This is a genomic window from Streptomyces sp. BoleA5 (assembly GCF_000373665.1).
Taxonomy (GTDB): domain Bacteria; phylum Actinomycetota; class Actinomycetes; order Streptomycetales; family Streptomycetaceae; genus Actinacidiphila.
Genome location: NZ_KB892113.1, coordinates 337,750 through 393,978, shown reverse-complemented (window position 1 = coordinate 393,978; position 56,229 = coordinate 337,750). Strand labels below are relative to the sequence as shown.

At 73.2% G+C, this 56,229-nt stretch carries 51 protein-coding genes, 2 tRNA genes and 1 pseudogene (2 of these 54 cut by a window edge); 22 read left to right on the top strand and 32 right to left on the bottom strand.

The features are described from left to right. The 5 genes from B085_RS43805 to B085_RS0126090 form a co-directional block, all read right to left on the bottom strand. Nucleotides 1-1,237 carry the 5' portion of an HD-GYP domain-containing protein gene (locus B085_RS43805; RefSeq protein ID WP_018561559.1) on the bottom strand. Its footprint begins 65 nt before the window's first position, so only the first 1,237 of its 1,302 coding nucleotides appear in the window; its start codon is at nucleotides 1,235-1,237; the stop codon falls past the left edge of the window. Nucleotides 1,238-1,357: 120 nt separating this feature from the next. Further along, nucleotides 1,358-1,678, bottom strand: a complete 321-nt coding sequence (gene rsrA, locus B085_RS0126105; protein ID WP_018561558.1) for a mycothiol system anti-sigma-R factor — start codon at nucleotides 1,676-1,678, stop codon at nucleotides 1,358-1,360. Continuing rightward, nucleotides 1,675-2,334 carry a sigma-70 family RNA polymerase sigma factor gene (locus tag B085_RS0126100; protein WP_026251453.1) on the bottom strand — a complete coding sequence of 220 codons (660 nt, stop codon included), beginning with the start codon at nucleotides 2,332-2,334 and terminating at the stop codon, nucleotides 1,675-1,677. The genes rsrA and B085_RS0126100 overlap by 4 nt, the downstream gene beginning before the upstream one ends. Before the next feature lie 232 nt (nucleotides 2,335-2,566). Continuing rightward, nucleotides 2,567-3,208, bottom strand: a complete 642-nt coding sequence (locus tag B085_RS0126095) for an alpha/beta family hydrolase (RefSeq protein WP_037732478.1) — start codon at nucleotides 3,206-3,208, stop codon at nucleotides 2,567-2,569. A 38-nt stretch (nucleotides 3,209-3,246) separates the two neighbouring features. Further along, the gene (locus B085_RS0126090; protein WP_026251452.1) at nucleotides 3,247-4,062 is read right to left on the bottom strand and encodes an SOS response-associated peptidase; all 816 of its coding nucleotides are present in this window, start codon (nucleotides 4,060-4,062) and stop codon (nucleotides 3,247-3,249) included. A 54-nt stretch (nucleotides 4,063-4,116) separates the two neighbouring features. Between B085_RS0126090 and B085_RS0126085 the strand changes: the two genes are divergently transcribed. The 4 genes from B085_RS0126085 (at nucleotide 4,117) to B085_RS0126070 (ending at nucleotide 7,639) form a co-directional block, all read left to right on the top strand. Further along, nucleotides 4,117-4,812 (top strand): M50 family metallopeptidase, encoded by a 696-nt coding sequence (locus tag B085_RS0126085; RefSeq protein ID WP_018561554.1) that lies wholly within the window; start codon nucleotides 4,117-4,119, stop codon nucleotides 4,810-4,812. Between the two features lie 86 nt (nucleotides 4,813-4,898). Further along, nucleotides 4,899-6,245 carry a 3-phosphoshikimate 1-carboxyvinyltransferase gene (aroA, locus tag B085_RS0126080; protein WP_018561553.1) on the top strand — a complete coding sequence of 449 codons (1,347 nt, stop codon included), beginning with the start codon at nucleotides 4,899-4,901 and terminating at the stop codon, nucleotides 6,243-6,245. Nucleotides 6,246-6,248: 3 nt separating this feature from the next. Beyond that, complete coding sequence (rsgA, locus tag B085_RS0126075; RefSeq protein WP_018561552.1) at nucleotides 6,249-7,250, top strand: ribosome small subunit-dependent GTPase A; 1,002 nt, start codon at nucleotides 6,249-6,251, stop codon at nucleotides 7,248-7,250. 65 nt (nucleotides 7,251-7,315) lie between these two features. Then, nucleotides 7,316-7,639 carry a DMT family transporter gene (locus tag B085_RS0126070; protein WP_018561551.1) on the top strand — a complete coding sequence of 108 codons (324 nt, stop codon included), beginning with the start codon at nucleotides 7,316-7,318 and terminating at the stop codon, nucleotides 7,637-7,639. 51 nt (nucleotides 7,640-7,690) lie between these two features. Here the strand turns inward: B085_RS0126070 and B085_RS0126065 are convergent, their stop codons facing one another. Then, entirely contained in the window at nucleotides 7,691-8,317 is a 627-nt protein-coding gene (locus B085_RS0126065) for a TetR/AcrR family transcriptional regulator (RefSeq protein WP_026251451.1), read from the bottom strand. Between the two features lie 149 nt (nucleotides 8,318-8,466). Between B085_RS0126065 and hisN the strand changes: the two genes are divergently transcribed. Together hisN and B085_RS0126055 are read left to right on the top strand one after the other, a co-directional pair. Beyond that, nucleotides 8,467-9,264 (top strand): histidinol-phosphatase, encoded by a 798-nt coding sequence (hisN, locus tag B085_RS0126060; protein ID WP_018561549.1) that lies wholly within the window; start codon nucleotides 8,467-8,469, stop codon nucleotides 9,262-9,264. 142 nt (nucleotides 9,265-9,406) lie between these two features. Next, nucleotides 9,407-9,799 carry a cyclic nucleotide-binding/CBS domain-containing protein gene (locus B085_RS0126055; RefSeq protein WP_018561548.1) on the top strand — a complete coding sequence of 131 codons (393 nt, stop codon included), beginning with the start codon at nucleotides 9,407-9,409 and terminating at the stop codon, nucleotides 9,797-9,799. Nucleotides 9,800-9,880: 81 nt separating this feature from the next. Here B085_RS0126055 and B085_RS0126050 read toward each other — a convergent pair whose 3' ends face one another. Beyond that, complete coding sequence (locus B085_RS0126050) at nucleotides 9,881-11,341, bottom strand: catalase (protein WP_018561547.1); 1,461 nt, start codon at nucleotides 11,339-11,341, stop codon at nucleotides 9,881-9,883. Nucleotides 11,342-11,497: 156 nt separating this feature from the next. Between B085_RS0126050 and B085_RS0126045 the strand changes: the two genes are divergently transcribed. Further along, nucleotides 11,498-11,908 (top strand): Fur family transcriptional regulator, encoded by a 411-nt coding sequence (locus tag B085_RS0126045; protein WP_018561546.1) that lies wholly within the window; start codon nucleotides 11,498-11,500, stop codon nucleotides 11,906-11,908. Here the strand turns inward: B085_RS0126045 and B085_RS0126040 are convergent. The 5 genes from B085_RS0126040 to B085_RS0126020 form a co-directional block, all read right to left on the bottom strand. After that, nucleotides 11,878-13,137, bottom strand: a complete 1,260-nt coding sequence (locus B085_RS0126040) for a hypothetical protein (protein WP_018561545.1) — start codon at nucleotides 13,135-13,137, stop codon at nucleotides 11,878-11,880. The two genes, B085_RS0126045 and B085_RS0126040, sit on opposite strands and share 31 nt — an antisense overlap. 206 nt (nucleotides 13,138-13,343) lie before the next feature. Next, nucleotides 13,344-13,417: transfer RNA gene (locus tag B085_RS0126035), tRNA-Met, on the bottom strand. A gap of 51 nt (nucleotides 13,418-13,468) precedes the next feature. Further along, a complete protein-coding gene (locus tag B085_RS0126030; protein ID WP_420706625.1) occupies nucleotides 13,469-15,331 on the bottom strand; it encodes a tetratricopeptide repeat protein in 1,863 nt (620 codons plus the stop codon). 200 nt (nucleotides 15,332-15,531) lie between these two features. Then, nucleotides 15,532-15,605, bottom strand: a tRNA-Met gene (locus B085_RS0126025). Nucleotides 15,606-15,644: 39 nt separating this feature from the next. Then, on the bottom strand, nucleotides 15,645-18,512 hold the full coding sequence (locus B085_RS0126020) for a UPF0182 family protein (protein ID WP_078620068.1): 2,868 nt from the start codon (nucleotides 18,510-18,512) through the stop codon (nucleotides 15,645-15,647). A 146-nt stretch (nucleotides 18,513-18,658) separates the two neighbouring features. Between B085_RS0126020 and B085_RS0126015 the strand changes: the two genes are divergently transcribed. Continuing rightward, nucleotides 18,659-19,213, top strand: coding sequence for a PPA1309 family protein (locus tag B085_RS0126015; RefSeq protein ID WP_018561542.1), 555 nt, complete (start codon nucleotides 18,659-18,661; stop codon nucleotides 19,211-19,213). Nucleotides 19,214-19,271: 58 nt separating this feature from the next. Here the strand turns inward: B085_RS0126015 and B085_RS0126010 are convergent, their stop codons facing one another. The 4 genes from B085_RS0126010 to B085_RS0125995 form a co-directional block, all read right to left on the bottom strand. Further along, a complete protein-coding gene (locus B085_RS0126010) occupies nucleotides 19,272-20,339 on the bottom strand; it encodes a PDZ domain-containing protein (protein WP_018561541.1) in 1,068 nt (355 codons plus the stop codon). Between the two features lie 44 nt (nucleotides 20,340-20,383). Beyond that, nucleotides 20,384-20,551, bottom strand: a complete 168-nt coding sequence (locus B085_RS50150; protein ID WP_018561540.1) for a hypothetical protein — start codon at nucleotides 20,549-20,551, stop codon at nucleotides 20,384-20,386. 145 nt (nucleotides 20,552-20,696) lie between these two features. Further along, nucleotides 20,697-21,155, bottom strand: a complete 459-nt coding sequence (locus tag B085_RS0126000; RefSeq protein ID WP_026251449.1) for a molybdenum cofactor biosynthesis protein MoaE — start codon at nucleotides 21,153-21,155, stop codon at nucleotides 20,697-20,699. 59 nt (nucleotides 21,156-21,214) lie between these two features. Then, nucleotides 21,215-22,318 (bottom strand): SDR family oxidoreductase, encoded by a 1,104-nt coding sequence (locus B085_RS0125995; protein WP_026251448.1) that lies wholly within the window; start codon nucleotides 22,316-22,318, stop codon nucleotides 21,215-21,217. A 128-nt stretch (nucleotides 22,319-22,446) separates the two neighbouring features. On the opposite strand from B085_RS0125995, the gene B085_RS0125990 reads away from it, so the two are divergent. Then, complete coding sequence (locus tag B085_RS0125990) at nucleotides 22,447-23,892, top strand: zinc-dependent metalloprotease (RefSeq protein ID WP_018561537.1); 1,446 nt, start codon at nucleotides 22,447-22,449, stop codon at nucleotides 23,890-23,892. Next, the gene (locus tag B085_RS0125985; protein WP_018561536.1) at nucleotides 23,889-24,416 is read left to right on the top strand and encodes an NUDIX hydrolase; all 528 of its coding nucleotides are present in this window, start codon (nucleotides 23,889-23,891) and stop codon (nucleotides 24,414-24,416) included. The genes B085_RS0125990 and B085_RS0125985 overlap by 4 nt, the downstream gene beginning before the upstream one ends. Nucleotides 24,417-24,449: 33 nt before the next feature. Here B085_RS0125985 and B085_RS0125980 read toward each other — a convergent pair whose 3' ends face one another. From B085_RS0125980 to B085_RS0125965, 4 genes are all read right to left on the bottom strand, one after another. Beyond that, the gene (locus B085_RS0125980; protein WP_018561535.1) at nucleotides 24,450-25,211 is read right to left on the bottom strand and encodes an AIM24 family protein; all 762 of its coding nucleotides are present in this window, start codon (nucleotides 25,209-25,211) and stop codon (nucleotides 24,450-24,452) included. Between the two features lie 16 nt (nucleotides 25,212-25,227). Next, on the bottom strand, nucleotides 25,228-25,911 hold the full coding sequence (locus tag B085_RS0125975; RefSeq protein ID WP_018561534.1) for an AIM24 family protein: 684 nt from the start codon (nucleotides 25,909-25,911) through the stop codon (nucleotides 25,228-25,230). 13 nt (nucleotides 25,912-25,924) lie between these two features. Further along, a complete protein-coding gene (locus B085_RS0125970) occupies nucleotides 25,925-27,580 on the bottom strand; it encodes a TerD family protein (RefSeq protein WP_018561533.1) in 1,656 nt (551 codons plus the stop codon). Between the two features lie 87 nt (nucleotides 27,581-27,667). After that, entirely contained in the window at nucleotides 27,668-28,243 is a 576-nt protein-coding gene (locus tag B085_RS0125965; protein WP_026251447.1) for a M48 family metallopeptidase, read from the bottom strand. A 237-nt stretch (nucleotides 28,244-28,480) separates the two neighbouring features. Here B085_RS0125965 and B085_RS0125960 point away from each other — a divergent pair, with 237 nt between their 5' ends. Together B085_RS0125960 and B085_RS0125955 are read left to right on the top strand one after the other, a co-directional pair. Then, the gene (locus B085_RS0125960) at nucleotides 28,481-29,593 is read left to right on the top strand and encodes a TOMM precursor leader peptide-binding protein (protein WP_037732474.1); all 1,113 of its coding nucleotides are present in this window, start codon (nucleotides 28,481-28,483) and stop codon (nucleotides 29,591-29,593) included. Between the two features lie 79 nt (nucleotides 29,594-29,672). Next, nucleotides 29,673-31,043, top strand: a complete 1,371-nt coding sequence (locus B085_RS0125955; protein WP_026251446.1) for an ABC1 kinase family protein — start codon at nucleotides 29,673-29,675, stop codon at nucleotides 31,041-31,043. Nucleotides 31,044-31,064: 21 nt separating this feature from the next. On the opposite strand, the gene B085_RS47370 is transcribed toward B085_RS0125955, so the two are convergent. From B085_RS47370 to B085_RS43795, 5 genes are all read right to left on the bottom strand, one after another. Beyond that, the gene (locus B085_RS47370) at nucleotides 31,065-31,262 is read right to left on the bottom strand and encodes a hypothetical protein (RefSeq protein ID WP_078620060.1); all 198 of its coding nucleotides are present in this window, start codon (nucleotides 31,260-31,262) and stop codon (nucleotides 31,065-31,067) included. Nucleotides 31,263-31,335: 73 nt separating this feature from the next. Next, the gene (locus B085_RS0125945; protein WP_026251445.1) at nucleotides 31,336-31,647 is read right to left on the bottom strand and encodes a hypothetical protein; all 312 of its coding nucleotides are present in this window, start codon (nucleotides 31,645-31,647) and stop codon (nucleotides 31,336-31,338) included. Continuing rightward, nucleotides 31,644-31,997: a WhiB family transcriptional regulator gene (locus tag B085_RS0125940; RefSeq protein WP_026251444.1), complete on the bottom strand. Its 354-nt coding sequence runs from the start codon at nucleotides 31,995-31,997 to the stop codon at nucleotides 31,644-31,646. The genes B085_RS0125945 and B085_RS0125940 overlap by 4 nt, the downstream gene beginning before the upstream one ends. 105 nt (nucleotides 31,998-32,102) lie before the next feature. Continuing rightward, complete coding sequence (locus B085_RS0125935) at nucleotides 32,103-32,393, bottom strand: hypothetical protein (protein WP_018561526.1); 291 nt, start codon at nucleotides 32,391-32,393, stop codon at nucleotides 32,103-32,105. 152 nt (nucleotides 32,394-32,545) lie between these two features. Beyond that, the gene (locus tag B085_RS43795; RefSeq protein WP_018561525.1) at nucleotides 32,546-34,780 is read right to left on the bottom strand and encodes an ATP-dependent DNA helicase UvrD2; all 2,235 of its coding nucleotides are present in this window, start codon (nucleotides 34,778-34,780) and stop codon (nucleotides 32,546-32,548) included. A gap of 154 nt (nucleotides 34,781-34,934) precedes the next feature. Here B085_RS43795 and B085_RS0125925 point away from each other — a divergent pair, with 154 nt between their 5' ends. Beyond that, on the top strand, nucleotides 34,935-35,192 hold the full coding sequence (locus B085_RS0125925) for a glutaredoxin domain-containing protein (protein ID WP_018561524.1): 258 nt from the start codon (nucleotides 34,935-34,937) through the stop codon (nucleotides 35,190-35,192). Between the two features lie 62 nt (nucleotides 35,193-35,254). Here the strand turns inward: B085_RS0125925 and nudC are convergent, their stop codons facing one another. From nudC to B085_RS43790, 3 genes are read right to left on the bottom strand one after another with little or no spacing between them, the layout of a single operon-like run. Further along, nucleotides 35,255-36,208 carry an NAD(+) diphosphatase gene (gene nudC / locus B085_RS0125920; RefSeq protein ID WP_018561523.1) on the bottom strand — a complete coding sequence of 318 codons (954 nt, stop codon included), beginning with the start codon at nucleotides 36,206-36,208 and terminating at the stop codon, nucleotides 35,255-35,257. Nucleotides 36,209-36,251: 43 nt separating this feature from the next. Continuing rightward, nucleotides 36,252-37,640 carry a dipeptidase gene (locus B085_RS0125915; RefSeq protein ID WP_026251443.1) on the bottom strand — a complete coding sequence of 463 codons (1,389 nt, stop codon included), beginning with the start codon at nucleotides 37,638-37,640 and terminating at the stop codon, nucleotides 36,252-36,254. A gap of 10 nt (nucleotides 37,641-37,650) precedes the next feature. Further along, entirely contained in the window at nucleotides 37,651-41,130 is a 3,480-nt protein-coding gene (locus B085_RS43790; RefSeq protein WP_018561521.1) for an ATP-dependent helicase, read from the bottom strand. A gap of 119 nt (nucleotides 41,131-41,249) precedes the next feature. Between B085_RS43790 and B085_RS0125905 the strand changes: the two genes are divergently transcribed. Then, nucleotides 41,250-41,528 (top strand): type II toxin-antitoxin system Phd/YefM family antitoxin, encoded by a 279-nt coding sequence (locus B085_RS0125905; protein ID WP_018561520.1) that lies wholly within the window; start codon nucleotides 41,250-41,252, stop codon nucleotides 41,526-41,528. Then, a complete protein-coding gene (locus B085_RS0125900; RefSeq protein WP_018561519.1) occupies nucleotides 41,525-41,932 on the top strand; it encodes a type II toxin-antitoxin system VapC family toxin in 408 nt (135 codons plus the stop codon). The genes B085_RS0125905 and B085_RS0125900 overlap by 4 nt, the downstream gene beginning before the upstream one ends. A gap of 10 nt (nucleotides 41,933-41,942) precedes the next feature. Here the strand turns inward: B085_RS0125900 and B085_RS0125895 are convergent, their stop codons facing one another. Beyond that, entirely contained in the window at nucleotides 41,943-45,125 is a 3,183-nt protein-coding gene (locus B085_RS0125895) for an ATP-dependent helicase (protein WP_234018651.1), read from the bottom strand. 339 nt (nucleotides 45,126-45,464) lie between these two features. Then, nucleotides 45,465-45,863 carry an MGMT family protein gene (locus B085_RS0125890; protein ID WP_018561517.1) on the bottom strand — a complete coding sequence of 133 codons (399 nt, stop codon included), beginning with the start codon at nucleotides 45,861-45,863 and terminating at the stop codon, nucleotides 45,465-45,467. 173 nt (nucleotides 45,864-46,036) lie between these two features. Between B085_RS0125890 and B085_RS0125885 the strand changes: the two genes are divergently transcribed. Further along, the gene (locus B085_RS0125885) at nucleotides 46,037-48,943 is read left to right on the top strand and encodes a lysylphosphatidylglycerol synthetase family protein (protein WP_018561516.1); all 2,907 of its coding nucleotides are present in this window, start codon (nucleotides 46,037-46,039) and stop codon (nucleotides 48,941-48,943) included. A gap of 52 nt (nucleotides 48,944-48,995) precedes the next feature. Beyond that, complete coding sequence (locus B085_RS43785; RefSeq protein WP_018561515.1) at nucleotides 48,996-49,661, top strand: NIPSNAP family protein; 666 nt, start codon at nucleotides 48,996-48,998, stop codon at nucleotides 49,659-49,661. Here B085_RS43785 and B085_RS0125875 read toward each other — a convergent pair. Further along, entirely contained in the window at nucleotides 49,634-50,686 is a 1,053-nt protein-coding gene (locus B085_RS0125875) for an ATP-dependent DNA ligase (protein WP_018561514.1), read from the bottom strand. The genes B085_RS43785 and B085_RS0125875 overlap by 28 nt on opposite strands. A 91-nt stretch (nucleotides 50,687-50,777) precedes the next feature. Between B085_RS0125875 and ligD the strand changes: the two genes are divergently transcribed. The 5 genes and pseudogenes from ligD (at nucleotide 50,778) to B085_RS0125850 (ending at nucleotide 55,986) form a co-directional block, all read left to right on the top strand. Next, entirely contained in the window at nucleotides 50,778-51,809 is a 1,032-nt protein-coding gene (ligD, locus tag B085_RS0125870) for a non-homologous end-joining DNA ligase (protein ID WP_018561513.1), read from the top strand. Between the two features lie 176 nt (nucleotides 51,810-51,985). Further along, nucleotides 51,986-52,486: pseudogene (locus B085_RS43780) on the top strand (hypothetical protein); the annotation flags it as partial. Further along, entirely contained in the window at nucleotides 52,483-53,550 is a 1,068-nt protein-coding gene (locus B085_RS0125860; protein WP_018561512.1) for a phosphotransferase family protein, read from the top strand. The pseudogene B085_RS43780 and the gene B085_RS0125860, both read left to right, overlap by 4 nt. A gap of 268 nt (nucleotides 53,551-53,818) precedes the next feature. After that, entirely contained in the window at nucleotides 53,819-54,688 is an 870-nt protein-coding gene (locus B085_RS0125855) for a glycerophosphodiester phosphodiesterase (protein ID WP_018561511.1), read from the top strand. A gap of 110 nt (nucleotides 54,689-54,798) precedes the next feature. Continuing rightward, a complete protein-coding gene (locus tag B085_RS0125850; protein WP_018561510.1) occupies nucleotides 54,799-55,986 on the top strand; it encodes an acyltransferase family protein in 1,188 nt (395 codons plus the stop codon). Nucleotides 55,987-56,062: 76 nt separating this feature from the next. Here B085_RS0125850 and moeZ read toward each other — a convergent pair whose 3' ends face one another. After that, nucleotides 56,063-56,229 carry the final stretch of an adenylyltransferase/sulfurtransferase MoeZ gene (gene moeZ, locus B085_RS0125845; protein ID WP_018561509.1) on the bottom strand. The gene runs 1,012 nt beyond the window's last position, so the window shows 167 of its 1,179 coding nt (coding positions 1,013-1,179); the start codon falls outside the window, past its right edge — the gene reads right to left on this strand; its stop codon occupies nucleotides 56,063-56,065.

The following is a 56,229-nucleotide window of genomic DNA, read 5'->3' as shown; positions in this document are numbered from 1 at the left end:
CGGGGGCGAAGGGTTCGGGCTCGTCGGCGGTGACCGCCGGGTTCCAGCCCTCGCGGCGCACGGCGCGAATCAGGGCCTGCACCATGAGCGGGTCGAAGTGGCTGCCGGCGCAGCGGCGCAGCTCGCCCAGCGCGTCGTCGACACCACGGGTGGCCTGGTAGGCGCGGGTGGAGGTCATCGCGTCGAAGGCGTCCGCCACGGCCACCAGCCGCGCGGAGGACGGGATGGCCTCGCCCGCCAGGCCGTACGGGTAGCCGGATCCGTCGAGGCGTTCGTGGTGGTGGAGGATCGCGGTGCGGGCGTCGTCGAGGAAGGCGATGCCGCGCACCATCTCGTGGCCGTAGCCGGGGTGCAGCTCGATGATCCGCCGTTCCTCGGGGGTGAGCGGGCTGTCCTTGCGCAGCACGCGGGTGGGCACCCCGAGCTTGCCGATGTCGTGCAGGATGCCGGCCAGCCGCAGGGCCTCCACCCGCTCGGGCGGCAGTCCGATCTCGCGCGCGATCAGTGCCGACGCCCGCCCGACGCGCTCGCTGTGGCCCCGGGTGTAGCGGTCCTTGATCTCCACGGCCTGCACCAGCGCCCGGACCGTCGCCTGATGCGCGGCCCGTTCGCGGCGGGCCTGGCCCACGACCCAGCGCGCGATGTGCGTCGGCAGGAGGGCGAGGACCGCGGCCACCGCCCCGTACGGGCCCTGCCAGAGCACCGCGGCCATGAGCCCCACCAGGCCGTAGGTCAGGTGGGGGGCGAGCGGTTCCAGCAGCGCCTCGCGCCAGGCCGCCCGCGGGGCGGTGCGTTCGGCGGTGATCAGCACGCCGGCGGTGAGCGCGGCGGAGAACAGGCAGAAGGCGAGGACGGCCGCGAGCGCGGGCACCAGCAGTCCGGGCAGCCGCGTGAAGGGGCCGTCCCCGAAGGCGGTGCGCACCTGGGCCGCGGCGGCCGTCGCCAGGGCGAGCTGCGCGGCGTGCCAGACGCGGCGCACCGTCCGCGGCTCGCCCCGGACGGGCGCGAGCAGGCCGCCGGGCACGGCGACGAGTGCCGCCGCGCCCGGGGGAAGCAGGAGCGCGGCCGCGAAGAGCACCGGGGGCAGTGCCGCCCCCGTGCGTTCCCCCGCCGCGTAGAGCGCCGCCAGCACGGCGGCGGTCGCCCAGGGAGTGCCCTCGTGGGGGCCCGTGACGAGGGCGCCGCAGGCCGACACGACGACGACCGGGATGTAGACCCGCGCCGCCGCGGGGAGCATCCTGACCGCCCGCTTCGCACGCACCCCACCGAGGCTAGGGGCGCGGCCGCCGCCCGGTGGGCGAGCGGCCGCGATTCCCGCCTTCGGGTGATCCCGGGTGACCTGCCGGCGCCGTGCGCGTCAGACGGTCGGCGAACCGGTCGGCGCGCTGCCGCCGTCGGCCGGCTCCGGTACCGGCGCCACCTCGCCGGCGCGGATCAGCTCGATCCGCGTGAGTACCTTGGAGCGCAGGTCCGTGGGCACGTCGTCGTGCCCGCAGCAGCGCTTGACCAGCTTCTTGACGGCCTGCTCGAGGCCGTACTTCTCCAAGCAGGGGTGGCACTCGTCGAAGTGCTGCTTGAACTTGGCGCAGGCGTCGTCGGACATCTCGTTGTCCAGGTACTCGTAAAGGTGTTCGAGTACCTCGGAGCAGTCCGTCTCATGCGGGTTGCCGCAGCTCATGTGCCCGAGCCCTTCTCGTCTCCCGCGCCCGCCGGGACGAGCCCGCGCTCCCGCGCGTAATCCTCCAGCAGCGAACGCAGCTGCCGCCGCCCACGGTGCAGACGGGACATCACCGTACCGATGGGGGTTCCCATGATGTCGGCGATCTCCTTGTAGGCAAAGCCCTCGACGTCGGCAAGATAGACCGCGATCCGGAACTCCTCCGGGATCGCCTGCAGAGCCTGCTTCACGTCCGAGTCGGGCAGGTGGTCCAGGGCCTGGGACTCGGCGGAGCGCAGGCCCGTGGACATGTGCGACTCGGCGCGTGCCAGCTGCCAGTCCTCGATCTCCTCCGTGCCGCTGCGCTGGGGCTCGCGCTGCTTCTTGCGGTAGGAGTTGATGAAGCTGTTGGTGAGGATGCGGTACAGCCACGCCTTCAGGTTGGTGCCCTCACGGAACTGGTGGAACGACGCGTACGCCTTCGCGTACGTCTCCTGCACCAGGTCCTCGGCATCGGCCGGGTTGCGGGTCATGCGCAGCGCCGCCGAGTACATCTGGTCCAGGTACTCCAGGGCGTCCCGCTCGAAGCGCGCGCTGCGCTCGACGTCGGACTCCGGAGTCACCTGCACCTCAGGCACCTCGGACGGGCTGTCGTCGTTGCCGCTGACCGGACCCACCTCCTCCACGACGGTCACGGGGCCGTAAGCGGACCCCACGCCATCGGAGGATATCCCGGTCGGGATCGGCGCGCTGTTCCTGTTCGCCCCGCCCGTCGACGGCCACTCCGGCCACGACAGGTACGGTGCCTCGGCACGCGCGCGGCACTCGGCTCTGACCATCCGGCTGCCTTCCTCACTGTGCGTACGTTCTTTCGTGCGGACGCCTGGCACAACACGGGCCGCGCACCGCTCATTCCCGAAGCGGGGGCAGTTCCTCCAGCCAGCCCAGCACCGCGTCGGTGATGACGCTCAGTGCTCCTTCCTGGGTGAGGTCCGCCGACTTCGGGACCGCGAACCCGTGGTCGCCGAACGGCACCCCGACCGGCTCGTACCCCTCGGGGAACTCCTCGGGGCGGCCGAAGGGGTCGCGCCCGCCCTGGACGACCAGCAGGTGCACGCCCTTGAGCGACGCCCCGAAGAGCTCGTCCGCGCGGGATTTCTCCGGCTTCCCCGGCGGATGCAGCGGGAAGGACAGCGCCAGCACCGCCACCGCGCCCAGTTCAGCCGCCGTACGGCAGGCCACTCGGGCGCCCGCGCTGCGGCCGCCGGCGACCACCGGCAGACCGGGCCGCGCGAGCGCCGGCCACAGCGCCGTCCACGCGGTGTCCAGGGTCTTCGGCGCGGGCGCCAGCTTCCTGCCCGCCACCCGCCAGGGCTGCTCCACCAGCGCGACCGTCCAGCCGTGCGGCGGCAGTGCCGCGGCCAGGGCCCGCAGGTCGCGTGCTTCGACGCCGCCTCCCGCGCCATGACCCAGCGCCACCACGGCGCGGGGCCGACGGGCCCGGTGCCAGGTGACGCGGGCGTCCCCGACGGGCGTCGGCACGGTCTCCATGATCTCGCTCACAGCGGCCAGTCTGGCACCGCGGGCGGTCAGAACAGCGTCGCCTCCTCGGGCGCCTCGATCGGCTCGACCAGCTGCGGCCCGTTGTTGCGGACGTTGCTCACCTCGGTGCGCACGGGGTGCACGCGCAGCAGGCCGGCCGACGGCGGCGCGAGCAGCCCGCGCAGGTCCTCGACGTCGGTGCGCGTGGGGTCGAGCCAGTCGCCCCAGTGGTCAGGGGTGATCCACAGCGGCATGCGCGGGTGGATCTCGGCCAGGGAGCGCGGGCCGCCGGGGTGCCCGTCGGCGTCGGCGAAGGGCTCGCCCCAGGCCTCCGTGGTGATGACGGTGCAGGTGACCCACCAGGCGCGCGGGTGCTCGTCGGGCAGGGTGCGGTCGCGCCAGAACTCGTACAGCCCGGCCATCGCGAAGACCGAGCCGTCGACGGGGGTGACGAAGTACGGCTGCTTGCGGGTCCGCTTCTTCTTCCCCTGCTCCTCCAGCTGCCGCTCGTCCCTGCCGGTGACCCACTCGAAGTAGCCGTCGGCGGGCAGCAGGCAGCGGCGCGAGGCGAAGGGTCGGCGGTAGGAGGCCTTCTCGTGGACGGTCTCGGCCCGCGCGTTGATCATCTTGACGCCGACGTCGGGCGTCTTCGCCCAGCTCGGCACCAGCCCCCAGCGCAGGGCGCGCAACTGGCGGACGATCTCGCCCGTCTCCTTGTCCGGCCGTTCCAGCACCGCGTAGGTGGTGTCGGTGGGCGCGACATTCCAGTTGGCGTCCAGCGCCTCCGTGGGATCCCATTTCTGCACGTCGAACACCTCGACGAGCTCCTCGGGCCTCCGACTCGCTGCATATCGACCGCACATGAGTGCCAGATTGCCACGGCGCGGACACGGCCGGACATCGTATGGTGCGGAACCGTGCAGCTCATCGACTCGATCCTCGGCACCCAGCCCGCGCCCTCGTCCTGGCTGGTGGGCGTCACCGCGGCCGTCGCCCTGGCCGCGGTCCTGCCGCACGCCCTGTGGCGGCTGTCCCGCAACGCGATCACGATCGCCCACGAAGGAGGACACGGCCTGGTCGCCCTGCTGTCGGGCCGCCGCCTGCAGGGCATCCGGCTCCACTCGGACACCTCGGGCCTGACCGTCTCCCGGGGCAAGCCGTACGGCCTCGGCATGATCCTCACCGCGGCGGCCGGGTACACCGCGCCGTCCCTGCTGGGCCTCGGCGGGGCCCTGCTGCTCGCGGCGGGCCACATCACGGCGCTGCTGTGGGGGGCGACGGCCCTGCTGCTGGTGATGCTCGTGATGATCAGGAACGCGTACGGGGTGCTGACGGTGTTCCTGACCGGCGGCCTCTTCCTCCTGGTGTCCTGGCTGACCGAGCCCGCCGTCCAGGCGGCGTTCGCCTACCTCGTGGTCTGGTTCCTGCTGTTCGGGGGTGTGCGGCCGGTGCTGGAACTCCAGCGCAAGCGGCACGGCGGTGCGGCTCCGGGCTCGGACGCCGACCAGCTGGCCCGGCTGACCCACACCCCGTCGGCACTGTGGATGGTGCTGTTCTACGCGGTGGCGCTGCTGTCGCTGTTCGGCGGCGGCCGCTGGCTGGTGGGGCTGTAGCCCTTGCGGGCGGGTTACTGTTTCCTTGAGGTTTCGTCCGCTTTGTGAGCGATTCGCCTTCTCCTTGAGCCACTACGCTTGGGGGCATGACCGGTAACCCCGCGCACACCGCCCTGTGGCCCGCGCCGCTCGCGTCCGCCCCCGTCCACGCGACGGTCACCGTGCCCGGATCGAAGTCGGTCACCAATCGCGCCCTGGTGCTCGCGGCGCTCGCCTCCGAGCCGGGCTGGCTGCGCCGTCCGCTGCGCAGTCGCGACACCGTGCTGATGGCCGACGCGCTGCGCGCCATGGGCGTGCAGATCGACGAGGTCGTCAACCCCTACGGCGGCGAGGCCTGGCGGGTCATCCCGGCCGGGCTGCACGGGCCGGCCACGGTCGACGTCGGCAACGCCGGCACGGTGATGCGGTTCCTGCCGCCGGTCGCCGCGCTCGCCGACGGCCCGGTGCACTTCGACGGCGACCCCCGCAGCCACGAGCGCCCGCTGGGCGGGGTCATCGACGCGCTGCGCACCCTGGGCGCCCGCATCGACGACGAGGGCCGCGGCGCGCTTCCGCTGACCGTGCACGGCGGCGGGGCGCTGGACGGCGGTCAGGTGCCGGTCGACGCGTCCTCGTCCTCCCAGTTCGTCAGCGCCCTGCTGCTGTCCGGCCCCCGCTTCAACCAGGGCGTCGAGGTACGGCACACCGGTCCGACGCTGCCGTCGCTGCCGCACATCAGGATGACGGTGGAGATGCTGAGGCGTGCCGGCGCCAAGGTCGACACCCCGCAGGACGGCGGCGAACCGAACGTGTGGCGGGTCGACTCCGGCGCGCTGCTCGGCGTCGACCTCACCGTCGAGCCGGACCTCTCCAACGCCCAGCCCTTCCTCGCCGCCGCGCTGGTCACCGGCGGCCGCGTGGTCATCCCCGACTGGCCGCACCGCACCACCCAGCCCGGTGACGCACTGCGCGAGTTGTTCACCCGCATGGGCGGTTCCTGCGAGCTGACGGACACGGGCCTGGTCTTCACCGGCTCCGGCCGCATCCACGGCATCGACGCCGACCTGTCGGAGGTCGGCGAGCTCACCCCCGGCATCGCGGCGGTCGCCGCGCTGGCCGACTCCGAGTCCGTGCTGCGCGGTGTGGGCCACCTGCGGCTGCACGAGACCGACCGGCTGGCCGCGCTGAGCAAGGAGATCAACGAACTCGGCGGCGACGTGACCGAGACCGAGGACGGACTGCGCATCCGGCCGCGGACGCTGCGCGGCGGCGTCTTCCACACCTACGACGACCACCGGCTGGCCACCGCGGGCGCCGTCCTGGGCCTGGCCGTCGACGGCGTCCGGGTCGAGAACGTCGCGACCACCGGCAAGACGCTCCCCGACTTCCCCGAGATGTGGACGGCCATGCTGGGTGCCGCACCGGCGGCCCCCGCGTCCCCGGTCCGGGCCTGAACCATGCGGCGCTACGGCAAGCACACCGACGAGGACGACGTCCGGGTCCGCCCGAACCGCAAGGGGAACCGTCCCCGCACCAGCATCCGGCCCAAGCACGAGGACGCCGAGGAGGGCTTCGTCCTCACCGTCGACCGAGGCCGCGTCACCTGCCTCGTCGAGGACCGCACGATCACCGCGATGAAGGCCCGTGAGCTGGGCCGCAAGGGAATCGTGGTCGGCGACCGGGTGGGCATCGTCGGCGACCTGACCGGCGAGAAGGACACCCTCGCGCGGATCGTGCGCGTCGAGGAGCGCAGCTCGGTGCTGCGCCGCACCGCCGACGACACCGATCCCTACGAGCGGGTGGTCGTCGCCAACGCGGACCGCCTCGCCATCGTGACCGCCCTCGCCGACCCCGAGCCGCGGCCCAGGCTCATCGACCGCTGCCTGGTGGCCGCGTACGACGCCGGGCTCGAACCGCTCCTGGTGCTCACCAAGTCCGACCTCGCGTCCGCCAAACCCCTGCTGGAGACGTACGCCCCCCTGGGCGTCCCCTATGTGGTGACCAGTCACGAGAACTTCGACGCCGAGGCGACGGAGGCCGTGCGCCGGCACCTCAAGGGCCGCGTCACCGCCTTCGTCGGGCACAGCGGCGTGGGGAAGACCACCCTGGTCAACGCACTGGTGGAGCGGCAGCGCGCGACCGGCCACGTCAACGCGGTGACCGGCCGCGGCCGGCACACCACGACCTCCGCACTGGCGCTGCCGCTGCAGGCCGACGAGGGGTGGGTCATCGACACCCCCGGTGTGCGTTCCTTCGGCCTGGCCCACATCGACCCGTCCCGGGTCATCCACGCCTTCCCCGACCTCGAGCCCGGCACGGCGGACTGCCCGCGCGCCTGCAGCCACGACGAACCCGACTGCGCGCTGGACGCCTGGGTGGCCGACGGACACGCCGAACCCGCCCGGCTGTTCTCGCTGCGGCGCCTGCTCGCGACGCGTGAGCGCACGGAAGGGGACTGAGGAGCCATTTCCGGGCATGCTGTGTGATGATCGCTCATCGACAGACGGAAACGGGAGGGCGCTCGATGGCCTGGCTCCTCGTGGTGGTCGCCGGACTCCTCGAAACCGGCTTCGCGGTCTGCCTCAAACTCTCCCACGGGTTCACCCGCCTGTGGCCGACCATCGCGTTCTGCGCCTTCGCGCTCGGCAGTTTCGGCCTGCTCACGCTCGCCCTGAAGAAGCTCGACGTCGGGGCCGCGTACGCGGTGTGGACGGGCATCGGGGCGTCCGGGACGGCGATCTACGGCATGGCCTTCCTCGGTGACGTCGTCTCGACCCTGAAGCTGATCTCCATCGGCCTGGTCGTCATGGGCGTCATCGGACTCCAACTCTCCGGCTCCACCCACTGATCCATCAACCACGCACCCTCGCCGGCCCGGCCCCGCGCCGGTACGCGCCCGTCACCAGCCGCGCTGGAGGAGTCCCCGGACCAGCCGGGCGACCCGCCGGCACGCCTCCTCGTCGGAGGCCGCGGGGGCGAGGACGTAGGAGACGGTGACGCGCACCGCGGTCCCGCAGGCCCAGTCGGCCTCGGCCTGGTCCAGTTTGGGGAAGCGCCGCCCCAGCACGGTCACGGCGCGCGCCCGGAACGCGTCGAGGAGTTCGGCCGGGGCGATCGGGGCGTCGTCCCTGCGCGGTCGCCGGCCCGGCAGCCGCGGCACCGGCACCGGCACGACGGCCGCCGCCGGCACCCGGTCCCCGCGGCAGCCGGTGAGCACCGCGCGCACCAGCGGGCTGCGGCGGGCGCTGTGCAGGGTCCAGGCGGTCGCCGCGGCGAAGCAGTCGCCGGCGTCGGCGCCCTGCCGCCCGGCGGTGTCCAGGGCGCGTTCCACGCCCGCCAGGAACGCCTCGGCCTCCCGCCGCGCCAGGGCCCGCGCGAGCCCCTCCTTGGTGCCGAACTCGTTGTAGAGGGTCTGCCGCGACACCCCGGCGCTGGTCGAGACGTCCACCATCCTGACCGTCGCCCACGACCGGGCACCCAGTGCGGACAGCGCGGCGTCCAGGAGCGATTCACGCGCTGTCGGCACGGTCGCCTCCAAGGTCTCGAGCGGTCTCGAGCGGTACCGAGCGGCCTCAGGGAGCTGTGGGGCCAGAATTGACGCGCCGTCGGCCGGTGTCAACCCTCCCCGCGCTCCCTGCGTGACCTCGACCTCCCACGATCGATACTGTTCGCTTCATGCCGGACTTCAACGACGATCTGCGCCTCGCGCACATCCTTGCCGACGCCGCCGACGCCGCCACCATGGAGCGCTTCAAGTCCCTGGACCTCAAGGTCGAGACCAAGCCCGACATGACGCCGGTCAGCGAGGCGGACAAGCGCGCCGAGGAGCTGATCCGCAGTCAGCTCGGCCGGGCCAGGCCGCGCGACGCCGTGCTCGGCGAGGAGTACGGCACGGAGGGCAGCGGCCCGCGGCGCTGGATCGTCGACCCGATCGACGGCACCAAGAACTACGTCCGCGGGGTGCCCGTGTGGGCCACCCTGATCGCGCTGATGGTGCGCGGGGAGGGGGGCGACGAGGGCGTGGTCGGCCTGGTGTCCGCGCCCGCCCTGGGGCGCCGCTGGTGGGCGGTGAAGGACGGCGGGGCCTACACCGGTCGCAGCCTGGCCTCCGCCACGCGGCTGCGGGTGTCGCAGGTGAGCCGGCTGGCGGACGCCTCGTTCGCGTACTCCTCGCTCAGCGGCTGGGAGGAGCAGGGCCGCCTGGACGGCTTCCTCGACCTGACCCGGTCCTGCTGGCGGACGCGCGCCTACGGTGACTTCTGGCCGTACATGATGGTCGCCGAGGGCGCGGTGGACATCTGCGCCGAGCCCGAACTGAGCCTGTGGGACATGGCGGCGAACGAGGTGATCGTGCGCGAGGCCGGCGGGCGCTTCACCAGCCTGGACGGGACGCCGGGCCCGTACGGCGGGAACGCGGCGGCGTCCAACGGGCTGCTGCATGAGGAGACGCTCGCCTTCCTGAACCGCCCGTAACCGACCGCCCCCTCACACTACCGATCACACTCCGCACGCCCCTTGCTGCGGACCGCGGCGCATGTGAACATGAGAATGCGTGAGCTTGTGCATTTGTGAAACTGTTCTCAAGACGGCCACGACGCAGCCCGAGGGGTATCCCATGCTCGTACGCGACGCCATGAGCACGGTCGTTCTCACGGTCGGTCCCGCCCACACCCTCCGCCAGGCCGCCCGGCTGATGTCCGCCCGACGGGTGGGCGCGGCGGTCGTACTCGATCCCGACACCTGCGGTCTCGGCATCCTGACCGAGCGCGACATCCTCAACGCCATCGGTGCGGGGCTCGACCCCGACAACGAACTCGCCGCCGCCCACACCACCACCGACGTGGTCTTCGCCGCGACCCGGTGGACCCTCGAAGAGGCCGCCGCCGCAATGGTGCGCGGCGGCTTCCGGCACCTGGTGGTGCTGGACGACCACAACCCGGTCGGCATGGTCTCCGTACGGGACATCGTGCGCTGCTGGCAGCCCGCGCACGCGGCCCTGGCCGGCTGACGGCCGGGCCGGACGTGGATCGGAGGGGGCCGGGTGCCTGGACGCACCCGGCCCCCTCCGGGCCTGCGGGACGGACGCCGGTCAGCCGCGCAGGGCCTGGACGGCGGCCTCCAGCCGCTTGCCGAAGTCCTCGTCGGCACGGCGGAAGTTGCCGATCGCGCGCTCGGCGATGTCGTCGCGCGACACCTTGGCGATGAAGCCGGAGAGGTTGGCGACCAGGCGCTCCCTCTCCTCCTCCGACATCAGCCGGTAGAGGTCGCCGGCCTGCGCGAAGTCGTCGTCCTCGGCGTGCGAGGGCGCCTCGTGGTTGCCGGTGTACCCGGTGACCGCGGTGGCCGACCACAGGGGGCGGCCGGTCTGCGCCGGGCCGCCGAAGCTGTTCGGCTCGTAGTTCCTGGCACCGCCGTGGCGGCCGTCGTACAGCGCGCCGTCGCGGCCGTGGGTGCGCACCTCGGTCGCGTGCGGACGGTTCACCGGCAGGTGGTCGGCGTTGATGCCGACGCGGTAGCGGTGGGCGTCGCCGTAGGCGAAGAGCCGGCCCTGCAGCATCTTGTCCGGGGACGGACCGATGCCGGGCACGAAGTGCGCAGGGGAGAAGATCGACTGCTCGACCTCGGCGAAGACGTTCTGCGGGTTGCGGTTGAGCTCCAGCCTGCCGATCTCGATCGGCGGGTAGTCCTCGTGCGGCCACACCTTGGTGAGGTCGAACGGGTTGAAGCGGTAGCCCGCCGCCTCGGCCGCGGGCATGATCTGCACCTGCACGGTCCAACTGGGGAACTCGCCGCGCTCGATGGCCTCGCGCAGGTCGCGCTGGTGGGAGTCGGGGTCCTCACCGGCGATCCGGTTGGCCTCGCCCTGGGTGAGGTTCCTGATGCCCTGGTCCGTCTTGAAGTGGTACTTGACCCAGAAGACCTCGTCCGCCTCGTTGGTCCACTGGTAGGTGTGCGAGCCGTAGCCGTTCATGTGGCGGTAGCTCGCGGGGATGCCGCGGTCGCCGAACAGCCAGGTCACCTGGTGCGTCGACTCCGGTGACAGGCTCCAGAAGTCCCAGACGTTGTCCGCCTCCTGGGAGCCGGTGTACGGGTCGCGCTTCTGGGTGTGGATGAAGTCGGGGAACTTGATCGCGTCCTTGATGAAGAACACCGGGGTGTTGTTGCCGACGAGGTCGTAGTTGCCCTCCTCGGTGTAGAACTTCAGCGCGAAGCCCCGGGGGTCGCGCACCGCGTCCGGCGCGCCGAGGTTGCCCGCGACGGTGGAGAAGCGCAGGAAGGTCTCCGTCTGCTTGCCGACCTCGGAGAGGAACTTCGCCCGCGTGTACCTCGTCACGTCCGCGGTCACGGTGAAGGTTCCGTAGGCGCCGGCGCCGCGTGCGTGCACCACGCGCTCCGGGATGCGCTCGCGGTTGAAGCGGGCGAGCTTCTCCAGCAACTGCTGGTCCTGGACCAGGACCGGCCCTCCCAGGCCCGCGGTCTCGCTGTTCTGGTTGTCCGCGACCGGGGCGCCCGCCTCCGTGGTCAGCGGGCCGGTCTCCTGAACCGTCACGTGCCTCTCCCTGGGTTGGTGCTGTGCCGTGGCTTTCGCCGGAAGCGATCCTACGATAGACAGAGTCCAAGTCAAGAAGAGCCCCAAACTCATACCTGGTCGGAACACGGACTGTCACTGTTAAGCTGTTCGCATCCCACTGATAGGTGAACTGGAATGAGTGACCTGCTGGAACGACTGCGCGGCCGCGGGTGGCGCATGACCGCGCAGCGGCGCGTCGTGGCCGAGGTCCTGGACGGAGACCACGTCCACCTGACCGCCGACGAGGTGCACGCGCGGGCGGCGGCCCGGCTGCCCGAGATCTCCCGCGCGACCGTCTACAACACCCTGGGTGAACTGGTGTCGCTCGGTGAGGTCATAGAGGTCGCCACCGACGGCCGCGCCAAGCGCTACGACCCCAACGCCCACCGGCCGCACCAGCACCTGGTGTGCTCCGGCTGCGGCACCATCCGGGACGTCCACCCGCACGGCGACCCGATGGCGGACCTGCCCCACGCGGAACGCTTTGGCTTCACCGTCTCCCAGGTGGAGGTCACCTACCGGGGCCTGTGCCCCGCCTGCGCCTGACGCTGGGCCGCCCGCCGCACACGTTCCGCGGCCTTGCGCACCGCCGGCTCCGGACGGGTGCGCCCCACCCACACCGTCTCCACCGGCACCTGGCCCGCCACCTTGGCGAGCGCCTCGAAGGCCTCCCTGGCCACCCCGGGGTCCGGGTCCACGGCCAGCGGCGCCAACTGCCGCACCAGCCCCTCCCGCGGGACGAGTCGGCCCGCCGCGCGCACCGCGGCCCGGCGCACCAACGGCGGCCACGGGGCGCGCACCTCGCACGCCAGCCGCAGCACCAGCGGTCCGTCCGAGGCGTCTCCGCACTCCCCCAGCCCCGTCACCAGCCCTGCCACCAGCCGCGGCGGGCTCTGCGGGCCGCAGCGCAGCAGCTGCCTGCGGTACGCCAGGGCCGGGGGCTCGCCCCTGCTGTACAGCCGCCAGCGGGCCTGGGCGCGGACGATCCGCGCCGGGTCGGCCAGCGGCGCCGTCAGCCGGGCCGCGGGCACGTCGTCCGGCAGCGCCGCGACCGCCAGCTCCCGCACGGCCGCCGAACGGGCCCACAGCAGGCGCCCCGCCTGGTCCGGGTCCATCTGCAGCAGCCGCTCGGCGCACAGCCTGCGGCAGACCTGGTCCGGGTCGCGCAGTGCCGTGCGCACCAGGTCGCCGCGGACGAACTCCCCCAGCTGCAACGCCAGCTCGACCCCGAACCGCCGGGTCAGCGGGTCCGCGTCGGCCGCCAGCGCACGCACCGCACGCCGGGCCTCGGGGGCCGCCAGCACCCCGCGGTACGCCTCCGGGGTGTGCGCGGCCCGGCTCCGTCCGCGCAGCCTCAGCAGCAGCCGTACGGCCGCGGCGGCCTCGTCCGGGGCGGTACGGCGCAGCAGCGCCGCCAGGGCCGGGTCGCGGACCTGGTCCACCCAGTCCGCCGTGCGCAGCGCGAGGGCCGACGCCACCAGCGGCCCGCCGTGCACCGCCAGCTCCTCCACGGCTGCCTGGCGGGTCCGCCCGTCCCGGTCCATCGCGGCCAGCAGCAACCGCAGCGGCTCGCTGTCGCCGGGCGCCGGTGGTGCGGCGTCCTGCAACCGCGCGGCACGGTCCAGCAGCACCCACAACCGCGGCGGCGCCGCGGCCAGCGCCTTCAGCGCCGCCGCGCGGTCGTAGGCGGCGTCCTCGTCATCCGCTGCGCCACGCAGCTCACGGAGCAGTTCCTCCGCGTCCGCTGCCGCGCACAGTCGACCCCACCGCGTCACATCCCTGAGTTCCGTCGGCCGCCGCTTACGCCGCCTGCGAAGCAACCCCGCCTCCTCGCGCCGCCTGAGGGCCTGCCCTCAGGATCGCGCGCCGGCGCCGGCCGGCCCAGGACCGTCGGCACCCTTTTGCCCGAACCATGCCTTGGCTGTACCGAACGCATACGAGAAGGGCCCGGAAGCCATGGCTTCCGGGCCCTTCTCTTCAGTAGCGGGGACAGGATTTGAACCTGCGACCTCTGGGTTATGAGCCCAGCGAGCTACCGAGCTGCTCCACCCCGCGTCGTTGTGCCCTAAGACTAACCTCCCCGGGCTGAGCAGCGCAAATCGCTTCTCACGCGGAGAGTTCGTGCTCCAGGGCGTCGGTCAGCCGGGCCGCCCGCTCGGCCACCTCGGCGGGGCCGCACTCCATGGCGCGGGCGCACCACGCCTGGGCGTCCGCGAGCTGTCCGTGCCGCGCGGCCAGCAGCGCCAGCCGCAGCGCGGCGCGTCCGTGACCCGCGTCGGCGGCGCGGGTCCACCACAGGGCCGCCTCCGGCTCCGCGCCCTCACGGGCGAGGAGCAGCCCGAGGTTGAAGGCCCCGTTGCGGCTGCCGCCCTCGGCGGCCTCGCGGTACCAGTGGGCGGCGTCGACGACGTCCCCGCGCTTGGCGGCGCACATGCCGAGCCGCACCTGGGCGCGGCGGTGCCCCTGGCCGGCGGCGCGGGCGTACCACTCCTCGGCCTCGGCGGCGGCCTCCGGCGTGTCCTGGGCGTCCAGCAGCGCCCCGAGGCGGAACGCGCCCTCCGGGCTGCCGCTGCCCGCGGCGCAGCGCAGGTGGCGCTCGGCGCCGTGCGTGTCGCCCTCCTTCTGCAGGGCGATGGCCACCTGGAGCGCGGCCTCGCCGTGCCCGCTGGACGCGGCGCGCTCGTACCAGCGCCGCGCGGTGGCGTCGTCGCCCCGCCCGGCGTACAGGATGCCGAGGTTGAAGGCGGCGTCCACGCTGCCCGCCTCCGCGGCCTTGGAGAACCACGGCTCGGCGCCCGCGGCGTCGCCGCGCTGCAGCAGCAGCACGGCCAGCGCGTTGGCGGCCTCGCGGTGCCCGGTGTAGGCGGCCTTGCGGTACCACTGCTCGGCCTGGGTGGTGCGCCCCTGGCCGGCGCAGAGCAGCCCGAGGTTGAAGGCGCCGTTGACGTCCCCCGCGTCGAGGGCCGCCCGGTACCAGCGCTCGGCGGTCTGGGTCTCGCCCTCCTGGGCGTGCAGTGCGCCCAGGGCGTTGGCCGCGTTGCCGTCGCCCGCGTTGGCGGCCCGCCGCCACCAGGTGGCGGCGCCGTCGACGTCGCCGGCGTCACACAGCAGGAAGCCGAGCGCGCAGGCGGCGCGCGGCTCCCCGTCGCGGGCGGCGGTCAGGTACCAGCGCTTGGCCTCCTCGAACTCGCCGCGCTCCTCCAGGAGCGTGCCGAGCCGCAGGGCGGCCCTGCGGTGCCGGCGGGCCGCCGCCTGCCGGTACCACTGCTCGGCCTCGCGCTCCTCGCCCCGCTCGGCGCAGATGCGGGCGAGCCGGTAGGCGGCCTCGCGGTGGCCGTGCTCGGCGGCGGCGTGGAACCAGCGCTCGGCGCCGACGTCGCGCCGGTGGTCCAGAAGGTCGGCCAGCGCGTACGCGCCCAGGGCGTGCCCGGACTCGGCGGCCTGGCGCAGCCAGTACTCCGCCCCGGGTTCGTCGCCACGCTCGCGGAAGTGCCTGCCGAGCGCGTGCGCGGCCGCGGCGGAGCCGGCGACCGCTGCGATCCGCCACCATGCGGCGGCCTCTTCGGCGTAACCGCGCTGGTGCAGCAGCAGGCCCAGGTTGTTGGCGGCGGGACGGTCCCCTCCGGCGGCGGCGCCGCGCAGATGGGGCTCGGCGCCCTCCAGGTCGCCGCGGCGCAGCAGCATGGTGCCCAGCACGCTCATGGCCCCGATGTCGCCGTGCTCGGCGGCCCGCCGGTGGCGTGCCTCGAGTTCGGCTTCCTCGCGGGCCTCCAGGGTCTCCTCGTCGGGGAGTTCGGACTCGATGAGGCGCTCGTCGTCGAGACCGCCCACCCGCGGACCGGGCAGCAGGTCGGCGACGGCGGGCACGAGCGCGGTCCCGGCCGCGGGCACGGTCGTCCGCCCCGCGGACCCGGTATCCCGGATCTGACGAGTGTTCAGCAGCCTTGCACCATCCCCCATGAGGTCCATCGTCGCATCACCCGTACCCGCAGTACACCTGGTATGCGGCAAACCTGCAGGTTCTGCCGATCCCAGTCGGTCACTTCGTAGGTCACTACAGCGTTTTGTCGACTTCCCGACAGGGTGCCTGCCGAAACCTCAGGGGAAAGGAGTTCCCCCCAACAAGTGAAAGGGCCCGGAGTCTATTGACTCCGGGCCCTCTCCAACAGTAGCGGGGACAGGATTTGAACCTGCGACCTCTGGGTTATGAGCCCAGCGAGCTACCGAGCTGCTCCACCCCGCGTCGGTGCACCAACAGTACCACGACGCGGGATGGGTCCCGTCAGCCCGTCTTCTCCGCCTGCTGCTCGGCGTCCTTCGCGCGCTTCAGCGCGTCGGCGAGATCCTTCTGCGCCTGGCCGTACGCGCCCCAGTCGCCGTCCTTGAGCGCCTTCTGACCCGCGTCGTACGCCTGCTGGGCGTCCTCCAGGGCCTGGGCGACCGTCGGGTTGCCCGCGGCCGGCGGTTCGGTGCCCCCGCCGCCGCCCGTCTCCGGCGGCGTCACGGGCTCCCCGCCGTCCGATCCGAAGACGGCGTCGAGCGCCTGCCCGAGCGTGTCCTCGAACTCGGTCTGGCCTCCGTAGCTCACCAGGACCTTCTTCAGCAGCGGGTAGTTGGTGCCCGCGCCGCGGACGTAGACCGGCTCCACGTACAGCAGCCCGCCGTCGAGGGGCACCGTCAGCAGGTTGCCGTACTCGACCTCCGAGTCACCGCCCTTGAGCAGCCTGATCTTCTCCGCCACATTGGGGTCGGAGTTGAACTGGCTCTGCACCTGCTGCGGACCGGACACCGTGGTGTTCGACGGCAGCTTCAGCACCCTGATCGCGCCGTACTCCGGACTCTTCGCGTCCGCGTCGACCGCCATGAAGGCGCTGAGGTTCTCGCGCTTGTTCGGCGTGAACGTCGTGGTGAGCGAGAACGCCTGGTCGTTCTGGCCGGGCATCTTCAGGCTCAGGTAGTACGGCGGCACCGACTTCCCGGTCTTGGCGGCCGGGTCGTTGGGCACGGCCCACACCTCACTGCCGCTGTAGAAGGTCGACGCCTTGGTGACGTGGTAGCGCGTCAGCAGCTCGCGCTGCACCTTGAACAGGTCCTGCGGGTAGCGCAGATGCGCCATCAGCGCGTCGTCGATCGCCGTCTTGGGCTGGACGGTGTCCGGGAAGGCCTTCATCCAGGTCTTCAGCACCGGGTCCTCGGTGTCCCACTGGTAGAGCGTGACCTTGCCGCTGTACGCGTCGACGGTCGCCTTCACCGAGTTGCGGATGTAGTTGACCTGGTTCTGCTGCGCCAGCACGGCGCGCTGCCCGTCGGTCAGCGAGTCCGCGGTGGTGTCGCCGAGCGTCGTGCGCGAGGAGTACGGGTAGCCGTTGCTCGTCGTGTAGGCGTCGACGATCCACACGATCCGGCCGTCCACGACCGCCGGGTAGGAGTCGCCGTCGATCGTCAGCCAGGGCGCGACCGCCTCGACCCGCTCCTTGGGCATGCGGTTGTACAGGATCTGCGAGTCGTCGCCGACGGCGCCCGAGTAGAAGATCTGCGGCTCGCCGAAGGACACCGCGTAGGCGAGCCGGGTCACCGGGTTCTTCAGGCCGACACCGCTCTTGGCGGTGTACGTGTACGGCTTCTCACCGTTGTCGTCGGTGTAGTCGATCTCCGGCGTGCTCTTGTCACCGACGATCGACCACTGCTTGGTCTGCTCGCCGTAGTAGATCCGCTGCTGGTACGTCCCGAGGTCGCCCTTGGTCGGCAGGTTGTACTCGGTGAAGTCCGGCTCGCCGCTGGCCGTCGTGGTGGTGCCCTTGGCGGCCACCATGCCGTAGCCGTGCGTGTACTTGAAGTGGTCGTTGATCCAGCTGTGCTGCGGGATGCCCTCCAGGTTCAGCTCCCGCAGGCCCACCACGGTGTCCTGCTCCTTGCCGTCGATCGTGTAGCGGTCGACGTCCAGCGTGGACGGGAAGGCGTAGTAGCCGCGCACCTTCTGCAGCTGCTGGTAGGTCGGCGAGACCACGTTCGGGTCGAGCAGGCGGATGGACGCCGCCGTGTCGGCGTCGCTGCGCAGCTTCTCCTTGGCGTCGCTGCTCGTGCCCGTGTAGTCCGTCACATCGGTGTGGTCGATGCCGTACGCCTCACGGGTGGCGTCGATGTTCTTCTGGATGTACGGCTGCTCCTTGGCGGCCTCGTTGGGCTGCACCTGGAACTTCTGCACGATCGCCGGGTACAGGCCGCCGATCAGGATCGCCGACAGCACCATCAGGCCGAAGCCGATCAGCGGCAGCGACCAGGTGCGCCGCCACAGGGTGGCGAAGAACAGCAGCGCGCAGATGATGGCGATGGCGAACAGGATCGTCTTGGCCGGCAGATAGGCGTTGGCGTCCACATAGCGCAGACCCGTCCAGTCGCCCGACCTGAGGTTGCCGGACTTCACCGCCAGGGAGTACCGGTCCAGCCAGTACGCGACCGCCTTCAGGGTGACGAACAGTCCCAGGAGCACCGACAGGTGCCCGGTCGCCGCCGCCGTGGCCCGGCCGCCCGGGGAGGTGATCCGCAGGCCCCCGTACAGGTAGTGCACGAGCGCCGCCGCCAGCAGCGACAGCACGACGGCCGCGAAGCCGAAGCTCAGCAGGAAGCGGAACCAGGGCAGGTCGAAGGCGTAGAACGAGATGTCGACGTGGAACTGCGGGTCCTTGGTCCCGAACGGGGTGGAGTTCGTCCACAGCAGCCATGTGCGCCACTGGCTGGAGGCGGACGCGCCCGCGATCAGCCCCACGAGGGCGCAGACGGTGAGCAGCACCCACTTCTTGTAGGGGGCGATGCCCATCCGGTAGCGGTCGAGGCTCTGCTGCTCCATCGACATCGCGCTCAGCGGCGGCCGCAGCCGGTGCGCCAGGTACACGTTGACGCCGACCGCCGCGGCCATCAGCAGGCCGAAGACGAAGAACAGGCCGATCTTGGTCCACAGTGTGGTGGTGAAGACCGAGGAGTAGTCGACGGAGCGGTACCAGAGCCAGTCGGTCCAGAAGCCCGCGAACATGACGAACGCCATGGCCAGCACGGCCAGTACGCCCAGGGTCATCAGCAGTGTCCGGGCTCGCCGCGACGGGCGGCCCACTCTGATCCGTGGCCCGTGCGGACCCCCGCCACGGTCCGGCATCTGGAATACCAAGGTGCGCACCTCGAAGTGTCGGTCTCCGTCGGACGCCGTCCCGGCGCCCACTGATGCAACTTACTCAGCGTTTACTCAGTTCCCCAAGGCTCCCGATTGGGGATGCGGGTCACAGAACAGGCAGGATATTGGGCATGTCCAACAACACGTCCGAGGGTGCGCCGCTCGCCGCGAACCCGCTCACCCGTGCCGTCCTGGAGATCGACGACTATGCGTCCGGCCTGGGCTGGGACCAGCCCGCCCGGCTCTTCGCCCTGGTCGACACCGCGGCGCTGCGCACACAGGAACCGAAGCTCGCCGAGGAACTCGGCCTCGGCGACCAGACAGCCGCCGGGCTGACCCCGATCGAGCAGGACGAGCTTCCGGCGGGTGCCGCGCTGGACGAGTTCCTCGCCACCATCGCCTGGCCGGGCGTCGTCAGCGGCTGCGCGCTCACCGTGGAGCGGCTGATGCTGCCGCCGTCCGCGGAGGAGTCCATCCCGCAGGGGCTCGACGACGCCGCGCTGGCCCGCTGGGTCGCCGCGCACCCCGACCGCCAGGAGGTCCGCATGACCGTGGGCGTGCTGCGGGACGGGTCCCGGGAGGCGGCGGTACGGCTGCGCGAGAAGGACTCCCCCACCGAGGTACTGACCGGCTCCGCCCTGGTGCCGGGGCTTGCCGAGGCCCTGGCGGCGACCTTCGAGGACTGACGCCGACGGCCCCGGGGAGCGTGCCCCGGGGCCGTAGGTCCGTGCGGACGCGCCGGGCTCAGCCCTTCGTGCAGGAGGGCAGGGCGGACGTGCGGCCCTCGCGGATGTCCTTGAGCGCGTCCATGGCGTCGTCGATGGTCTTCACCTTGACCAGGGTGAGGCCGCTCGGGGTGTCGGCCGCCGCCTCCGCGCAGTTGTCAGCGGGGGTGAGGAAGTACTCGGCGCCCTTCTCCCGGGCGCCGATGGTCTTCATGTCTATGCCGCCGATGGGGCCGACCTTGCCCTGGTCGTCGATCGTCCCCGTGCCCGCGACGAACTTGCCGCCGGTGAGGTCCTCCGGGGTGAGCTTGTCGACGATCCCCAGCGCGAACATCAGGCCGGCGCTCGGGCCGCCGACGTCCGCCAGCTTGATGTCGATCTTGAACGGGAAGGTGTGCTCGACCCCGGCCTGGATGCCCACGACCGCCCGGGCCGCGCCGTCGTCGTCCGACTTCGCCGTGGTGATGGTCACGTCCCGGGTGGCGTCGCCCTTCGCGCCCTTGGGCACGACGGTGAACACCACCTTCTGCCCCGCCTTGTGCTTGGTGACCAGCTCGGCGACGTCGCCCGCCACCTTCACCGGCCGGCCGTCCACGGCCTTGACCACGTCGCCCGCGTGCAGCTCGCCCTCAGCGGGGGCGCCCTTGACCACGGCGGAGACGATCACCCGGGAGCCGACGGGTATGCCGAGCTCGTCGAGCGCCGCGACCTTCGCGCTGTCCTGGGACTGCGTGAACTCCTCGGCGTTCTCCTGGTCGGCTTGCTCCGCCGTCTGCCCCTTGGGGTAGAGCGTGTCGTGCTCGACGACCTTCTGGTCGTGCGCCAGCCAGCCGACGACCGCCTCGACCAGGTTCATCGAGTAGTCCGCGCTCGTCACCCGCACCGTGGTCATGTTGAGGTGACCGCTGGTCGGGTACGTCTTGTGCCCCGAGATCTGCAGCACCGGATCCCCGCCGTGCGACCCGAGCGTGTTCACCGTGGGCCCCGGTGACATCTCCGCGTACGGGACGCGCCACAGCAGCGCGACACACAGCAGCGCTATCAGGGTCAGGGTCGATGCGAGCAGCGTCGCGGTGCGGCGTGGCATGGAACGACAGTACGGTACGTGACCGTCAGCCGCCCCGTGGGCACTCAGGCCGGTCCGCCCGATCCGGTGCGCTGCATCGCCTCGCGGAAGCGCTCGTAGTCGGCGAGCGAGGCACCGTCCCCCGTGGAGCGCGTACGCGCCGCCCAGCTTCCCCAGACGGCCGCGGCGACGGCGGCGACCAGCGGGATGAGCAACCATGCGAGCGCTGCCACTTCGGCCTCCTGGACGCGCATGCCGATCAAGAACTATGAGCAGACTAATCTTCTGCTGCTACAACGTTCAGAGCGGGTCGCAGGTTACGCAACCGCAGGTGGGCCACCCAGTGGGGAGGCCGGTGGCGGACCGCGTGCCCGGTGGTCAGTGGGCGCAGGCTCCGACCCACTCCTCGGTCCCGTCGGCGAAGGCCTGGTGCTTCCAGATCGGGACCTCGCGCTTGAGGTCGTCGATCAGCCTCCGGCAGGCGGCGAAGGCCTCGGCCCGGTGCGGGCAGGAGACCGCCACGACGACCGCGAGGTCACCGACCCGCAGTTCGCCCACCCGGTGGACGGCGGCCAGTGCCCTGACCGGGAAGTCCGCGGCCACCTTCTCCGCGACCCGGCGCAGCTCCGCCTCCGCGCTGGGGTGCGCCGAGTAGCCGAGCCCGGTCACCTCGGCGCCCGAGGGGCCGTCGTGATCACGGACCGTGCCGACGAACAGCGCGGTGCCGCCGGCGGAGTCGTGCCCCACCGCGCGGAAGACCTCGTCCACGGACAGTTCGGTGTCCCGGATCGCGAGGAGCCGGAGGGGTTCGTCGTGCGTCTGTGCCATGCGGCTCATGCTGCCCCATCGCCCGTCATGCGGAAACCCCCTTCCGGAGCGAGTTCGCGGGGCGACGCTCAGACACCGCGGCGCCTGCGCGCCCTCCGCACCATCGCCGCCGTGCCGACCAGGGCGACCGTCGCGCCCGCCGCCCCGAGCGTGGCCGCGTCCTTGCGCCCCAGGCGCCGCCCGACGACGGAGTTGCGGCCGGCGACCTCCTCCAGCAGGACGGCCAGCACCTCCTCGTTGGTCCACTTCGGCCGCCAGCCCGACTCGTGCAGCCGGCTGCCGCTGACCACCCAGGGATGCATCGTGTACGCCAGGTCGCCCGCCGGGGAGGGCGTGAGACCCAGCCGGTGCAGCCGGGAGGCCGCGCCGAGCGCCACGGCGGGCGGCAGCTCCATGCGCCGGATGCCCGAGAGCTCCTCGACCTCCTCCTGCTCCAGCCAGCCGTCGCAGCCGACGGCCATCTCGCCGTCGACCTTCTCCAGCGCCGCGTGCTCCAGCGCCGTCACCAGGTCCTCCACGTGGCAGAACTGCCAGCAGGGGCGGCTGCCGCCCACCACCAGCAGGCGCGGCGACTCGAAGTAGCGCGTGAGCGCGGTGTCGGTGCCGCCCACCAGCACGGCCGGACGCAGGATCGTCACGTTCAGGCCGGGGTGGGCACGGGGGGCCCGCTTGCCCAGCCGCTCGATCTCCAGCAGGTCGCCCACGAACGACGCCTCCGCGGTGGCGCGCAGGGGCGCGTCCTCGGCGAGCGGGACGTCGTTGTCCGCGTGGGCGCCGTAGACCATGGCAGAGGTGCACAGCACCACGCGCCGCACGCCCGCGGCGGCCGCCGCGGTGAGCACCGTCTGGGTGCCGCGCACATTGAAGGCGCTGCGCGCCTTGGGGTCGGACTCCAGGTCCAGGTCGAGCGCGAGGTGGACGACGACGTCCACGCCGCGCAGCCGCTCGGCGATCGCCGGGTCGCGTACGTCGAGCACAGCCCACTGGGCGCCGGGAACGTCACCGCGGCGCTCGTCGATCGCCACGACCTTCTTGACCCGGTCGGATTCGGCCAGCCGCAGGGCCAGCAGCAGGCCGACGCCGGAGGCGGCGCCGGTGACGGCGACCACGGGCCCAACGGGGGCCCGGTCGCCGCTCCGCTCTGGGCGAACGGTCGGTTCTGGGGAACTCACCAGGTGTCTCCCACGGTTGTCTCTGGTACCGGGTGCGCGGTCCGCAACCGCGGTCCGTACGCAGCCATCCTGCCTGACGGGTGTCTAGGCTGGAGGTACAGCCCACAACACACAGAGCCGAGGAAACCGTGAGCGACATCCCATTCGGATTCGGAGTCCCTCCCGAGGAGCCCGAGGAAGGGGACGACGGCAAGAAGCCGGGCGGTTCCGGCGACAGCTCCCGGGGCCCGGCCAATCCCTTCGGTTTCGGCGGCGCGAATCCCTTCGGCGGACCGGGCGGGGACAACCCCTTCGCCGCGATGTTCGGTTCGCTGAACCCCAACGACCTGGGCGCGGCCTTCCAGCAGCTGGGCCAGATGCTCTCGTACGAGGGCGGCCCGGTGAACTGGGAGATGGCCAAGGACATCGCCCGCCAGACGGTGGCCCAGGGCACGCCCGAGGGCTCGAAGGACGTCAGTGTGGGCCCCGCGGACCGGGCCAAGGTCCAGGAGGCGCTGCGGCTGGCCGACCTGTGGCTCGACGGGGTGACGTCGATGCCCTCCGGCGCCGGTTCGGCCGTGGCGTGGAGCCGCGCCGAGTGGGTCGAGGCGACCCTTCCGGTGTGGAAGGAGCTGGTCGACCCGGTCGCCGAGCGCGTCGGCACGGCGATGGGCGACGTGCTGCCCGAGGAGATGCAGGCCATGGCCGGCCCGCTGCTGGGCATGATGCGCTCCATGGGCGGCGCCATGTTCGGCACCCAGATCGGGCAGGCGCTGGGCACGCTCGCCGGTGAGGTCGTGGGATCGACCGACATCGGCCTGCCGCTCGGCCCGGCCGGCAAGGCCGCGCTGCTCCCCGCCAACGTGGAGTCCTTCGGCCGGGGCCTGAGCGTGCCGCAGGACGAGGTCCGGCTCTACCTGGCGCTGCGCGAGGCGGCGCACCAGCGGCTGTTCGCCCACGTGCCGTGGCTGCGGGCACACCTGTTCGGCGCCGTCGAGGGTTACGCCCGCGGTATCAAGGTGGACACCGCGAAGCTGGAGGACGCGGTCGGCCACATCGACCCGTCGAACCCCGAGGCGCTCCAGGACGCCCTGCAGCAGGGCATGTTCCAGCCCGAGGACACCCCGGCGCAGAAGGCGGCGCTGGCCCGCCTGGAGACGGCCCTCGCCCTCGTCGAGGGCTGGGTGGACGCGGTCGTGCACGCGGCCGCCGCCCCGCACCTGCCGTCGGCCGGGGCGCTGCGCGAGACGCTGCGCCGGCGCCGGGCGAGCGGCGGCCCCGCGGAGCAGACCTTCGCCACGCTGATCGGCCTGGAGCTGCGGCCCCGCCGGCTGCGGGACGCCTCCCGGCTGTGGGCCTCGCTCACCGACGCGCGCGGCGTCGAGGGGCGCGACGGGCTGTGGGCCCACCCGGACATGCTGCCGACCGCCGCGGACCTGGACGACCCCGACGGCTTCGTCCACCACGAGCAGCTGGACTTCTCCGAACTCGACAAGATCCTCGGCGAGGCCGCGGGCGGTCATGTGAAGGACGTCCGGCGGGACGAGGACGGACGCGACGGCACCGACGAGGGCAAGGGCGACGACGAGAAGTGAGTCTGCACGACGACGCGGTGCGCGTCCTGAAGGACTGGTCCGCGCCCGACGCGGGCCAGGAGCGGCTTCGGGAGACCTACCTGGCGCACCTGCAGGAGCATCCGGACGGCATGTGGAAGGCCTGCGCCGAGGGACACCTCACGTGCAGCGCCCTGGTGGTGGACCCGGAGCGCGGAAGGGTGCTGCTGACCCTGCACAAGAAGCTCGGGATGTGGCTGCAGATGGGCGGTCACTGCGAACCGGAGGACACCTCGCTGGCCGCGGCCGCGCTCCGCGAGGGTGTCGAGGAGTCGGGTATCCGCGGTCTCGCCCTGCTGCGGCCCCAGCCGGTCAACCTCGACCGTCACCTGACGCCCTGCGCCTGGCACCTGGACGTGCAGTACGCGGCGGTGGCCCCGCCCGGCGCGGTGGAGGAGATCAGCGAGGAGTCGCTGGACCTGAAGTGGTACTCGTACGACGAGGTCGCCGACGTCGCGGACGGTTCCGTCCGGACGCTGCTGGCCCGCACCCGCGCGCTGCTCTGAGGCGGCGCGCGGGGCGGGACCCGCGGCGGGCGCTCAGCGGTTGCTGAAGATGTTGCCCTGGTTCATGCCGTGCGCACCCTGCTGGCCGAAGCCGTACTGCGCGGCGACGCCCCCGCCGAGCTGGGCGTTCTGCGGCGGCATCAGCTCGCTGGGCTGCACCAGGACGTAGCCCTGTCCGAGGAAGTTGAGCTCCCAGCCCTCACCGGTGTTGCCGCGCCGCCGCCAGACGCCCGAGGAGCTGGTCTGGGCCTGCATCTGCACCCGGAGCGAGGACGACCAGGCGACGACCGCGTCGGAGTCGGCGGAGACGTACTTGTCCGGGGTGACCGGCATCAGCAGCGGCTTGCCCGAGGTCATCAGCGCGACCTTGCCGTGCCCCGTGATGTTGAGGTTGTAGGCGCCGCTGCCGGAGATGCCGAACTGGCTGTCGACGGAGATGACCTCCCAGTGCAGTCCGGAGTCGAGCGCCAGCACATAGGCGCCGTCCACGGTCAGGCCCTCCTGGTCCACGTCGACGACGTGGACGTGCTGGGCGAGGTTGGCCAGGTAGACCGTGCCCTGCCCGGAGCAGCGCATCAGGTCCAGACCCTCACCGGTGCGGTGGCGGGCGGAGCGCTGGGCGTGGCTCTGGTACTCGCCGTCGAACTCGATCAGGCCCTGGTACGCGACCATGGCGCCCTTGCGGGCCAGGCAGTCGGTGCGGCCGTCGAGCCTGACCCGCAGCAGGTAGGGGTTCTGGAGTGCGTACTGGTCCTCGGTCTGGACCTCGGTGTAGCCGAAAAGCGGGCTCTGCATGGTGTCTCGCTCCCCCTCAGCCCCGGACTCGGAGGCGGTCGGTGCTGTCCTCACTGGGCTGTACGACGACGAAGCCCTGGCCGGAGAAACCGATCTGGAAGGCCTCGCCGCTGCCGCGCCCGATGAGGGCGGACGCCTTGAAGCTGCGCTTCGCCTTCGTCTTCAGCCCGCTCGACCAGGCCACGAGCGCGTCCGGGTCGACGTAGGTCTCGTCCTCGCCGCGGCCGCAGTCGACCACGACCGGGGTACCTCGCGAGGTGACGGCCACCCAGCCGGTGCCCGAGATCCCGACGTTGAACAGGCCCTGGCCGGCGAACTTGGCCAGCCCCTTCACCCGCTCCACGCCCCACTGCAGGTGGGCGTCGAAGGCGAGCAGATTGCTGCCGTTGACCGACAGCGCCTCGTTGTCGAGGTAGACGCACACGACGTCGGCGCCGTAGTCCGCGAGGTACAGCAGGCCGTCGCCGGAGCACTTCATGATCGGTGCGCCCTCGCCGGTGAGCCACTGCGAGGCCATCTGGCGGACGGCGGGCGGGTTGGGCTCGTACTGGACGAAGCCCTCGTAGGCGACCATCGAGCCGGTGCGCGCGAAGAGGTCCTGGCCGCTCTGCATGGCCACCTTCAGCATGCTGCTGCCGTGGTTCTCCATGCGGGCGGTGACCGGTGCCGGGGCGTACCCGGAGATCAGTGACTGGTCCATGACGGGCTCCCCCTCAGACCTCGTACGGCTGGACGATGATGAAGTTGCCCGGGGCGCCCCGGAACTGCAGGTTCACGGTCTCCCCGCTGTGTCCCGGGTACGCGTTCCTGCGCAGCCTCACCTGGCTGGAGAGCACCACCTGGGAGGCCGCCGACCAGGCGACGATCGCGTTGCTGTCGGCGTAGGTGGTCGGCGTGACCGGCAGCACCACCGGGGTGCCGTGGGTCTTGACCACCACCGTGCCCGTGCCCTGGAACAGCATGGTGAACAGAGCGCCGCCGGGAATGCCGTGGCCCTCGATGCGGCGGACCTCGTGCTGCAGGGACTCGTCGAAGGCGAGCACGTTCTCGGCGGAGACGCAGATGGCGTCGCCCTGGAGCTCGATGGGGTGCAGGTAGGACGCTTCCTCGGCGAAGAAGACCTGACCGCGGCCGGTGCAGCGCATCAACTGCATCTCCTGGCCGGTCATGTTGCCGACGATGCGGCCGGTGAACCCGGCGCCCTTGTAGCCGAATTCGACCTTGCCCTGGTAGAGCACCATGCTGCCCTGGCGGGCGAGCACGGGCTGGCCGCCGGCCTGCGCGAGGTCGGCGCGCATCAGCTTCGGGTTCTGCTGGGTCCAGCGCTGGCCGGTGGGCAGCTCACGGTACTTCTGCATGGCCGCCGCCAGACCCGCGCCGGGGGTCTGCGGGACCTGGCCGGTGTGCGGGGCCTGCGGCGGCTGGCCGAAGGCGGGCTGGCCCGGCATGCCCTGACCGGGCATCGGCTGACCGGGGACGGGCTGGCCGTACGGGGGCTGGCCCGGTGCGGGCTGGCCGTACGGGGGCTGTCCGAAGGGCGGCTGACCCGGCATCTGGCCCGGGACCTGACCAGGAGGCGCCTGCGGCGGCGGGACCTGGCCGAACGGCGGCTGACCGGGGGGCGCCTGCGGCGGGGCCTGGGGCGGCGGCGTGGTCATCGGCGCCACCATGGTGGGGGCGGCGTGCACGGGCGCCGGAGCCGGCGGGGCGCCGAATCCCGGCGCGGGCTGCGGAGGGGCGGGCGGCCCGGTGGCCACCGGGGGCGCGAAGCCGGGCGCGGGGCCCGCCGGGGGCGCGAAGCCCGGTGCCGCGGCGGGCTGCTCGGGCGCGGCCTGCTGCTCCTCGGCGACCTCGCCGCCGAAGTTCTTGAGCAGGGCGTCCAGTCCGCCGTCGAAGCCCTGGCCGACGGCCGCGAAGCGCCAGACGTCCTTGAGGTAGAAGTCGGCGAGCATGACCGCGCGCTCGGTGCTGAACTCGGCCCCGGTGAAGGCGTAGCGGGCGACCTCCTCGCCCCCGGCGACGATCCTGACGTAGCCCGGACCGATCTGCGACATCTGCCCGGCGCCGTCGATCGTCGCGGTGAAGCTCAGCTTCTGGATCTGGGCGGGAATCCGGTCCAGGGTGACCCGGAAGGACTCGGTGTCGCCGGCCTGCGTCCCCAGCTGCTGGATCGCCTCCTCGGGCGACTTGGGCTGGTTGTAGAAGATGAAGTAGCGGTCGTCTGAGAGCTGTTCCCCGGCGTCGAGCCCGAAGCAGCTGATGTCGAAACCGAGACCGGGTCCGCCGATCTGCACGCCGATGTACAGATCCGTCCCCGCGGTCAGGTCACTGATCTTGGCCTTGTGGCCGCGCTGGAATTCCCTGGCCATTGCTAAGGACCGTCCCCCCATCCGTACGTACGTACTTGGTGCGTTGCGCCAGGCTAACCGCTGGCCGTGACAGGGGCTATTCCCCCGCTATTCCTCGTGTGCCGTGGGCGGGTGGGGCAGCCGGGCCGCGGCGACGACGCCCTCCAGGTACCCGCGCGCGCGTTCGGTGCGCGGGTAGGACTCCAGCAGCCTCCAGAAGTCCGGCCCGTGACCGGGCACCAGGAGGTGGGCCAGTTCATGGAGCAGGACGTAGTCGACGACGTACTCGGGCATGCCCTGGAGCCGGTGGGACAGGCGGATGCTGCCCTCGGCGGGCGTGCACGAGCCCCAGCGGGAGTTCTGGTTCGTGACCCAGCGCACGGTCCGCGGTATCGCGCGGCCTCCGAGGTACTGCTCGGACAGCTGCGCCGCGCGGGCGGACAGCCCGTCGTCACCGAGCCGGCGGCGGCTCTCCTGGGCGGCGAGCTTGTCGAGCATGACCGTCACCCAGCGCTTCTCCTCGGCGGCGGACATCCGGGCGGGGATGAGGACCACGGTGACGTCGCCCTCGCGGTACGCCGAGACCGTCCGGCGTCGTCGGGCGCTTCGGCGCACTTCCACCGCGCTGGTCCTGGGGGCGCGCGGGGGCTGGCCGGAAAGGCTCTGGGCGGGGTCGGCGGACACGCCCCGACGTTACCCGTACCGGGTCCGGGAAGTCCCGCCCCCGGTGGCGCCCGGTGAAAAAGGAGCGCGGAAAGTTACCGGGTGCCGGGTGCCGGATGCCTGGTCCCAGTCATATCGAATGATCATTCGCGGCACCTGTGGATAACTTTCGCGGTCTGTTCGCGGATTCCGGGCATGCTGGTCCGGTACGGAATCGGAACGATCTCTCGATCGGGAACTGAGCCCACGGGGGTGGCGATGCGTCCCATGCTCAAGCCGGCGATGCGCCGCAGTTGGCGCAACCGGGAAAGTCTGCAGTTCGGCGTCGACCCGGCGCACGCGGTGGTCCTGGACCCGGTGGACGGCGCGGCCGCCGCCTTCCTCGACCTGCTCGACGGCACGCGCGGCCTCGGTCCGCTCGCCCGCGAGGCCGAGTCGCTGGGGCTTCGGGCCCCGCAGGCCCGGCGGCTGCTCGGGCTCCTGGCCGAGGGCGGTGTGCTCGACGACGCGACGGCGCACACCGAGCTGTCCGAGACCATACGGCACCACTCGGCCGCACTGGACCGGCTCCGCCCCGACCTCGCGGCGCTGTCCGTGGTGCACTCCGACCCGGGCGGCGCGGCGGACCGGATGGGCCGCCGGCGGGCCGCCCGCGTACGGGTGACCGGGGCCGGCCGGGTCGGCGCGACGGTCGCGGCGGTCCTCTCCGCGGCGGGGGTCGGCCGGGTCGACGTACGCGACGGCGGCCGGGTCGAACCCTGGGACACCGCGCCGGGCGGCATCCCCGCCGAGCACATCGGCGAGCGCCGGGACGCGGCGGCGCGCGGTCTGGTGCGCAGGGCGGCGCCCGATCCACGGGCGGCAGCGGTGGGCCGCCGGGGGCCGTCCGCCGCGCCGGAGCCCGGGCTGTCGCTGGTGGTGGTCGCACCGCGGGACGGCCTGGCGGCCTACGCCCCCGACGCGCACGAGGCCGAGCCGCTGATGGCCGCCGGCATCCCCCACCTCTATACGGGGGTGCTGGAAGGCCGGGGAGTGGTGGGTCCCCTGGTGGTGCCGGGGAGCACGGGGTGCGCGGGATGCCTGGGACTTCGGATGGCCGACGCCGACGCGGCCTGGCCCAGGGTGCTGGCGCAGTTGCGGTCCGGCCGGGGCGGGGTCCCCGCCTGCGACATCGCTCTGGCCACCACGGTCGCGGGGCTCGCCGCGGCGCACGCGCTGGCCTTCGTCGACGGCGGGCGGCCGCCGAGCTGCGGCGGGCGCGTCGAGATGGGTCTCGCCCGGCTGACGACGGAGGTACGGCCGGTGCCGGGGGACCGCAGGTGCGGGTGCGGCGCGCACACCGCGGATGCCGGGGTGACCGACGACGCATGAGGTTTGTGACACCGCCGGTGCCATGGTCCGGGAGGGGCGGGGGACAATGACGACGTGACCGATCGGAAAGAGGGGGCGCATGTCTGATCTTCCGCGCAAAGCGGTGACCCGTACCGCCAAGCTGGCGGCACTCCCACTGGGATTCGCCGGGCGGGCGACGCTGGGACTGGGCAAGCGGCTCGGCGGGCGCCCCGCGGAAGAGGTCGCCACCGAGCTGCAGGAGCGGACGGCCGAACAGCTCTTCAAGGTCCTCGGCGAGCTGAAGGGCGGCGCCATGAAGTTCGGGCAGGCCCTGTCGGTCTTCGAGGCCGCCCTGCCCGAGGAGGTCGCGGGCCCCTACCGTGCCGCCCTCACCAAGCTTCAGGACGCGGCGCCGCCGATGCCCGCCCGCACCGTGCACGCCGTACTGGCCGAGCGCCTCGGCGAGGACTGGCGCGAGTTCTTCACCGAGTTCGACGACCGCCCGGCGGCGGCCGCCTCGATCGGGCAGGTGCACCGGGCCGTGTGGCACGACGGCCGCACGGTCGCGGTGAAGGTCCAGTACCCCGGCGCCGGGGACGCCCTGCTGTCGGACCTCAACCAACTCGGCCGGGTGGCCCGGCTGTTCGGGCCGCTCATTCCCGGCATGGACATCAAGCCGCTGATCTCCGAGCTGCGCGACCGGGTCGCGGAGGAGCTGGACTACGAGCTGGAGGCGCAGGCCCAGCACGCGCACGCGGTCGAGTTCGCCGACGACCCGGACGTGGTGGTGCCCGACGTGGTGCACCGCACGGACCAGGTGCTGGTCACGGAGTGGATGGACGGCGTGCCGCTGGCGGAGGTGATCTCGGAGGGCTCCGCGCAGATGCGCGACCGCGCGGGCCAGTTGCTGGCGCGCTTCCTCTTCGCCGGCCCTGCGCGGACCGGGCTGCTCCACGCCGATCCGCACCCGGGCAACTTCCGGCTGCTGGTCGACGACGGTCCCGCGCGGGGCTGGCGGCTGGGCGTGCTGGACTTCGGCACGGTGGACCGCCTCCCCGAGGGCCTGCCGCTGCCCATAGGGACGGCGCTGCGCCTGGCGCTCGCCGACGACGCGGACTCGGTGCACTCGATGCTCCGCCAGGAGGGCTTCGTCAAGCCGACGGTCGAGCTCGACCCCGACGCCGTGCTGGACTACCTGCGGCCGATCATCGAGCCCGCGGCGGTGGAGGAGTTCACCTTCGCGCGCGGCTGGATGCGTGCGCAGGCGGCGCGGATCGCCGACCCGCGCTCACCCGCGCACCAGCTGGGCAAGCAGCTCAATCTGCCGCCCTCATACCTGCTCATCCACCGGGTGACACTCAGCACCATCGGGGTGCTGTGCCAGCTGGCGGCCACGGTCCGGCTGCGGGACGAGCTGCTCGAATGGCTGCCGGGCTTCTCCGGGGAGGACCTGGCCCCGCTGCCCGAGACCGAGGACGCCTCAGCCTAGGCGCAGCGGGCCCGGCGGGCCCTACCACCAGGAGGAGTCCAGTCGCCCCTCGATGCTGCGGATGTTGGTGCGGGCGCAGTCGTCGCAGAAGTACACGCGGCTGCCGTTCTCGACGGAGCAGGTCCAGGTGAGGGGAAGTTCCTCGGCGACGGCTCCGCACCGGGCGCATGTCGTCGTGGGAGCAGTCCCGACCCGTTCGAATTGAGTCTTCTGGTCCACTTTGTGACGATATCGCGGGGCCGGTCGAAATCGACCGGCCCCGCGGTTGTGTGTCGTTGCCGATGTGTGAGCGCTACTGCATCACGGCCATCGCCAGCGCCCGGCGGGCGCGGAGCGAGGCGCGCTCGGCGCGGCGCTGCAGGCGCCGGGCGTTGAGCACGCGGAGGGCCAGCCGTTCGTGCTCGGCCTCGTAGAGGCGCTCTTGCATATGGGCACGAGCCAGGGCTTCTGGCATGAGTTGCATTTCGAGGTTCCTGTTCTGGCGCTCAGTGGGAGCGTCGGACGGCGGGGCGGGGCGTTCGGTGACGGACGGGTTCATCGGGGCCTGCTTCTTGGGGTCGTGCGTGAGGGGACGGTCGATCGTTCCGACGGCGGGACGCTTCATGCCACAACCGCGTTCTTGCGCGGACGGCCACGGGGACGCTTGCGCGGCACCACGACGCCCTGGACGAAGAGCTCGCCACCCCAGACACCCCAGGGCTCACGGCGGTCCTTCGCACCGGCGAGGCAGGCCTCGCGGACCGGGCAGGTCTGGCAGAGCGACTTGGCGTACTCGACGTCCGCCGGGGACTCGGCGAAGAAGACCTCCGGGTCGTAGGTCCGGCAGGGGACGGGGACGCCGAGGCGGTCGATCTCGTCTTCGAGCTCGGTGAGGGGCAGCAAGGGGACCTCCGGGTCAGGGTCAGGCGGGCGTACGGGGGCGGGTACGGACGGTGCGTGCGGGGTGAGATGCACGATCGCTTCGTTCCTCATCTGTTTGTCGGGGGGTGGGGAAAACAGAAGGGCCGCGGATCCCGGTCTGGGATTCCGCGGCCCTGAAGGCGCCTGCCTGATCGTCGATCAGACTGGATCACTCCAGGGTTCGAGCCCGCGGAAGGCCCACTTCGGGTGCTGCTGCTTCTGGGTTCCGGCACCATTGGTCGCCGCAAAGGCATAGGCCTGAGCCTCAGCCGTCACTGCCACCGCCGGCACCTGCGTCGGTCGCTCGCCGCCGCGCTCCCGAATGGAGAGAACGGTGGTGGGCAGTTCGACGGACAGGTGGCTGGACAGACCGGTGCCACGGAGCGAGACACCAAGAGAGCAGGCGGCGGCGACCGGACGATCGGTCATTTTCGTCATGAAGCTGGTCACTGGTCTCGCCTCCTCTCGGCGTCTCGTTGGGCTGGTCTGGCAAGTGGTGCTGGGTCAGTACATCACGGATTCCACCGCTCCGGGAAGGTCCTTCACAGAGCCGCGTCGTTCGCGCTCACGCAGGCTATGGGGATTTCCTCGGGGCGCGCAAACTATTTTCCGGGCTCTTCTTCGACAACTTCCCCGACGGCCTCCTCGACCGCTCCGCCACCGGCCGCACCACCTGGCTCGCCACCTGTGCACAGGGCGAGGACGTCGGCACCGAACTTGTCCAGTTTGCGGGCTCCGACCCCGGAGATAACGGACAGTTCACCCTCCGTGGTGGGCCGCACCTCGGCGATCGCCAGCAGCGTCTTGTCGGTGAAGACGCAGTAGGCCGGCTGGCCCAGCGCCTTCGCCTGCTCCACACGCCACTCGCGCAGCCGCTCGTACAGCGCCTCGTCCATGTCGGAGGGGCAGTCCTCACAGCGCATCAGCTTGATCTCGCCCGCGTCGGACAGCGTGCGGCCGCACACGCGGCACTGCACCGGCCCGCGCCGCTTCCTGCCGCCCGAGCCGCGCTCCACGCCACCCGTGGCAGCCGATCGGCCGCCCGCCCTGCCCCGGGCCGCCGAGCCCGGCCGCAGCCCGTCCAGGAAGCGCGAGGGCCTCCTGCCGCCGCGTCCGCCCGGCGAGCGGGACAGCGCCCACGACAGCGAGAGGTGGAACCGGGCGCGCGTGACGCCGACGTAGAGCAGCCGGCGCTCCTCCTCGACCTGCTCGTCGGTCTTGGCGTAGGTGATCGGCATCGTGCCCTCGGTCAGGCCGACCAGGAACACCGCGTCCCACTCCAGGCCCTTGGCGGCGTGCAGCGAGGCCAGGGTGACGCCCTCGACGGTCGGGGCGTGCTGGGCTCCGGCGCGTTCGTCGAGCTCGGCGACGAAGTCCGCGAGCGTGGCCTGCGGCCGGGCCCGGTGGAAGTCCTCGGCCAGCCGCACCAGGGCCGCCAGCGACTCCCAGCGGTCACGGACCGCGCCCGATCCGGCCGGGGGTTCGGTGGACCAGCCGCGGGTGCTGAGCACCGCCCGCACGTGTGCGGGCAGATCCGCGTCGTCCAGGTCCGGGTCGGAGCCGCCGCCCGCCCGTGCGGCACCGCGCAGCAGCATCCCGGCCTCGCGGACCTCGGGACGCTCGAAGAAGCGCTCGGCGCCGCGCAGCTGGTACGGCACCCCGGCGTCGGCGAGCGCCTGCTCGTAGACCTCGGACTGCGCGTTCACCCGGTACAGCACGGCGATCTCGCTGGGGCGCACCCCCTCGTCCATCAGCTCGCGGATCCGCCGGGCGGTGCCCTCGGCCTCGGCGGGCTCGTCCGGGTACTCGGTGTAGACCGGCTCGGGGCCGGCCTCGCGCTGCGAGACCAGCTCCAGGCGGTGCTGGGCGGCCTGGCCGCGGGCCTGGGACAGCAGCCCGTTGGCGAGGTGCACCACCTGCGGGGTGGAGCGGTAGTCGCGGACCAGCTTGACCACCGTGGCCTGCGGGTGCCGGCCGCGGAACCCGAGGAGGAACTCCGGGGTGGCGCCGGTGAAGGAGTAGATGGTCTGCGAGGCGTCGCCGACGACGCAGACGCTGTCACGCCCGCCGAGCCACAGGTCCAGCAGGCGCTGCTGCAGCGGACTGACGTCCTGGTACTCGTCGACGACGAAGTGCTGGTACTGGGAGCGGACGGCGTCGGCGACGTCCGGCCGGTCCTCCAGGACGCCCACGGTGAGCAGCAGCACGTCCTCGAAGTCGATGACCCCGCGGTCGCGCTTGAGCTGTTCGTAGGTGGTGTAGATCCGGGCGATCTCGGCGGGGTCGCGGGGCACGTCGCGCGCGGCCTTGGCGGCGGCCGCCGGATAGTCCTCGGGAGCGGTCTGGGTGACCTTGGCCCATTCGATCTCGCCGGTGACGTCGCGCAGTTCGTTGCGGTCCAGCCGGATGCGGGAACGGGCCCCGGCCTCCGCGACGAGCTGGATCTTGCGCTCGGCCAGCCGCGGCATGTCGCCGCCGACGGCCCGCGGCCAGAAGTACTGCAGCTGCCGCAGCGCCGCGGAGTGGAAGGTGCGCGCCTGCACACCGCCCGCGCCGAGCTGCCGCAGCCGCCCCCGCATCTCCCCGGCCGCACGGGCGGTGAAGGTGACGGCGAGCACACTGGACGGCTGCAGTATCCCGGCCCGCACCCCGTACGCGATCCGGTGGGTGATCGCGCGCGTCTTGCCCGTGCCGGCACCGGCCAGCACGCACACCGGGCCGTGCAGGGCGGTGGCGACGGCGCGCTGCTCGGGGTCGAGCCCGGCGAGCACGGCGTCCGCCGAGTCCGGTACGGCGGGGAAGTCCGGGAAGAGCGGGGTGTGGGTTGGTGCAGTCACCCCGCCATGCTGCCAGGTCCCGGGAGACGGCCGGGAAAGTTATCCACAGCTGAGGTGGGATGGTCGTACCGCGAACGATTGCAAGGAATGCCGAGGCGAGGGGTTAGCGTTCTCGGGATCGACGTCATCCCCAGCCCTGAAGGAGCGAACACCGATGTCCGGCACTGTGACGATGTACAGCACCACGTGGTGCGGATACTGCCGCCGCCTGAAGGGCCAGCTGGACCGTGAGGGCATCGCCTTCACGGAGGTCAACATCGAGCACGACCCGGACTCGGCGAAGTTCGTCGAGAGCGTCAACGGCGGCAACCAGCTCGTCCCGACGCTCCTGGTGTCCCCCAAGAGCGGCGCCGAGGCCGTCGCGCTGAGCAACCCCAGCCTGGCCCAGGTCAAGCAGGCCCTCGCGGGCTGAGGACGGTCCGGCCCGGCCGCGCTGCGAGCACGGCCGGGCCGGACGGGGGCCGTCGCCCGTCCTCAGCGGCGGGTCGGCAGCGGCATCCCGTACCAGCGCTCGATCAGGCGCGCCGCGATGGAGATCCCGTAGGGCGGCAGCACCTCCCCGGTCTCCATCGCCTTGCGGTACTCCTCGCGGGAGAACCAGCGCGCCTCGTGCAGTTCCTCGCCGTCCACGGTGATCTCCGCGGACGTGGCGCGCGCCATGAAGCCCAGCATCAGGCTGGAGGGGAACGGCCAGGGCTGGCTGGAGACGTACGACACTTCGCCGACGGTCACGCCGGCCTCCTCGGCGACCTCGCGCACCACGGCCTGCTCGAGGGACTCCCCCGGCTCCACGAAGCCCGCGAGCGTCGAGAAGCGCCCCTCCGGCCAGTGCACCTGTCGGCCCAGCAGCGCCCGGTCCTCCTCGTCGGTGACCAGCATGATCACCGCGGGGTCGGTACGCGGGTAGTGCTCCGCGCCGCAGGCGGGGCAGCGGCGGATGTGGCCCGCGGCCGCCACCACGGTGCGCTCACCGCAGCGCGAGCAGAAGCGGTGCATGCGCTGCCAGTTCTCCAGCGCGACCGCGTGCACCATCAGGCCGGCGTCGCGGTCCGACAGCAGGGCCCCGACCTCCCGGAGCCCGGCCGGGCGGGCCGCCTCGTCCAGCCGTCCGGGCAGCGAGTCCTTCTGCAGCGCGAAGTAGCGGACCCCCTCGTCGTCGACGCCGAGGAAGTAGCGGTGCACCTCGCTCTCCGGCGCCTCGAAGCTCGGCATCATGACCAGCTCGGTGCGGCCGTCCGGGGTGTCCTCGACCAGGACCTGACCCCCGGAGACCACGAACACCTGCGTCCTGGGGTGGCTCCAGGCGGCGGCCAGCCAGGCCTCGTCGAGCCGGTGCTCGGCGGCGCGGTCCACGCCCGACGGGCGGGCGAGGGGCGGTGGGAAGGCCGCCGTGTCGAAGGTGGGGCCGGTTCCGGACGTATCGGACAAGATTCCTGTCAACTCCCCATAGCGCGCGGATGGGTGCGGATGCTCACAGAGTCGTGAACTCGCTCCAGAGGTACGCGGACGTCTCCACGCCCTTGAGCAGAAGGTCCAGTTCCACCTTCTCGTTCACCGAGTGCCAACCGTCGGACGGCACGGAAATTCCCAGGAACAGGACGGGGACATCGAGTACGTCCTGCAGGTCGGCCGCCGGGCCCGAGCCGCCCTCACGGGTGAACAGGACCTCCTTGCCGAAGGCCCGGCCCATCGCCCGGGTCACCGCGCGCAGCGCGGGGTGGTCCAGCGGGGTCAGGCAGGGGCGGGTGGCCCCCCAGAAGGTGATCTCGTGCCGGATCCCGGCCGGGACGCGGGCGGCGACCCAGTCGGCGACCAGCCGCTGCACCCGGTCGGTGTCCTGCCCGGCCACCAGCCGGAAGGACAGCTTCAGCTGCGCCGAGGACGGCACGATCGTCTTGCCGCCGGGGCCCTGGTAGCCGCCGCCGATGCCGTTGACCTCGGCGGTCGGCCGGGCCCAGACCCGCTCCAGGGTGGAGTAGCCGGCCTCGCCGCTCGTCGCGTGCGACTTGGCGGTGCGCAGCCAGCGCTCCTCGTCGAAGGGCAGCCGGGCGAACAGTTCGCGCTCGTGGTCGCCGAGCTCGACGACCCCGTCGTAGAAGCCGGGGATCGCCACCCGGCCGTCCGCGTCGTGCAGCGCCGCGGCGAGCCGGGCCGCCTCGGTCGCCGGGTTGGGGACGGCGCCGCCGAAGGATCCGGAGTGGATGTCCTGGTCGGGGCCGTGGAGGTCGATCTGGCAGTCGGCCAGGCCGCGCATGCCGGTGCACACGGTGGGGGTGTCCTCGTCCCACATGCCGGTGTCCGAGACGATCACGGTGTCGCAGGCCAGCCGCCCGGCGTTGGCGCGCACGAGGTCGGTGAAGTGCGGGGAGCCGGACTCCTCCTCGCCCTCGATCAGCAGCTTCAGATTCACCGCGGGGGCGGTGCGGCCGGTGGCTGCCAGGTGCGCGCGGACGCCGAGTGTGTGGAAGAACACCTGGCCCTTGTCGTCGGCGGCGCCGCGTCCGTACATCCGGCCGTCGCGGATCCTCGGCTCGAAGGGCTCGCTCTCCCAGCCGTCCTCGAGGGCGGCGGGCTGGACGTCGTGGTGGCCGTAGACGAGCACCGTCGGCGCGTCCGCGGCGTCGGAGGGCCACTCGGCGAAGACCGCGGGGGCACCGGGGGTCTCCCACACCTCGGCCACGGGGAAGCCGGTCTCCTTCAGCTTCGCCGCCAGCCACTCTGCGCTGCGCCGTACGTCGGCCGCGCGCTCCGGATCGGCCGAGACCGAGGGGATGCGCAGCCACTCGGCGAGGTCGCCGAGGAAGGTCTCGCGATGGGCTTCGACGTACGTACGGACGACGCTGTCCGGGGTGGTGCTCATGGCCTTGAGCCTAGCGGGCCGCGCCGGGACCCCCGGCGTCGGCACCGGGCGCGGCACCCGGCCCGGACTCCCGTCCCGGTGCCGGCCCGCCCAGCAGAAGGCGTTCCAGCGCGGCCCGGTCGGGCAGCGGTCCCGGCCGGGTCAGCTCCCCTGTCCGCACGTGCAGGAAGGCCGCCGTGACCTGCGACAACGGAACTCCGCGCTGCTCGGCCCAGGCGAGCCGGTAGACGGCCAGCTGCAGCGGGTCGGCGGTGCCGGCCCGCCCGGTCTTCCAGTCGACGATCTCGTAGCCGTCGCCCTCCCGGTACACCGCGTCGATCCGGCCGCGGATCACCCTCCCGGCGAGGCCGAGCTGGAACGGCGCCTCGACGCGGTAGGGGGTGCGCTCGGCGTACGGGGTCCGCAGGAAGGCCTCCTTGAGCGCGGCGAGGTCGCGTTCGTCGGCGATCTCGTCGTCGCCCTCGATGCCGGGCAGCTCCTCGGGCGCGATCAGCGGCAGCTCCTCGAAGCGGGACTCCACCCAGGCGTGGAAGCGGGTGCCGCGCCGGGCCGCGGGCCGCGGCGGACGGGGCATGGGGCGGGCCAGCTCGCGGGCGAAGCCGTCGGGGTCGGCGGCCAGCCGCAGCAGCGCGGAGGCGCTGAGCGTCGTGGGCAGCAGGACGTCGCGGACCGCCGCCCGGGAGCGGAGCAGCTCCTCGGTGAGGGCGTCGAGGTCCCGGTCCCAGGACGCGACGGCGCGGGCCTCCTCGGGGAGCAGGCCCCGCGCTCCGCCGTGCCCGGGCGCGGGTACGGCGGCGGCGGGAACGGGCCCGGACGGGGGGCCGGGCTGATCGGGGATGGCGGGCCGGCCGTCCGACAGGTCCTCCCGGCCGCCGGCGTCGTCCTCTCCGCGGGGGCCTTCGTACGGGTCTTCGTACGGGTCCTCGTACGGGTCGCCGTACACGTCGTACGGCGGCTCCTCCTCGTCCTCGGGGGGCGGCGGCCACTCGGGGTCGGACGGCGCGGCCACCGGGTGCACGGCCGGGGCGTGCAGGTGGGCCAGCACGTTGCGCGCGGCCTCGCGGCGACGGGCCATGGCGGCCTGGTCCAGGGGCAGCGGCCACGGTGTCTCGCCGGTACGGGCCAGCGCCGGGTTGCCGGCGTCGGGCGCGGGCTCCTCGGCCCAGTGCTCGACCTCGCCGTGGCCGGCCTCGCAGTGCGCGCGCAGCGCATCGAGGAAGGCGGACGGGCCGAAGGGCCGCTTCTGGCTGGGGCCCCACCAGTGGCCGGAGCCGAGCAGCAGGGAGCGCGGCCGGGTGAAGGTGACGTAGCCGAGCCGCAGCTCCTCGACCCGGTTGTGCTCGGCCATGGCCGCCTTGAAGCCGGCCAGGCCCGCCCGGGACCACTCCTCGACGTCGGGGAGGGTGGCGGCGTCACCGCGCAGCGCGTGCGGCAGCACCTTGGCGTTGAAGTGCCACAACTCGCGGCCCCGCTCGCTCGGGAAGCCCTTGCGCACCAGGCCCGGGACGGCCACGACGTCCCACTCCAGGCCCTTGGACTTGTGCGCCGTGAGCACCTTCACCGTGTTCTCGCCGCCGGGCAGTGAGCTGTCCAGGCCCTTCTCGTACTGCGCGGCGGTGCGCAGGAAGCCGAGGAAGGCCAGCAGTGTGGCCTCGCCGTCCAGGGAGGCGAAGCCGGCCGCGATGTCCAGGAAGGCGTGCAGGGTCTCCCGGCGGCGGGCGGCCAGCGCGGGGGGGGACGCGGAGAGCTCGACCTCCAGGCCGGTGACGGCGAGCACCCGGTGCAGGACGTCCATGAGCGGGTCGGCGAGGGAGCGGCGCAGCTCGCGTATCTCGGTGGCCAGGCGCGCGAAGCGCACCCGCGCCTCGGCCGAGAAGGGCAGCCGGTCCTCGGGCTCGCCGTCGACGAAGGTCTCCAGGGCGTCGGCGAGCGAGATCACCTCGGCCGGGTCGACGCCCTCCACCGCGGCGGCCAGCCGGTCCGCTGTGTCCCCGCGGCCCGGCACCAGCAGCCGCGCACGCCGCCCGAGCAGGGCCAGGTCGCGCGGCCCGATCCGCCAGCGCGGCCCGGTGAGCAGCCGGACGAGGGCGGCATTGGCCGTGGGGTCCTGCAGCACCTCGCAGACGGCGACGAGGTCGGCGACCTCCGGCAGGTGCAGCAGCCCGGACAGGCCGACCACCTCCACCGGCACGTCGCGGGCGACGAGGGCCGCGTGGATGTCGGCGAAGTGAGCCGCGGCCCGGCACAGCACGGCGATCTCGCCGGGCGCGGTGCCCGTACGGACCAGGTGCGCGATGGAGTCGGCGATCCAGGCGATCTCCTCCGCCTGGGTGGGCAGCAGCGCGCAGCGCACCACGCCGTCCCGTTCGGCGCCGGGCGCGGGCCGCAGGGCCTCGACGCCCTCGTGGCGCTCGCGCAGCTCCACGGCGAGGTCGTTGGCGAGGTCGAGCAGCCGGCCGCCGCTGCGCCGGTTCTCCGACAGGGACTGGCGGCGGGCGGGGGTCCCGTCGGCGTGCGCGAAGTGGAGCGGGAAGTCGTCGAGGTTGGCCACCGAGGCGCCGCGCCAGCCGTAGATGGCCTGGCAGGGGTCGCCGACCGCGGTCACCGGATGGCCCGTGCCGTCGCCGAACAGGGCGGAGAGCAGCAGGCCCTGGGCGACGGAGGTGTCCTGGTACTCGTCGAGCAGCACCACGGCGTACTGCTCGCGCAGGATGCGGCCGACCTCGGGGCGGGTGCGGGCCAGGGTCGCCGACAGGGCGATCTGGTCGCCGAAGTCGAGCAGGTCGCGCTGCTTCTTCTCGGCACGGTACGCGGCGGCGAGCCCCGTCAGGTCGACGCGGGCGCGGGCCGTCTCGGGGAGCCTGCGCAGATCCGCGTTGGTGAGGCGGACGCCGTCGAGGGCGGCGAGCCACTCCCGGTCGTGGGCGAGCAGCCGCTCGGGCGGCACCAGGTGCTCGGCCAGCTCGCCCTCCAGCGACAGCAGGTCGCTGACCAGGCTCGGGATGCCCTTGGTGAGCGCCGGGAAGGGGCCGGGCGCGGCCCGCAGGACGCGCGCCGCGAGCTGGTAGCGCGTCGCGTCGGCGAGCAGCCGCGCGGTCGGTTCCAGCCCGATGCGCAGTCCGTGCTCCTTGAGCAGCTGCCCGGCGAAGGCGTGGTAGGTGGAGATCTGCGGCTCACCCGGCGCGTGGTCGGGGTCCGCCGGGTCAAGATCGCCGACTCCGGCCCGGACGAGGGCCTTGCGCACGCGCTCCGACAGCTCCCCGGCGGCCTTGTTGGTGAACGTCAGGCCCAGCACCTGCTCGGGCGCGACCTGCCCGGTGCCGACCAGCCACACCACGCGGGCCGCCATGACCGTCGTCTTCCCGGAACCCGCGCCGGCCACGATCACCTGAGGGGCGAGCGGCGCGGTGATGCACGCCAGCTGCTCCGGGGTGAACGGGATCCCCAGCAGCTCCTTCAGCTGCTCGGGACCGGTGATGCGGGAGGACACGAAGGGGAGGTTATCGGGCGCCGCCGACAGCGGCCGCCGCCGCCCCGGTAGGCGGGCTGGCACCGGCTCGGGCACATTCCGTCCTACCGATGTAGAACATCGCGTTCTACGCTGGAGGCATGGAGCGCATCCCGGTACGCGAGCTGAACCAGAACACCAGCGCCGTGCTCGCGCGCGTGCAGCACGGCGAAACATTGGAGGTGACCGTGAGCGGAACCCCGGTGGCCCGTCTCGTGCCCATCTCGGGCAGCCAGTCCGTACTGGACCGCATGGTCGCCGAGGGACGCGCCACCCCACCCGCGGCCTCAGGTCCGGTCCCGGCGCCGCCTGTGCTCGGCGATCCGGGGATCGACACGGCGGCCGCGCTCGTCGCCATGCGCGAGGAGGAGCGCTGGTGATCTACCTGGATGCGGCGGCGATCGTGAAGATGGTCCGCCGGGAGCAGGGCACACGGGAGTTGATCGCTTGGCTGAACGACCGCCCTGACGAACCCCTGGTGTCGTCGTCGCTCGTCGAGGTGGAGGTGCCACGTGCCTTGCGCCGGTCGGCCCCGCAGGCACTCGCCGGCGTCCCCGGTGTGATCACCCGGCTCTACCGGTTCGAGATCGACGCGGCCGTCCGTGCCACGGCTTCCGCCTACAGTGATCCGCTGCTCCGCTCGCCCGACTCGATCCACCTCGCGACGGCGCAGCTCCTGGCCGGTCAGGCAGGCGCGGATCCGCTCGTCTTCGTCACGTACGACCAGCGCCTGCTGAAGGCCGCCCAGGACATCGGGCTGCGGGCCGAGGCCCCCGGCTGCTGAGACCCGCGCCTCACTCCACCACGTGCCGCCCCTCCGCGCGGGCGCTGCAGGAGGCGCGGAAGGCGCAGTTCTCGCAGTGCTGGCCGGTGGAGGGGGTGAAGCGTTCGTCGAGGACGCGGGCGGCCGCGCCGGCGAGCAAGGTGTCGGCCCAGTCGCCGCTCAGCGCCTCCTGGTGCTGGACGGTGGGCTGGGTGTCGCCGCCGTCGCGGCGGGCCGCGCCGATGCGGAGCTGGACGAGCTCGGCGCCGCCGGGGGCGGGCCGGGTGCCGTGGAAGAGCTCGTCGACGGCGCCCTCGCGGACGGCCAGCTGGTAGACCGCGAGCTGCGGGTGGCCCTCGACCTCGGCGGCGGTGGGCTTGGCCTTGCCGGTCTTGAAGTCGACGACGTAGGCGTTGCCGTCCGCGTCGGTCTCGACGCGGTCCATGCTGCCGCGGATGCGGACGGCCACGTCCCCCGTCTCCAGGGTGACGTCGAAACCGTGCTCGGAGGCGACGGCCTGGCGGCCGCGTTCCATGACGTGCCAGCGCAGGAAGCGCTCCAGGGCGGCGCGGGCGTTCTCCTTCTCCTGCTGTGACTTCCAGGGCGCGTCGAAGGCCAGCGCGTTCCACACCGAGTCCAGCCGCTCCATGAGCACGTCCAGGTCGGCCGGGGTGCTGCCGGAGGCGACCTCGTCGGCCAGGACGTGCAGGACGTTGCCGAAGCCCTGGGCCGCCGTGGAGGGCGGCTCCGCCTTCACCTCACGGCCGAGGAACCACTGCAGGGCGCAGGTGTTGGCCAGCTGGTCCAGCGCGCTGCCGGAGAGGGTGACCGGCTGGTCGCGGTCGCGCAGCGGCACCTCGGAGCGGGTCTGCTCGTACAGGCCCCACCAGCGTTCGGGATGGGCGGCGGGCACCAGGGGCTGGCCGGCGTCCTCCAGGGCCGCGAGCCGCGCCAGCCGGCGGGCTGCGGCCTCGCGCAGCGCCGGGGAGGCGGCCGGGTCGACGGTCGTGGCGCGCAACTCGGCGACGAGGGCCGCGACGGACAGCGGGCGGCGCGCCCGGTGGGTGACGTCGGCGGGCTCGACACCGAGTTCGGTGAGGAAGCGGGAGGGCTGGTCACCGTCGTCGGCGACGGCCTTCACGGCAGTCACGACGAGCCGCTCGCGGGCCCGCGTGGCCGCGACGTAGAAGAGCCGGCGCTCCTCGGCGAGCAGGGCGCCCGGGGTGAGCGGCTCGGCGAGGCCGTCGCGGCCGATGCGGTCGGCCTCCAGCAGCGAGCCGCGGCGCCGCAGGTCGGGCCAGAGCCCCTCCTGGACGCCCGCGACGACGACGAGCCCCCACTCCAGGCCCTTGGAGCGGTGCGCGGTCATCAGCCGTACGGCGTCGGGGCGTACGGCGCGCCGGGTCAGCACGTCGGCGGCGATGTCCTGGGCGGACAGCTCCTCCAGGAAGTTCAGCGCGCCGCGGCCGCCGGTGCGCTCCTCGGCGCGGGCGGCGGCGTCGAAGAGCACGCACATCGCGTCCAGGTCCCGGTCGGCGTTGCGTCCGGCCGCGCCGCCGCGCGCCGCGGCCCGCTCCAGCCGGCCCGGCCAGGGGGTGCCGTCCCACAACCCCCACAGCGCCTCCTCGGCGGTGCCGCCGCCGGCCAGCAGCTCGCGTCCCTTGCGCAGCAGCCCGCCGAGCCGCTGGGCGCCCCGCGCGTACGAGGGGTCGTGCGCCACCAGCCGCTCGGGCTCCGCCAGCGCCTGCGCGATCAGCTCGTCCGACGGCCGCGGCACGGCGACTCCGGCGGCCCGCTCCTCCTCGCGCAGCGCACGGCCGAGGCGGCGCAGGTCGGCGGCGTCCATGCCGCCGAGCGGCGAGCCCAGCAGGGTGAGGGCGTCCTCGACGCGCAGGCCCGGCTCCGGGGCGTCGGGCAGGGCGGCGTGGGCGCAGACCCGCAGGGCGAGCAGCAGCGGGGCAACGGCGGGCTCGTCGCGCAGCGGGAGGTCGTCGCCGTCGATGTCGACGGGCACGCCGGCGGACGTCAGGGCCCGCCGCAGCACGGGCAGCGAGCGGGAGCCGGCGCGGACCAGGACGGCCATGTCGGACCAGGGGACGCCGTCCTCCAGGTGGGCGCGGCGCAGGATGTCGGCGATGCCGTCGAGTTCGGCGCCGGGCGTGGGGTAGGTGCGGACGGCGACCGAGCCCCCGTCGCGGACCGGCGCGAGCTCGCGGTGGGCGCGGACGGCGGCGGCCGGGAGCCGGGTCAGCGGCATCCGCCGGGTGAGGAGCCGGGTCGCGGCCAGCAGGCCGGCGCCGGAGCGCCGGGACGTGGTGAGGACGCGGACGGCGGCGGGGCGGCCGTCGGCCTGCCGGAAGGCGTCGGGGAAGCCGAGGATGCCGTTCACGTCGGCGCCGCGGAAGGCGTAGATGGACTGGTCGGGGTCGCCGAAGGCCACCAGGTGGCGGCCGCCGCCGGCGAGCGCCCGCAGCAGCCGCACCTGCGCCGGGTCGGTGTCCTGGTACTCGTCGACGTAGACGGCCTCGTAGGCGCCGGCGAGATGGCGGGCCACCTCGGGACGCCCGGCCAGCAGCACCGCGCGGTGCACCAGTTCGGCGTAGTCGACGACGCCCTGGAGGTCGAGGACGTCCAGGTACTCGGCGAGGAAGCCGGCCGCCGCCGACCAGTCGGGGCGGCCGGTGCGCCCGGCGAACGCCGCCAGGGCGCGCGGGCCGAGGCCCAGCTCGCGGGTGCGGGCCAGCACCGCCCGCACCTCGTCCGCGAAGCCGCGGGTGGTCAGCGCCGCGCGCAGCTCGTCCGGCCAGCGCACCCCGGTCCGTCCCCGCCGTTCCAGTTCGGCCTCGCCCGCCAGGAGCTCGCGCACCGCCAGGTCCTGCTCGGGGCCGGACATCAGCCGCAGCGGGTCGGCGAACAGCTCGGGGTCCTGGTGGGCGCGGACCAGGGCGTAGCAGAACGAGTGGAAGGTGGTGGCCTGCGGTGCGGCCGCGCCGCCCATCCGGCCGGCCATGCGGTCCCGCAGTTCACCCGCGGCCTTGCGGCTGAAGGTGAGGACGAGGATCCGTTCCGGGTCGGTGCCGCGCCGCACGCGTTCGGCGACCGCCTCGACCAGGGTGGTGGTCTTGCCGGTGCCCGGTCCGGCGAGGACGAGGAGCGGACCGCCGGAGTGCTCAACCACCGCGCGCTGTGCGGCGTCCAGTTCAGGGGGCGTCACCGGTTCCGGAGCGGTCCGTAGCAGCCGGTAGCCGCCGGAAGGCCCGACCGTCCCCCCGGAGCGCCGTGCGGCGGCGTCCGTCTGGTGTGCGGAGGAGGAGGTCACGTGGTTCGCCGGTTCCGTGTGCGTGCGGGTGCTTGTGCGGTGGCCTGTGCCGCCGGTGGCCGGGGGAGTCCGGGTGCCGACGGTACGCCACCGGTCACCGGGGCCGCCGCGCGTCCCGCCCTTCCCGTACGGATGCGGGAGCGGCCGGACGCGGGCCGCCGTACTCCGTCCGGACGGCCGATCGCATCAACCGGTCCCGGATGGCGGAAGCTGGATGGTGTGAGCGTCCGGTCGTCAGTCGTCCCCGCCGGGGCGGGGCACGGGGTCCGTGCCGTCCCAGCGGGCCCCGCGCATGTCGAGACGGGGTATGTGGCCCTTCGCCGCCCGCGGGGCCGGGCGCAGGGGGGTGCCCTCGGCGCGGTAGTGCTCCAGGGCGCGCAGCTCGTGGCCCGGCAGCAGCCCGCCGTCCGCGCGCACCACGCGCCACCACGGCACGGCCCCGCCGTACAGCGCCATGACGTGGCCCACCTGCCGGGGCCCGCCCTCCCCCAGCCACTCGGCGACGTCGCCGTACGTCATGACCCGTCCGGGCGGGATCCGCTCGGCGACGTCCAGCACGCGCTCCGCGTACGCGGGGAGCTCCGGGACGTCGTCCGGAACGTCGTCCGGGTCGTGCGCGGTGTCCTTGCTCATCCGTCACATGGTGCCCCACGGCACCGACAGTGGCGGGCACAGGGAGCGCGCGCGGGGGCGCCCGGGACGGCGAATTGCCCCCTCCTGCGCCCATGCGCGGGCTGCTCGTGCCACCATCATCCGGGCGGTGACTGGTGATACGAGATCAAAAAGAGACAGCCGGAGAGCACGACGTGAGCGGGAACGGAGCCGCTCACGCGGTCCCCGCTGCCTCCGAGGGCCCGGAGGACGCCGCTGCCGCGGCCCCGCACGCGGGCGCCGGGCAGGCCGTGTCCGCGTCCGGTGACGCCCCGCGCGAGGAGAGCCGCGGCGCGTCCGCGGCCCCGGCCGGGGAGCCGGCGGCGACGCCCGCGCGGCCCGGGGACGACACCCCTGACGGACCGGGCGCCACCGGAACCCCTGAGGGCGACCCCACCGGCCGCACCGGGGAGCCGGGCACCACCGGCGCCTCCGAAGGCTCCGAAGGCACCGAAGGCACCGACTCCGGGGAGCCCGTCGCCGGCACCTCCCCGCACACCGACCCGGTGGCTCGGGACGAACCGCTGCTCCCAGCGCGCGTGCACCGGCCCGTCGATCTCGTGCGCTTCCTCTTCGGGCTGCTCGGCATCGCGATCGTGCTGATGATCGCGGGCTTCGCGCACGCGACGACCTCCGGCGTGGAGCAGGACATCGCCGAGGGCGCGACGCACGCCCCCGAGCCGCTGATCACGATCGCCGGGTTGCTGGCGACCGTGGCGGTGCTGATCGTGCCCGTGGCCTTCGCCGTGGAGCGGCTGATCAAGCGCGACGGGCTGCGCATCGCGGACGGCGTGCTGGCCGCGGTCCTGGCCCACGGGGTGTCGCTCGCGACCGACCTGTGGGTGTCGGACGCGGCGCCGGTGGCGATCCGGGACGCGCTGACCCGGGACGCGCCCGGCGGCGGGATCACCGACCCCGTCCACGGCTATCTGGCCCCGGTGATCGCCTACATGACCGCGGTCGGCATGGCCCGGCGCCCGCGCTGGCGGGTGGCGCTGTGGTTCGTGCTGGTCGTGGACTCCTTCGCGGTGCTGGTGGGCGGCTACACCACACCGTTCTCGATCATCGTCACCGTGCTCATCGGCTGGACCGTGGCCTACGGCACCCTCTACGGGGTCGGCTCGCCGAACGTCCGCCCGACCGGCCAGAACCTGCTCGCGGGCCTGCGCCGGGTGGGCTTCGCCCCGCTGACCGCGGTCCGCGCCGAGGACGAGTTCCCCGACGCGCCCGACTCCGACCGCGGCCGCCGCTACCTGGTGACCCTGGAGGACGGCCCGCTGCTCGACGTCACGGTGGTGGACCGCGAGCAGCAGGCCCACGGCTTCTTCTACCGGATGTGGCGCCGGCTCCAGCTGCGCGGGATCACCCAGCGGCGCAGCCTGCAGTCGCTGCGCCAGGCGCTGGAGCAGGAGGCGCTGCTCGCCTACGCGGCCATCGCCGCCGGCGCCAAGGCCCCGCGGCTGATCGCCACCTCCGAGCTGGGTCCGGACGCCGTGATGCTGGTCTACGAGCACATGGGCGGACGCTCGCTGGACGCGCTGCCGGACGAGGAGATCACCGACGAGGTCCTGCACGGCGCCTGGGAGCAGGTGCGGGCGCTGCAGTCGCGGCGGATCGCGCACCGCAGGCTGGTCGGCGAGGCCCTGAAGATGGATCGTTCCGGCGGGGTCTTCCTGACCGACCTGCGCGGCGGGGAGATCGCCGCGGGCGACATCGTGCTGCGCATGGACGTGGCGCAGCTGCTCACCACCCTGGCGCTGCGCGTCGGCCCGGAGCGGTCGGTGGCCTCGGCCGTCGCCGTACTGGGCCCGGACGCCGTCGCCGACTCCCTGCCGCTGCTGCAGCCGATCGCGCTGAGCCGCACCACCCGGGCCACGCTGAAGCAGCTGGCCAGGGAGCGGGCGCAGCGCGAGCGCGACGCCGTGCTGGCCGCGTCCCGGGCCCGGCGGGCGGACGGGGAAGCCGGGGAGACCGACGCCAAGGACGCGGGCAAGGAGACCAAGGCCGAGCGGCGGGCCGAGAAGAAGGCGATAGAGGACGCGCTGGAGGGGGTCCGCGAGGAGGACCTGCTCACCCGGATCCGCCACCAGGTGCTGCTCATCCGTCCGCAGGCCCCGGTCGAGCCGGTGCGGCTGGAACGGGTGCGGCCGCGCACGCTGATCAGCATCATCGCGGGCGCCTTCGCCGCGTACTTCCTGCTCTCCCAGATCAGCAGCATCGACCCGGCGACGCTGCTGGGCGAGGCGAACTGGATCTGGGTGATCGTGGCCGTGCTGGCCTCCGCGCTCAGCTACGTCGCGGCGGCGATGGCGCTGTCCGGATTCGTGCCGGAGAAGCTGTCCTTCCTCCGCACCACGCTGGCGCAGATCGCCGGCTCCTTCGTGAAGCTGGTGGCCCCGGCCGCCATCGGCGGGGTCGCGCTCAACACGCGCTACCTGCAGAAGTCGGGCGTGCGCCCCGGCCTCGCGGTGGCGAGCGTGGGCGCCTCGCAGCTGGTCGGCCTCGGCTCGCACATCAGCCTGCTGCTGGTGTTCGGCTACATCACCGGCACCGAGAAGACGCCCACGCTGTCGCCGTCCCGGACGGTGATGGCCGGGCTGCTGACGGCCGGCGTGCTCTTCCTGGTCGTCACCGCCGTCCCGCCGCTGCGGCGCTTCGTCTCCACCCGGGTGCGGGCGCTGTTCGCCGGGGTGGTGCCGCGCATGCTGGACGTGCTGCAGCAGCCGATGAAGCTCACCACGGGCATCGGCGGCACGCTGCTGCTGACCCTCGCCTTCGTGCTGTGCCTGGACGCGAGCATCCGCACCTTCCACGGCGAGGTGAACTTCGCGGCGATCGCGGTGGTCTTCCTGGCGGGCAACGCCCTGGGCTCCGCCGCCCCGACCCCGGGCGGCCTGGGCGCGGTCGAGGGCGCGCTGATCGCCGGTCTGACCACCATCGGCCACCTGGACTCGGCGACGGCCACCTCCGCGGTGCTGCTGTTCCGGGTGCTGACCTTCTGGCTGCCGGTGCTGCCCGGCTGGCTGGCGTTCACCACACTCACCAGGCGGCAGGCGTTGTGACGCGGGCCCACTGACAGCAGATGTCAGTGGGCCGCCCCTACGGTGCCCGGTCATGGAGACCACGCACATCGTCGAACTGCGGCAGTACACCCTGCGCCCCGGCGCGAGGGACACCCTGACCGAGCTGTTCGAGCGCGAGTTCGTCACCGGCCAGGAGGCCGCCGGGATCCGGGTCGGCGGCCGTTTCGCCGATCTGGACGACCCGGACCGCTTCGTGTGGATGCGCGGCTTCCCCGGCATGCCCGCCCGGCTCCGCTCGCTGCGGGCCTTCTACGGCGGCCCTGTGTGGCGGGCGCACCGGGACGCCGCCAACGCCACCATGACCGACTCGGACGACGTCCTGCTGCTGCGCGGCCCCGGCTACCGCGTGCCGCCGGACGCGGGTCAGGTCGTCGTGACCGTCTGCCACCCCGCCGACCCCGCGGTCTTCGCCGAGGCCCTCGCGCGGCCCGGCGGGCTGCCGGCGGACGCCGCGGTGCACCGCAGCGAGCACGCGCCGAACGACTTCCCGGCGCTGCCGGTGCGTACCGGTGAGGACGTCGTCCTCTGGTTCACCGCCTTCGCCGACGCCGGGGAGCGGCCCGGACGGCCCGAGCTGCCCGCCGCGGTGGCGCGGCTCCCGCTGCTGCGGCCCCCGCGGCGGCTGCGGCTGGCGCCGGTACGCGTACCGGGGACCGGGGGCCCTGGGACTCAGCGCAGGATGTCGCCGAGGTCGTAGCCGACGGGTTCCTCCACCTGCGCGTAGGTGCAGCCGGCCGGGTCGCGGTCGGGGCGCCAGCGGCGGAACTGGGCGGTGTGCCGGAAGCGGTCGGCCTGCATGTGGTCGTAGGCCACCTCCAGGACGCGCTCGGGCCGCAGCGGGATCCAGGAGAGGTCCTTCCCCGCGCTCCAGCGGCTCTGGGCCCCGGGCATGCGGCCGCCGGGATCCGCCTCGGCCCAGTCGGCCCAGGGGTGGCCCTCGGCGGACTCCATGCGCAGCGGCTCCAGTTCGGCGACGAGTTCCTCGCGGCGCCGCATGGGGAAGGAGGCGCAGACGCCGACGTGCTGGAGCCGGCCGGCGGCGTCGTGCAGGCCGAGCAGGAGGGAGCCGATGACAGGACCGGACTTGTGCCAGCGGAAGCCGGCGAGCACGCAGTCGGCGGTGCGCTCGTGCTTCACCTTGATCATCACGCGTTCGTCGGGGCGGTAGCCGACGTCGGTGGGCTTGGCGACGACGCCGTCCAGCCCGGCGCCCTCGTACTGGTCGAACCACCGCCGCGCGAGCTCGATGTCGGTGGTGGCGGGAGCGACGTGGACCGGCGCCCGTGCCGGGCCGAGCGCGTCGACGAGGGCCTGGCGGCGCCAGGTCTGCGGATCGGCCATCAGGGAGCGGCCGCCGAGCGCCAGCAGGTCGAAGGCGACGAGGGAGGCGGGGGTGCGTTCGGCGAGCTGGCGCACCCGGGAGTCGGCGGGGTGGATGCGCTCCAGCAGCGCGTCGAAGTCCAGCCGGCCCTCGCGGGCGATGACGATCTCCCCGTCGACGACGACGCGCGGCGGGAGTTCGGCGCGGACCGCCTCGACGACCTCCGGGAAGTAGCGGGTCAGGGGCTTGCCGGTGCGGCTGCCGATCTCGACCTCGTCGCCGTCCCGGAAGACGATGGCGCGGAAGCCGTCCCATTTGCCCTCGTACAGCATGCCGGGCGGGATCGCGGCGGCGGACTTGGCGAGCATCGGCTTCACGGGCGGCATCACCGGGAGGTCCATGCCGCGATTCTCCGCCCGACAGGCGCCGCCCGCCCGTCGGGCCTACCGTGTCGGGGACGGGAGAGGCGGTGACGGGAGAGGCGGTGACGGCATGGCGGAGGCGGTCGAGCTGACCGTCGGCGAGCGGACGGTCCGGATCTCGAACCCGGGGAAGGTGTACTTCCCCGAACCGGGCTTCACCAAGCTGGACGTGGCCCGCTACTACCTCGCGGTCGGCGACGGCGTCCTGCGGGCGCTGCGCGACCGGCCGACGACGATGGAGCGTTACCCGGACGGGGTCGAGGGCGAGTCGTTCTTCCAGAAGCGCGCGCCGAAGAACACCCCGGACTGGATCCCCACTGGCCGCATCCGCTTCCCCTCGGGCCGCCACGCCGACGAGATCTGCCCGACCGAGACGGCCGCGGTCGTCTGGGGCGCCAACCTCGGCTGCCTCACCTTCCACCCCTGGCCGGTCCGGCGCGGCGACCTCGACCACCCGGACGAGCTGCGCATCGACCTCGACCCCCAGCCCGGCACCGACTTCTCCGACGCGGTGCGCGTCGCCGTCGAACTGCGCGGGCTGCTCGAGGAACTGGGCCTGCGCGGCTGGCCCAAGACCTCGGGCGGGCGGGGCCTGCACGTCTTCGTCCCCATCGAGCCGCAGTGGACGTTCACCGACGTGCGGCGGGCCGCCATCGCCATCGCCCGCGAGATGGAGCGGCGGATGCCGGACCAGGTCACCAGCGCGTGGTGGAAGGAGGAGCGCGGCGAGAAGATCTTCGTCGACTACAACCAGACCGCGCGCGACCGCACCATCGCCTCCGCCTACTCCGTACGGCCCAGGCCGTACGCCCCGGTCTCCGCGCCGCTGCGCTGGGAGGAGGTCCCGCAGGTGCACCCGCGGGACTTCGACCTGGTCACGATGCCCGCGCGGTACGCGGAGCTGGGCGACGTGCACACCGGCATGGAGGAGCACGCCGACCGGCTGGACGCCGTCCTGGAGCTGGCCGAACGCGACGAACACGACCACGGGCTGGGCGACATGCCGTATCCGCCGGACCACCCCAAGATGCCCGGGGAGCCGCCGCGGGTGCAGCCGAGCCGGGCCAGGCCCAAGCCGGACCCCCCCGGGAGCGAGGACTGACGGCGCGGCACGGCCTCTTCCCACCGCGACCGCACTGACGCATCATCAGGCGCATGCCCGCGCCTCGACCCGTGCCCCTGGACGAGTACCCGGTCCATCAGATCGCCCGATCCATGCGCCATGTCGCGACCGGTGACCGCAACGCCCACGACCGCTCGATCTTCCACTTCTTCGACCGCCCGCGGGGTTTCCACCGGCTGTGGATACCGATCCGGTTCGACGACCGCTTCGTCATGGTGATCGCCCAGGAGGACGCCGACGGCTACCGCTCCCTGGACGAGGCCCCGCAGATCACCGAGCACGGCCCGGACCGGCGATTGGGCCGGGCCTCGGTCGACATCACCTACCGGGAGGGCACCCGGGTGCCGGTCTCGGCCGTCGTCCACCTCGACGGCGGGAACATCGAGGCCGAGGTGATGGTCTCCAGCCCGCTCGCCGTCGGCGCCGGCTACTCGCCCGCCCGCGACTGGCGGCACGGCGAGTGGAAGGGCCGCGGCTGGCTCGACCGCCGTGCGTATGACCTGACGGATCCGGCGGTCACCGCGCCCGCCGCGTACGGAGTCACCGACCACGCCGCGCGTTTCGCCTGGGACGGCCGGGTCGGCTACGGCATCTTTGAGCTCGGCAGCTTCGGCCGCCACACCCCCAGCGGCTTCACCGGTCAGGAGGCCATGTGACAACGGTGCGCACCACCACCCGCGATCCCCGACTGCTGCGCAGCCGCCTCGACGAGTGGCTGGCGGCGAAGCACCCCGGCGCCCACAGCCGCGGCGTGCACCTGCCCGCCGCCAACGGCCTGTCCGGCGAGACCGTCCTGTTCGACCTGGCCGTCCCCCACCCGGAGGGCACCGCGCGCCAGCGCATCCGCCCCTGCGTGCTGCGGCTGGCCGGCGACCCGGACGCCTACGCCGTCCTCCCCACGTACGACATGGCCGAGCAGTACCGCGTCATCCGCACGGTCGCCGCCCGCACCCGCGTCCCCGTGCCCGAACTGCTGTGGCTGGAACCCGACCCGGGGCCGCTCGGGGCGCCGTTCTTCGTCATGGAGCGCGTCCCCGGGCGCGTCCCGCCGGACGTCCCGCCCTACACCTACGGGGGCAACTGGCTCTTCGACGCCTCCGAGGAGGACCGGGCCCGACTGGAGCGCTCGACGGTGCGGGTCCTCGCCGAACTCCACACCGTCCGCGGCGAGGGGACGCTGCGCGCCCACGTCGACGCCCAACGCGCCTACTACGAATGGGTCGTCGACGGACCGGCCCGCTCCCCCCTGATCGAGCGGGCCTTCGCCTGGCTGGAGAAGCACTGGCCGGCGGACCCCGGGCCGTCCGTGCTCAGCTGGGGCGACGCCCGGATCGGCAACATCGTCTACGACGCGGACTTCTCGCCGGTCGCCGTGCTCGACTGGGAGACGGCCTCCTCCGGCCCCCGCGAACTCGACCTCGCCTGGCTGGTGTACCTGCACCGCTTCTTCCAGGACCTCACCGTCACCGCCGGATTCCCCGGCATGCCGGACTTCCTCGACCGCGACCGCATCGCCGCGACCTACGCGGAACTCACCGGGCACACCCCGCGCGACCTGGACTTCCACCTCCTGTACGCCGCGCTGCGGCACGCGGTCGTGATGCTGCGGATCGGTCACCGCCAGGTCCACTTCGGCGAGCGCGAGATGCCGGCCGACCCCGACGCGCTGATCCTGCACCGGGACACGCTGGAGGCGATGCTGGAGGGCCGCCACCGCTGACCCCACGACCGGCCCGGAACCTCACGATCCGTGACCAAGGGGTCGCCCGGGGCGCCCGCAGCGGCGCTCACGGCGGCCCCGCGGCCTGTTCCGGCGCCGCCCGTCGGGCCCGGGCGGGCCACGAACTGCGGCCGGACCTCATCCGTGCCACCCTGACGGGGGAACGGGATGTTGTTATTCACCCGTTTGTCATGTCGTGCACCGCCGTGTCCCGGTACGGGCTGCGACCCTCGGTCGGGAGGGGCTCGCGCCGTCGTGAGGAGTACGCATGCACCAACACCTCGCCCGCACCGTCACGGCCGCCGTCCTCCTCGGAGCCTCCGCGTTCGTCACCATGCCGGCCCAGGCCGCGCCCGCGGACCCCTCCTCCCCCACGGTCTTCGCCCACCGCGGCGCCTCCACCGAGGCCCCCGAGAACACCCTGGCGGCCGTGCGCCGGGCCCACGAGCAGCACATCAAGTGGATCGAGAACGACGTCCAGCGCACCAAGGACGGGGCCCTGGTCGTGATCCACGACACGACGCTGAGCCGTACCACCGACGTCGAGCAGGTGTTCCCCGACCGCTCCCCCTGGCGCGTCGCCGACTTCACCCTCGCCGAGATCCGCCGGCTCGACGCCGGCAGCTGGTTCGCCCCCCGCTTCCGCGGCGAGCGCGTCCCGACGCTGCAGGAGTACCTGACCCTCCTCGACCGCGACCAGCAGGGCCTGCTGCTGGAACTCAAGCAGCCCGAGCTCTACCCGGGCGTCGAGAAGCAGACCGTCGACGCACTGGAGAAGGCCGGCTGGCTCGACCAGGCCCACCTCAACGGCCGACTGGTCATCCAGAGCTTCAGCGCCGACGCCCTGCGCCGCACCCACGCACTGCGCCCGGCCGTCGTGACCGGGTTCCTGGGCAGCCCGCCGGTCTCCCGTCTGAAGGAGTACGCGGCATTCGCCGACCAGATCAACCCGGACGAGAAGGACGTCACCTACGCGTACGTGCGGGCCGTCCACAGCGTCGACGGCCCCGACGGCAAGCCGCTGCGCGTGAACGCGTGGACGGTCGACGACCTCACCACCGCCGTCCGCATGGCGGCCCTCGGCGCCGACGGCATCATCACCAACCGCCCGGACGTCATCCGCAACGGCGTGCAGTGAACGGGACGGGAGAGTGCGGGGCCCGTTGAACCGCCCGGCCCGCGGCGACGTACCAGTCACCGTGGGTGGCACTGGGTCGCCGACACCGCAGAAAGGGCCCGACGATCCCCGTGGATGCGAGCCGTCCCGCCGGCAACACCCGTGAAGGCCACGCCCGGCCCGAGGTGCCGGGCCTGGAGGGACTGCGCGGCCTGGCCGCCCTGTACGTCCTGCTGTTCCACTGCTGGCTCTACACGTTCCCCGGGTATCCGGACAGTTCGGCGCCCTGGTGGCTGGACGGGCTCATCTACGGCCGCCTCGCCGTCGTCTTCTTCCTGGTGCTGTCCGGGTTCTCCCTGGCCATCTCCCCGGCGCGCGAGGGCTGGCGGCTGGGCGGGGCCGCCCGGTTCCTGCGCCGCCGGGCCTGGCGCATCCTTCCCCCGTACTGGGCGGCGCTCGCGATGAGCCTGGTCATCGCCTGGTTCGTGGTGCCGGCCTCGCACTTCGGGCCGCCGACCGGCGCGACGGTCCTGGTGTACGGCCTCGTCGCCCAGGACGTGTTCACCGCGCCGACGCCGAACGGCACGTTCTGGTCGATCGCCGTGGAGGCGGAGCTCTACCTGCTCTTCCCGCTGCTCCTGCTGGTGCGGCGGCGGTTGGGCGCGGTGGTGCTGGTCGCGGGCGTGACGCTCCCGGTCGTCGCCCGCGGCCTGATGGCGCCGGGCGCGTCCCCGGTGGAGGGGAACAACTGGCTCACCCCGCATCTGGCCCCGGTGTTCGTCGCCGGACTCGTGGGCGCGGGGATCGTCGCCGCCCCGGCCCGGGTCCGGCGCCTGCCGTGGCACTGGTTCGCCGTGGCGGCCGCCGCGCCGGTCGCGGCCTTCGTCGCCGCCAAGGGCCCGGTCTGGACGGTGGACCACTACTTCTGGGTGGACCTCGCCGTCGCGCCCGCCATGACGATGCTGATCGCCGCGGTCGCCACGGGCCGCCCGTCCCTTCTGCTGCGACTGCTGACCGCGCGTCCCGTCCGGGCGCTGGGCAACGTGTCGTACAGCCTCTATCTGATCCATCTGCCGGTCGTCATGGCCGTCGTCCGGCGGGTCGCCCCGCGGTTCGTCGCCCCCGGGCTTCCCACGTTCTGGTTCACGCTCCTGGTGGCGTTGCCCGTCTCGCTGCTGGGGGCGTGGCTGTTCGCCCGGGTCTTCGAGCTGCCCTTCAAACGGCACCGCTCCTGGAAGTCCCTTCCGGTGGCGCGCCGTTGCGTCGCCGGCGCCCCGGCACGGCGTGAACCGGCCGGGGCCACGACGGCAGGTCCGTGACGTACGGCCCACGGGAACGGCGAAGGCCCACGGCGTCCGAACCGGTCGGACGCCGTGGGCCCTCGTTCTCCGTCGGTCAGTAGACCGGCTTGTCCGGCTCGATCGTGTTGACCCAGCCGATGACGCCGCCGCCGACGTGGACCGCGTCGGCGAAGCCCGCGGACTTCAGCACGGCGAGGACCTCGGCGGAGCGGACACCGGTCTTGCAGTGCAGGACGATCTTCTTGTCCTGCGGGAGGTCCT

What these genes read in the sequence shown, in the direction of transcription:
- rsrA (WP_018561558.1), bottom strand. Translation starts at nt 1,678, where the DNA reads ATGAGCTGCGGCAACCCGCATGAGACGGACTGCTCCGAGGTACTCGAA.
- B085_RS0126095 (WP_037732478.1), bottom strand. Translation starts at nt 3,208, where the DNA reads ATGGAGACCGTGCCGACGCCCGTCGGGGACGCCCGCGTCACCTGGCAC.
- B085_RS0126090 (WP_026251452.1), bottom strand. Translation starts at nt 4,062, where the DNA reads ATGTGCGGTCGATATGCAGCGAGTCGGAGGCCCGAGGAGCTCGTCGAG.
- aroA (WP_018561553.1), top strand. Translation starts at nt 4,899, where the DNA reads ATGACCGGTAACCCCGCGCACACCGCCCTGTGGCCCGCGCCGCTCGCG.
- rsgA (WP_018561552.1), top strand. Translation starts at nt 6,249, where the DNA reads ATGCGGCGCTACGGCAAGCACACCGACGAGGACGACGTCCGGGTCCGC.
- B085_RS0126070 (WP_018561551.1), top strand. Translation starts at nt 7,316, where the DNA reads ATGGCCTGGCTCCTCGTGGTGGTCGCCGGACTCCTCGAAACCGGCTTC.
- hisN (WP_018561549.1), top strand. Translation starts at nt 8,467, where the DNA reads ATGCCGGACTTCAACGACGATCTGCGCCTCGCGCACATCCTTGCCGAC.
- B085_RS0126055 (WP_018561548.1), top strand. Translation starts at nt 9,407, where the DNA reads ATGCTCGTACGCGACGCCATGAGCACGGTCGTTCTCACGGTCGGTCCC.
- B085_RS0126045 (WP_018561546.1), top strand. Translation starts at nt 11,498, where the DNA reads ATGAGTGACCTGCTGGAACGACTGCGCGGCCGCGGGTGGCGCATGACC.
- B085_RS0126030 (WP_420706625.1), bottom strand. Translation starts at nt 15,331, where the DNA reads ATGGACCTCATGGGGGATGGTGCAAGGCTGCTGAACACTCGTCAGATC.
- B085_RS0126020 (WP_078620068.1), bottom strand. Translation starts at nt 18,512, where the DNA reads ATGCCGGACCGTGGCGGGGGTCCGCACGGGCCACGGATCAGAGTGGGC.
- B085_RS0126015 (WP_018561542.1), top strand. Translation starts at nt 18,659, where the DNA reads ATGTCCAACAACACGTCCGAGGGTGCGCCGCTCGCCGCGAACCCGCTC.
- B085_RS0126010 (WP_018561541.1), bottom strand. Translation starts at nt 20,339, where the DNA reads ATGCCACGCCGCACCGCGACGCTGCTCGCATCGACCCTGACCCTGATA.
- B085_RS0126000 (WP_026251449.1), bottom strand. Translation starts at nt 21,155, where the DNA reads ATGAGCCGCATGGCACAGACGCACGACGAACCCCTCCGGCTCCTCGCG.
- B085_RS0125980 (WP_018561535.1), bottom strand. Translation starts at nt 25,211, where the DNA reads ATGCAGAGCCCGCTTTTCGGCTACACCGAGGTCCAGACCGAGGACCAG.
- B085_RS0125975 (WP_018561534.1), bottom strand. Translation starts at nt 25,911, where the DNA reads ATGGACCAGTCACTGATCTCCGGGTACGCCCCGGCACCGGTCACCGCC.
- B085_RS0125970 (WP_018561533.1), bottom strand. Translation starts at nt 27,580, where the DNA reads ATGGCCAGGGAATTCCAGCGCGGCCACAAGGCCAAGATCAGTGACCTG.
- B085_RS0125960 (WP_037732474.1), top strand. Translation starts at nt 28,481, where the DNA reads ATGCGTCCCATGCTCAAGCCGGCGATGCGCCGCAGTTGGCGCAACCGG.
- B085_RS0125955 (WP_026251446.1), top strand. Translation starts at nt 29,673, where the DNA reads ATGTCTGATCTTCCGCGCAAAGCGGTGACCCGTACCGCCAAGCTGGCG.
- B085_RS0125945 (WP_026251445.1), bottom strand. Translation starts at nt 31,647, where the DNA reads ATGAAGCGTCCCGCCGTCGGAACGATCGACCGTCCCCTCACGCACGAC.
- B085_RS0125925 (WP_018561524.1), top strand. Translation starts at nt 34,935, where the DNA reads ATGTCCGGCACTGTGACGATGTACAGCACCACGTGGTGCGGATACTGC.
- B085_RS0125915 (WP_026251443.1), bottom strand. Translation starts at nt 37,640, where the DNA reads ATGAGCACCACCCCGGACAGCGTCGTCCGTACGTACGTCGAAGCCCAT.
- B085_RS0125905 (WP_018561520.1), top strand. Translation starts at nt 41,250, where the DNA reads ATGGAGCGCATCCCGGTACGCGAGCTGAACCAGAACACCAGCGCCGTG.
- B085_RS0125890 (WP_018561517.1), bottom strand. Translation starts at nt 45,863, where the DNA reads ATGAGCAAGGACACCGCGCACGACCCGGACGACGTTCCGGACGACGTC.
- B085_RS43785 (WP_018561515.1), top strand. Translation starts at nt 48,996, where the DNA reads ATGGAGACCACGCACATCGTCGAACTGCGGCAGTACACCCTGCGCCCC.
- B085_RS0125875 (WP_018561514.1), bottom strand. Translation starts at nt 50,686, where the DNA reads ATGGACCTCCCGGTGATGCCGCCCGTGAAGCCGATGCTCGCCAAGTCC.
- ligD (WP_018561513.1), top strand. Translation starts at nt 50,778, where the DNA reads ATGGCGGAGGCGGTCGAGCTGACCGTCGGCGAGCGGACGGTCCGGATC.
- B085_RS0125855 (WP_018561511.1), top strand. Translation starts at nt 53,819, where the DNA reads ATGCACCAACACCTCGCCCGCACCGTCACGGCCGCCGTCCTCCTCGGA.